The sequence below is a fragment of the Aeromonas sp. R4-2 genome (assembly GCF_040908295.1).
Classification (GTDB): Bacteria; Pseudomonadota; Gammaproteobacteria; order Enterobacterales; family Aeromonadaceae; genus Aeromonas; species Aeromonas veronii.
Genome location: NZ_JBFODL010000020.1, coordinates 57,672 through 114,444 on the forward strand (window position 1 = coordinate 57,672; position 56,773 = coordinate 114,444).

Genomic DNA, 56,773 nt, shown 5'->3' on the forward strand with positions numbered 1-56,773 from the left:
GCCCACCGAAGTGAGCCGTTTTTATTTGCAGTGCCGTTGTGGATCAGCGGCTGGCTGCGCGGGCGCTCAGTTCGGCTTTCTCGCTATCGCTCAGGAAGGCCAGGGTCAGGCCGTTCTGCTGGGCGGTGCGGATTTCGCTGGCGGTCATGCCAGCGGCCGGAGCGGCCACCTCATATTCGTGCGGCAAGTCGATCCCTTCCACCGCCGGATCGTCGGTGTTGAGGCAGGCCAGCACGCCAGCGGCCAGGAACTGGCGGATCGGGTGTTCGGTCAGGCTCGCCACCGTGGTGGTCTGGACGTTGGAGGTGAGGCAGGATTCGATGCCGATGCGGTGCTCGGCCAGATAGGCCATCAGGGCCGGATCCTGAATCGCTTTGACACCGTGGCCGATACGCTCGGCGCCCAGCTCGCGAATGGCTTGCCACATGCTCTCGGGGCCGGCGGCTTCACCGGCGTGTACGGTGACGTGCATGCCTGCATCGCGCACCTTGCGGAAGTGGTCGACAAAGAGTTCGCCCGGGAAGCCCAGCTCGTCACCGGCCAGATCGATGGCGACCAGCTTGTCGCGGTGGGCCAGACAGGCGGCCAGCTCCTGATTGCACTGCTTGGTGCCGAAGGTGCGGCTCATGATGCCGATCAGGTTGGTCTTGATGCCGAAGTCGCGGCTGCCCGCGGCCACGCCGTCGATGATGGCTTCCACCACACCCTGCGGGTGCAGCTTGTGTGCCATCGCCATATAGGCCGGGCTGAAGCGCAGTTCGGCATAGTCGATACCGGCGCGCAGCAGATCTTCCACGTTCTCGTAGGCGACCCGGCGGCAGGCATCATAGTCGGCCAGCACGGCCACACCCCAGTCCAGCTTCTTCAGGAAGGCGACCAGGCTCGGCTCGTTCTCGACAATCTGTACGTGGGGGCGCAGCGCCTCCAGCTCGAAGGCGGGCAGCGGGATATTGTGTTGGCGACCCAGCTCGAGGATGGTTTGCGGGCGGATGTTGCCGTCCAGATGGCGGTGCAGGTCGGTCAGGGGGAGAGATCTGTCAATCATGGGGGCGCCCTCGTCGAGTCAGGTTTGAAAGCCTGCCATTCTAGGCGGGGCTTTCAAAAAAGATACCCCGTTTATGGTTAAACGGGGTTCTGGCGGGCGGTGATTTGTCAGGGCGTGATGGGAATCGTTTTTCCCCGGGACTCAGGAGAGATCGAGTTCCTTCAGCTTGCGGGTGAGGGTGTTGCGACCCCAGCCAAGCAGACGTGCCGCCTCCTGCTTGTGGCCGTGGGTGTGTTCCAGCGCCGTCTCCAGCATGATCCGCTCGAACTGGGGCATGGCATCGGCCAGGATGTCTGTCTCTCCCAGCGCCAGCTTGCTGGCCACCCACTCTTGCAATTGCTGTTGCCAGCAACCGGGCATCGCCGGTTGGCCCGGTTCGGCGTTGTGGGTGATGGGGGTGAGCAGCTCGGCAGGCAGGTCGCCGACCAGCACTTCTTGCCCGGAGGCCATCACGGTAAGCCAGCGGCAGACGTTCTCCAGCTGGCGCACGTTGCCCGGCCAGGGCAGGCGGCTGATATAGGCCTGGGTATCCGGGTGCAGGCTCTTGGCCTCGACGTTCAGCTCTTTGGCTGCGCGCAGCAGGAAGTGACGGGCCAGCTGGGGGATATCCTCACGGCGCTCCTTGAGGGCGGGGATGTGGATGCGGATGACGTTGAGGCGGTGGAACAGATCCTCGCGAAACTCGCCATCGGCGACCCGTTTCTCCAGATTCTGGTGGGTGGCGGCGATGATCCGTACATCCACCTGCACCGGCTGGTGGCCACCGACCCGGTAGAACTGGCCATCGGCCAATACCCGCAGCAGCCGGGTCTGCACATCCAGCGGCATGTCGCCGATCTCGTCGAGAAACAGGGTGCCGCCGTCGGCCTGCTCGAAGCGGCCGTGGCGGATGTTGTTGGCGCCGGTAAAGGCCCCCTTCTCGTGACCGAACAGCTCGGATTCGATGAGATCTTTGGGGATGGCAGCCATGTTGAGGGCGATAAAGTTCTTGTGGGCGCGCGGGCTGTGCTTGTGCAGCGCATGGGCGACCAGCTCCTTGCCGGTACCGCTCTGGCCGTTGATCAGTACCGAGATGCTGGAGCGCGACAGGCGGCCGATGGCACGGAACACCTCCTGCATCGCTGGTGCTTCACCGATGATCTCCGGGGTGGCTGTAGCCTCTTGCTGGCGAGACTTGCGCTTGGTGCGCTGCTCCTTGAGGTGATTCTCGGCGCGGCGCACCAGGGTCACTGCTTCGTCGATATCGAACGGTTTGGGCAAGTACTCGAAGGCGCCGCGCTGGTAGGCGTTGACCGCGCTGTCGAGATCCGAGTGGGCGGTCATGATGATGATGGGCAGATCGGCCTGACGGCGGTGGATCTGCTCCAGCAGGCTCAGGCCGTCGATGCCCGGCATCCGGATATCGGAGAGGATCACATCGGGCGAGCGCAGCTCAAGGGCGTGCAGCAGGGCTTCGCCATCGGCAAAGCTCTCGCAGTTGAAGCCTTCGCTGCCGAGAGTGCGCTCCAGCACCCAGCGGATAGAACTGTCGTCATCGACGATCCACACTTTGGCGGTCATGGGGTTCCCTTACTTGCGAAGCGGTAGAAAAATGGTGAATTCGGTGTGACCCGGCCAGCTGATGCAGTCAATTCGCCCCTTGTGCTGGTCGATCAGGTTCTGGGCGATGGAGAGGCCGAGCCCGGTTCCCCCCTCCTTGCCGGTGATCATGGGATAGAACAGGGTGTCGCGAATGGCATCGGGAATGCCGGGGCCGTTGTCGATGATCTTGATCTCCGCTGCCAGCCGGTAGCGCTGGCCGTGGATGGTGATCTGGAATGCAGTGCGGGTTTTGATACGGATAAGCCCGGTCTGATCGCCCAGTGCTTCGGCGGCGTTGCGCACTATGTTGAGAAACGCCTGCTGCAGCTGATCCGGCTCCATCTCGAATTCGGGGATGCTGGGATCGTAATCCCGCTCGATGCGAACAGTGGGCGGCAGCTCCAGCTCTACCAGTCGGCGTACCTGCTCCAGCACCGAATGGACATTGTGCATCTGGTGGCGGCCGGGGCGCTGGGGGCCGAGCAGCCGATCGACCAGTACCCGCAGCCTGTCAGCCTGTTCGATGATGATGCCGGTATATTCGCGCAGCGCCGGATCCGGCAGCTCTTTTTGCAGCAACTGCGCCGCGCCGCGCAGGCCGCCGAGGGGATTCTTGATTTCGTGGGCCAGCCCGCGCACCAGCTCCTTGGCCGCCAGCTGCTGGGCATGTTGCTGCTGTTCCTGGCTGATCTTCTTCTGCTGGTCGATCTTGCGCAGCTCCACTACCAACAGACGTTGTTCGTGGTCGGCCATCGGGGTCGCGCTCAGTTCCACCAGTCGCGGTTCTCCCTCTACCACCAGAGTCACTTCGCTATCGGTAAAGCCTTGCCCTGACACGAGGCACTGCTTGAGCCGCTGCAAATCGAGGGAGATATGTTCCAGCAGATGGGGCAGTTCGATGCCGATCAGCCTGCGTTCACTGAGGGAGAGCAGCTGTTCAGCCGCCGGGTTGACGAACTGGATGCAGAGCCGCTCATCCATCAGGATCACGGCGGTCAGCAAATTATCCAAGAGTGTTTTGGCGTTATCCGAGCGGGTTGGCACAGGTTTCTCCCTAAAACGGTGCTACACACCTGTTATGCACCGATATGGTGCATAGAGTTTACCCGCATCGGTGCGCTATATCACCCCTAGTCGGCTTTGGGGGTGGGTTTGGGAGCCGGCGTCACGCTCGCTCTATGCAGGTAAAAGGTGACTGCACTGGATTTAGCAAGGATCGTACCGTCTTTGGCGAGCAGCTCGAGTTGAGCCTCGTGGGCGCCGCGATCGACGTTTTCGACGCGGACAGAGAGACTGTTGCTGACGATGGGGGCAGCTTTGCCATCCAGGGTCAGGCGCACATCATACTGGGTCGGAGGTTTGGGGCTGATGGTGCCCTGAAAGACGATGTTGCCTGTGTTGTCGCGCAGGGTGCTGCCCTGTTCCGGGGAGAGCAGTTCGATGGTCAGCTTGGCCGCCTCTTTCTCTTTCTTGGCATCGGCGCCGGTCAGGCTGTTGAAGTTATCCACCTGCACCGATCTGGGCGCGCTGCTGCCCAGCAGCGGGGCGACCCGCAGATCGACCTCTTTGGCGTTTTTTCCGGGGGGGGGCGCATCCGAGTAGTGGGTGATGCCATTGCCATCGACCCAGGAGTAGACCTTGGCCGCGTCCGCAGAGAACGAGGTCAGCAACAGGAGGCTGAGTACCCCTATGCCATGCTTGTTGTTCATCCATCTCTCCTTGACGGTATTTTGCTTAATCCTATCAGAGAAAAAACCCGCCAGATGGCGGGTTTTGTCACGATTAAGCAAGCTGACCAGATTTAAACGGATAGTCTGCTGAGACTTAGACGGATTAGACGGAGTAGTACAGTTCGAACTCCAGCGGGTGCGGAGTCATGCGCACACGGTCAACATCCTGCTGTTTCAGTTCCAGATAGGAGTTGATGAAGTCATCGCTGAACACGCCGCCACGGGTCAGGAACTCGCGATCAGCATCCAGAGCGGCCAGGGCTTCGTCCAGAGAACCGGCAACGGTCGGCACTTCTGCGGCTTCTTCCGGCGGCAGGTCGTACAAGTTCTTGTCCATGGCATCGCCCGGATGGATCTTGTTGATGATACCGTCCAGACCGGCCATCAGCTGGGCTGCGAAGGCCAGGTAGGGGTTGGCAGCCGGATCCGGGAAGCGCACTTCGATACGACGGGCTTTCGGGCTCGGTACCACCGGGATACGGATGGAGGCAGAGCGGTTGCGGGCAGAGTAGGCCAGCATGACCGGTGCTTCATAACCCGGAACCAGACGCTTGTAGGAGTTGGTGGTCGGGTTGGCGAAGGCGTTGATGGCCTTGGCGTGCTTGATGATACCGCCGATGTAGTGCAGAGCCATCTCGGACAGACCGCCATACAGGTCACCAGCGAACAGGTTGACGCCGTTCTTGGCCAGAGACTGGTGGCAGTGCATGCCGGAGCCGTTGTCACCGAACATGGGTTTCGGCATGAAGGTAACGGTCTTGTTGTAGGCGTGGGCCACGTTGTGGATCACGTACTTCAGTACCTGCACTTCGTCAGCTTTCAGCGTAAGAGTGTTGAAGCGGGTTGCGATTTCGTTCTGACCGGCAGTGGCCACTTCGTGGTGGTGAGCTTCAACGACCTGGCCCATCTCTTCCAGCACCAGACACATGGCGGCGCGGATATCCTGGGAGGAGTCGACCGGTGCAACCGGGAAGTAACCGCCTTTCACGAACGGACGGTGACCCTTGTTGCCATGCTCATAGGCAGTGCCGGAGTTCCATGCGGCTTCTTCAGATTCGATTTTCACGAAGCTGTGGCCCATGGTGTTGGAGAAGGTAATGTTGTCGAACATGAAGAATTCCGGCTCCGGCCCGAACAGCACGGTGTCAGCGATGCCGCTGGACTTCAGGAAATCTTCTGCACGTTTGGCGATGGAGCGCGGATCGCGATCGTAGCCCTGCATGGTGGCAGGCTCCAGCACGTCACAAACGATGTTCAGAGTGGTCTCTTCGGTGAACGGGTCCAGCTTGGCGGAGGCTGCGTCCGGCATCAGTACCATGTCGGATTCGTTGATGCCCTTCCAGCCGCCGATGGAGGAACCATCGAACATCTTGCCGTCTTCGAAGAAATCTTCATCAACCTGGTGAGCAGGGATGGATACATGCTGCTCTTTACCCTTGGTGTCGGTAAAGCGCAGATCAACAAACTTGACTTCGTGTTCCTGGATCAGGGCCAAAACGTTCTGGGCTGACATGCTAAGTAACCTCCGGTGTTAAAACTCTCTGGGTGAATGCGTCGTCGTATTCACATAAGCCAGTATCGTGCCAAGTTTGTGACAGCTTGATTTCAGGGCAATCTCGCTGAAGAGGCTCCCCAAAATCAGGCGATCTCGACTCGCGTTGCATCAATTTAGTGCGATGGTGGATCGTTTTGGTGCACTGTAATGGTGCGCGAAATACGGTCACTGCCCATCTAAGCAGGGTTTGTCAGAGAGGTCTATGATCCAGATCTGTTGTTATGCGCGAATGTACTGCAATTCTGCTAGGCAGATCACAAAGGCAAGAGTACAATTAGCGCCCAATTTTACCCGGTGATTGAGGCGAGAATGTTAGAGAATTTACGCAATATTGCGATTATTGCGCACGTTGACCACGGCAAAACGACTCTGGTTGATAAGCTGCTGCAGCAGTCCGGCACCCTGGACCGCTCCACGGAAGGCCAGGAACGGATCATGGACTCCAATGATCTGGAACGGGAACGTGGCATCACCATTCTCGCCAAGAACACTGCGATCCGCTGGAATGACTACCGCATCAACATCGTTGATACCCCGGGTCACGCCGACTTCGGTGGTGAAGTAGAGCGCGTACTGTCCATGGTTGACTCCGTGCTGCTGCTGGTTGACGCCGTAGACGGCCCGATGCCGCAAACCCGTTTCGTGACCCAGAAAGCGTTCGCTCAGGGTCTGAAGCCGATCGTGGTCATCAACAAGGTTGACCGTCCGGGTGCTCGTCCTGACTGGGTAATGGATCAGGTATTCGACCTGTTCGACAACCTGGGCGCGACTGACGAACAGCTGGATTTCAAAGTTGTTTACGCCTCTGCACTGAACGGTTGGGCCACCATGGATCAGGACGTCGAGTCCGAAAACATGGAGCCGCTGTTCCAGGCTATCGTTGACAACGTTGAAGCGCCGAAGGCTGATGCCGAAGGTGGTTTCCAGATGCAGATCTCCCAGCTGGACTACAACTCCTACGTGGGCGTTATCGGTATCGGCCGTATCACCCGTGGTCGCGTCAAGACCAACCAGCAAGTCACCATCGTTGGTGCTGACGGCAAGACCCGTAACGGTAAAGTCGGTCAGGTGCTGGGTTACCTGGGTCTGTCCCGTACTGAAGTTACCGACGCGCAAGCGGGTGACATCATCGCTATCACCGGTCTGGGCGAGCTGAAAATCTCCGACACCATCTGTGACAACGGTGCCGTTGAAGCCCTGCCGCCGCTCTCTGTTGACGAGCCGACCGTGAACATGACCTTCCAGGTCAACACCTCACCGTTCGCCGGTAAAGAGGGCAAGTTCGTGACCTCCCGTAACATTCTGGAGCGTCTGAACCAGGAGCTGGTCCACAACGTGGCCCTGCGCGTTGAAGAGACTGATGATCCGGACAAGTTCCGTGTATCCGGTCGTGGTGAGCTGCACCTCTCCATCCTGATCGAAAACATGCGTCGCGAAGGTTACGAACTGGCTGTGTCCCGTCCGGAAGTAATCCTGCGTACCGTTGATGGCGTTCTGCAAGAACCGTTCGAAACCGTAACTGTGGACGTTGAAGAAGCGCACCAGGGTTCCGTGATGGAGCAACTGGGTCTGCGTAAAGGCGAAATGACCAACATGACCCCGGATGGCAAGGGTCGTGTCCGTCTGGACTTCATGATCCCGAGCCGTGGCCTGATCGGTTTCCAGACCGAATTCATGACCATGACCTCAGGTACCGGTCTGCTGTACCACACCTTCGACCACTACGGTCCGCACAAGGGTGGCAGCATCGGCGAGCGTCAGAATGGTGTGCTGATCTCCAACGCTACCGGTAAAGCACTGACTTACGCCCTGTTCGGTCTGCAAGACCGTGGTCGTCTGTTCATCGGTCACGCGACTGAAGTGTACGAAGGCCAGGTGATCGGTATTCACTCCCGTTCCAACGACCTGACTGTTAACTGTCTGAAAGGCAAACAGCTGACCAACATGCGTGCCTCCGGTACCGACGAAGCTCAAGTGCTGACTCCGCCGATCCGCATGACTCTGGAACAGGCTCTCGAGTTCATCGATAACGACGAACTGGTAGAAGTGACTCCGAAGAACATCCGTATCCGCAAGAAATTGCTGACCGAGCTGGATCGCAAGCGCTCTGGCCGTGGTTAATGCCATGCGCTGAGTCTCGGCAGCCCTTGCGGCCGCTGACGGTTCACTGATAAACGGACCCAAACCTCTGGTTTGGGTCCGTTTTTTTATGCTTGTGATCCGCTATGGCCATCCTGATGAGCTCGTTCAGGCTATCCGGTAATGGGGCTGATGAGCGTTGAGCGAAGGTCGTGGGGATGGGTGAGATAAAAAAGCCGCAGCGGGTGGCCGCTGCGGCTTTTTGCTGGCTTGCAGTGAGGGATTACTGGCGCCAGAAGGAGGGGAAGAAGAGCACGGCGACCGTCAGGATCTCCAGTCGTCCCAGCAGCATGCCGAATGACAACAGCCATTTGGCCGATTCCGGCAGGCTGGCAAAGTTGGTGCTGGGGCCGACCACCGGGCCCATGCCCGGGCCAACGTTGGCAACGGCGGTGATGGAGCTGGATATGGCTGTCAGGGGGTCAAGCCCGATGGCGCCCAACAGTGCAGCTATCACCAGAATGATGGCGAAGTAGGCCAGTACGAAGGAGATCATCGAGCGGATGATGGCGTCATTGACCGTCCGGCCGTTGTACTTCTGGGGGAATACGGCAGAGGGGTGCATCAGCTGGCGCATCTGCTTTCTGAACAGGGCAAACGCCACCTGTACCCGGAAGATCTTGAGGCCGCCCGCAGTGGAGCCGGAGCAGGCCCCAAGAGCCAGCAGCACGATGAAGACGATGCTGGCGAGCGGCCCCCAGGTGCCGAAGTCACCAAGGCCGTAGCCGGTGGTGGTGAGCACCGAGACGATGTTGAAGCAGCTGATGCGCAGGGCATCCCAGAAGCCGAACAGGTCTCTCTCCCACAGATAGAAGGTCATGATGACGGTGACCCACACCACCAGCCAGAAGAAGCCGCGCACCTGGGCATCCTTGAACAGGCTGTAGTCCCTGTGGTTGAGGCTTTGCACATAGAGCAGGAAGGGCAGGCCGCCGAGGAACATGAACAGGGTGCCAATCCAGTGTGCCGAGTTGGAGAAGTGGGACATGGATTGATCGGAGGTGGAGTAGCCGCCGGTACTGAGAGTTGTCATGGCGTGGTTGATCGCCTCGAACATGTTCATGCCGCTGGCCCAGTAGGCCATGAAGCAGAGCATGGAAAGCACCAGATAGACCACGACGATGTTGTTGGCCACCGTCTTGGCCCGCGGGGCGCTTTTGTCTGACCAGTCCGAGCTCTCGGTCTGGAACAGCTTCATGCCGCCAACGTTGAGGTAGGGCAGCACGGCTACCGCCATCACGATAAAGCCGACCCCGCCCAGCCACTGCAGGATGGATCGCCACAACAGGATGCTGTGGGCCATGTTGTCGAGGCCGGAGAGAACGGTGGAGCCCGTGGTCGTTACCCCCGACATGGTCTCGAAGTAGGCGTCGGTAAAGTTGATGTGGGTGATGAAAACAAAAGGCAGGGCGCCGAAGGCGCAGGCCACCACCCAGACCGAGGTGGTGAGCAGGAACATCTCCCGCACCCCCAGATGAAACACCGCCTTGCGACCATAGTGGAGGCAGAGCAGGGCGGCGCCGTGGGTGATCAGCACGGACTTGAGAAACTCGACAAATCCCTCTGACCCGGTGAGCAGTGCCAGCAAGGTGGGCAGCCACATGAAGAGCGCCAGCTTGGAGAGCACCAGCCCGAGGGTGAAGATAATGGGACGCAGCTTGATCATGTTCGATAACCTGGTCGTTGATTAACAAAAGACCCGGACCATCCCCTTGGGGGAGCTGAACCGGGTCTGGTTTGACAGCCTGTGCGCATGAAGACGTTACAGGAAGAAGGGGCTTGGCTGGAACAGCCGCTCCACTTCCGGGATGTACTTCTTGTCCACCAGGAACATGACCACGTGGTCATCCTGCAGGATCTTGGTGCGATCGTGAGCGATCAGCACCTCATCTCCGCGCACTACGGCACCTATGGTGGTGCCCGGCGGCAGCTTGAGCTCGCCCACCGTCTTGCCGACCACCTTGGAGGTGTTCTCGTCACCGTGGGCAATCGCCTCGATCGCCTCGGCCGCGCCGCGGCGCAGGCTGTAGACGTTGGCGATATCGGCCCGGCGCACGTGTGTCAGCAGGGCCGAGATGGTGGCCTGCTGGGGCGAGATGGCGATATCGATAGAGCCACCCTGCACCAGATCGACGTAGGCGCCGCGCTGGATCAGCACCATGGTCTTCTTGGCCCCCATCTTCTTGGCGAGCAGGGCCGACATGATGTTGGCCTCATCCTCGTTGGTCACTGCGATGAAGACATCGATCTGGTCGATGTGCTCCTCGGCCAGCAGCTCCTGATCCGCCGCATCGCCGCAGAAGACGATGGTGTTCTCCAGCAGTTCGGAGAGCTGCTCCGCCCGCTTCTGGTTGCGCTCGATAAGCTTGACGCTGTAGCGCTTCTCCAGCTGGCGGGCTAGGCCTGCGCCGATGTTGCCACCACCGACGATCATGATGCGGCGGTAGGGGCTCTCGAGGCGCTGCAGCTCCGACATCACGGCACGGATATGGCCCGCCGCCGCCACGAAGAAGACCTCGTCATCCGCTTCGATGATGGTGGTGCCTTGCGGGCGGATCGGGCGGCCCTGACGGAAGATGGCCGCTACCCGGGTCTCGATGTTGGGCATATGCTCGCGCAGGGTGGAGAGGGCGTTGCCCACCAGCGGGCCACCGTAGTAGGCCTTGACTGCTACCAGACCGACGCGGCCACCTGCAAAATCAACTACTTGCAGGGCGCCCGGGTATTCGATCAAGCGACGCACATAGTCGGTCACCAACTGCTCCGGCGCGATCAGGTGATCCACCGGCACCGATTCGGGCAGGAACAGGCGATCCCGTTCGGTCAGATAGGCTGGCGAGCGGATCCGCGCCACCTTGTTCGGGGTGTTGAACAGGGAGTAGGCCACCTGACAGGCGATCATGTTGGTCTCGTCACTGTTGGTGACGGCGACCAGCATGTCGGCATCCTGAGCCCCCGCTTCGCGCAGCACCTTGGGGTGGGCGCCGTGACCGTTGACCACCCGCAGGTCAAACTTGTCCTGCAGTTCGCGCAGGCGTTCGCTGTCGGTGTCGACGATGGTGATGTCGTTGTTCTCCCCAGCCAGGTTCTCGGCCAGGGTGCCGCCGACCTGGCCGGCTCCCAAAATGATGATTTTCATAGGGAACGTCTACTCACGTTGAGGCAGTAAAGAGGCATTTCGCCTGCATGGCGATTGCCCCGGAAGAAGCATGTCAGCGTCACAGCTTGACCAGCTTGGCGTAGTAGAAGCCATCCATCTCGGCTTCACCCGGCAGGAACTGGCGACCCGGGCAGTCTGGGGTGTCCTGTTCGTGCAATGGCACCAATTTGGCATCTTTGGCCGCGGCAAGGAAGGCGCGGATCTGTTCGCGGTTCTCTTCCGGCAATACGGAGCAGGTGGCGTAGAGCAGGGTACCGCCGCTTTTCAGCTTGCCCCAGAGGGCGTTCAGAATACGGCGCTGCAGCTCGGCCAGCTCGCGGATGTCCTGATCACGGCGCAACCACTTGATGTCTGGGTGGCGGCGGATGACACCGGTGGCGGAGCAGGGAGCATCCAGCAGGATGCGGTCGAACTGACCCTCCGGCCACCACTGTTCCGGTGCCGCCGCATCGCCGTGGATCACCTTGGCGGTCAGGCCGATGCGATCCAGGTTCTCCTGCACCCGCTTGAGGCGGTTTTCATCGGCATCGACGGCAACCACGCCAGCCAGCTTGGGCTGACGCTCCAGCAGGTGGGCAGTCTTGCCGCCGGGGGCCGCGCAGGCATCCAGCACCCACTCGCCCGGTTGTGGGTCGAGCAGTGCCGCGGCCTGTTGTGCGGCACCATCCTGTACCGAGCAGTCACCCACTTCGAAGCCGGGCAGCTTGGTCACATCGCAAGGACGCTCCAGCAGGATGCAATCCTCGCCCTCTTCACCGGCCACGGCATTGATGCCGGCTTCGGCCATGCGAGCCAGCATGGCATCGCGGCTCTGGCGCTGGCTGTTGTTGCGGATCCACATGGGGGGACGCTGGTTGTTCGCCTCCATGATGAATTCCCACTCATCGTGATAGGCCTGACGCAGGCGCTTGGTGAGCCACTCCGGATGACCGAGGCGAATGCTGGGAACACGGTCGATACGCAGCAGAATGACTTCGGCGCTGCGCTGGAAGTTGCGCAGCACGCCGTTGATGAGGCCACGCAGGGAGGTGCCCTTGAGCAGTTTGACGGCGTTGACGGTCTCGGCCACCGCGGCGTGAGCCGGAATGCGGGTGTAGATGAGCTGATAGAGACCGACCAGGATGAGGTAGTGGAAAATGCGGCTCTTGTTTTTGAGCGGCTTGTCCATCATCTCGTTGACTGCCGCATCGAGGCGGGGCAGCCAGCGCAGGGTGCCGTAGCAGAGTTCTTGCAGGAGAGCGCGGTCGCGAGGTGCAACCTTCTCCTGGGCAGCAGGCAGAACAGCGGAGAGGGATTGACCCTGATCCAGCACCTGTTGAATAACGAGAGCGGCCTGTGCACGTGTTTTCATAGAGTTACCTTAGATGCGCAAGTCGGGGCCTGGGCCCCGCTTGTGTCAATTCAATCCAGTTCAATTCAATTGCGTGCCGGGTTCAAACCAGTCGCGGCGAGAGTTGAGCAGATCCGAAACGGACATCGCCTTCTTGCCGGGCGGTTGCAGGGTCAGCAGGCGCAGCACCCCTTTGCCGGTAGCGATATCGATCCCCTGCTTGTCGGCCTTGAGCAGGGTGCCGGCGGGTTGGCCGTGGTCGCTGTCAATGACGGCTGCTTGCCATACCTTGACGGTCTGGTCAGCCACTTCAAACCAGCTGATGGGCCAGGGGTTGAACGAGCGGATGCAGCGTTCGATGGCAACCGCCTCCATCGACCAGTCGATACGGGCCTCTTCTTTGGAGAGCTTTTCGGCGTAGTTTGCCTGCGCATCATCTTGTGCCTCGGCAGCGGTTTCACCGGCGGCCATGGCATTGATGGTGTCGACCAGTGCTTGCGGGCCCAGCTCGGCCAATTTGTCATAGAGGCTGGCGGAGGTCTCGTCGGCGGCGATGGGGCAGGTCACTTTGCGGATCATGGCGCCGGTATCCAGCCCCACATCCATCTGCATGATGGTGACACCGGTTTCGGCATCGCCCGCCCAGATAGAGCGCTGGATCGGTGCCGCGCCGCGCCAGCGGGGCAGCAGGGAGCCATGGACGTTGATGCAGCCCAGCCGCGGGGTATCGAGCACCACCTTTGGCAGGATCAGGCCATAGGCCACCACCACCATCAGGTCGGCACCCAGTGCAGCAAGCTCGGCCTGCGCCTCTTCCTTGCGCAGAGAGGCAGGTTGGTAAACCGGCAGGTTGTGGGCCTGTGCCAGCTCTTTGACCGGGCTGGCGGTGAGCTTATGGCCACGGCCAGCAGGCTTGTCAGGCTGGGTATAAACGGCAACGACCTCGTGGTCGGAAGACAACAACGCCGCCAGGTGACGGGCGGCGAAGTCGGGAGTACCGGCAAAAATCAGTTTCAGCTTATTCAATGGGGCAGATCCTCAGAGGACTTTGCGATCTTCACGGGCCATCTTTTCCAGCTTCTGGCGAATGCGCTGGCGCTTGAGCGGGGACAAGTAATCCACAAACAGCTTGCCGACCAGATGATCCATCTCATGCTGGATGCAGATGGCGAGCAGATCGTCGGCTTCCAGCTCGAACGGCTTGCCGTTGCGATCTAAAGCGCGGATTTTGATCTGTTCGGCGCGAGGCACCAGAGCACGGCTGCCGGGCACGGAGAGGCAACCCTCTTCAATGCCGGTGCTGCCGCACTGCTCGATGACCTCCGGATTGATCAATACCAGAGGATCTTCACGGTTTTCAGAGACATCGATCACTATGATGCGCTGGTGAATGTCGACTTGAGTCGCGGCCAGGCCAATGCCTTCCTCCGCGTACATGGTTTCGAACATATCATCTACAATCTGTTGTAACTCGGGTGTAAAGGTCTCGACAGGGGCTGCAACGGTGCGCAGGCGCTCATCGGGAAAACGCAATACATCTAGAATGGCCATAGTTTTTTCTTTAGTTTCGTATAAATGCAGTCAATATTGGCGTAATTCTAGTCATTTACGCCGACAAAAAACAGCAACACTTTGCGTACAGAAGTAACAGGGAGTGTTATGTATCTGAAGCAAACCATCCTCGCCTGCCTGCTGGTGACAGTGAGTCAGGCAGCACTGGCCGATCAGCTGAGGCTGAAAGCGGGTTACCCCGAAAGCTATGTAGTGCAAAAAGGCGACACCCTGTGGGATATCTCCGGCAAGTATCTTTCCGAACCCTGGCTCTGGCCCCGTCTCTGGAACATCAATCCGCAGATAGCCAATCCTCACTGGATCTACCCCGGTGATGTACTGCATCTGAGCTGGGTCAATGGTGAACCCCGGCTCGGCAAGGCGATGCAGGGTAGCAAGCAAGTTATCCGTCTCGGCCCGAAAACCCGTTACGAAAACAAAGCCAACCCCATTCCGACGCTGCCTATCAGCGAGATCGGCCCCTTCCTGCAAACCGACCATATTCTGGCTGACAGCCAGCAGCAGAAAACCTTGCCCTATCTGCTGGGGTCGGATCAGAAACATATCGGCATGCTGGAGGGGGACACCCTCTATGTGCAGGGCTCCCTGACTCCGGGGCAGGTTTATGGCATTTATCACCCCGGAGTGGTCTACAAGGATCGCGAAACTGGTGAACTGCTGGGCCAGGAGGCGATCTTTGCCGGTGTGGTGCGGGCCGTTGCGCGTCTTGATGGCGATCGGACCGAGGTGATGCTGACTCATAACCAGCGCGAAGTGCTGCAGGGCGACAAGGTGATGCCGCTGCCCGCTCAGGAGAACATGCCCGCCGTCTTCACACCGAAAGCGGCACCTGCCATCACGCCGGGCTATATCATCGATTTGCCGAACAAGACCCGGGGCGGTGGCAAGTTTGATGTGGTGCTGATCAACCGGGGTGGCCGCGATCAACTGGTCGCCGGGGATGTACTGGATGTCAGACGGCCCGGTGCTGCTCTGGTCACCAAGAATGGCGATGTACAGTACAAGGAACTCTCGTCGGTTTTTAACCGGGTGTTTTACAGCAGTAACAAGAAGGCACCACTGCCCTCTGAAGCGATTGCCCGTGTCATGTTGTTCAAGGTGTATGACAAGCTGAGTTACGGTCTCATCATGCAGAGTAACGACATGGTGAGTGCGGGCTATCAGGTCACTCACTTCTGACGTGAACTACCCCGACGCGCGTCTGGCGCTTTGGCTAACTCTCGATGCGGTCACCGGTATCGGTCCGGTGACCGCTGCACGTCTGTTGGAACGGGCTGGGGGAAGTATTGAGGCCCTGTTTCAGAGCGATGAAGCGCAACTGCATGGTATGGGGTTGTCGTCAGAGCAGATCAAACAACTGCGCTGGCCCTCGCCGGTGGTTGAGCAGAGCCTGGCTTGGGCTGCTTTGCCTGACAATCTCCTTATTCCGCAAGATCACCCGGTTTATCCACCCTTGTTACGGGAAATTCCCGCGGCCCCCCTGTTGCTCTACTGTCGTGGAGATCTTGCTGCGCTGTCGCTACCCCAGCTGGCAATGGTGGGGACACGCCATCCTACCTATGCAGGTAAAGATAATGCGTCCCGCCTCTGTAGCGAGCTGGTTGGATGCGGGTTAGCCATCACCTCGGGTCTTGCGCTCGGTATCGATGGTGTTTGCCATCACCAAGCGCTGGCTTGTGGCGGTATCACCCTTGCCGTGTTGGGTTCCGGGCTGGATTGCCTCTACCCCAAACGCCATCAGGGGCTGGCAGGACAGATTCTGGAGAGTGGTGGTTTGCTTATCTCCGAGCTGGCGCCGGATAAAGGGCCGCTGGCTGAACATTTTCCTCGTCGCAACCGTATTATCAGTGGTCTGTCGCTGGGAACTCTGGTGGTGGAGGCGACCGAGCAGAGCGGTTCGCTGATCACCGCTCGCTATGCGCTTGAACAGGGGCGCGAAGTGTTTGCGGTACCCGGCGCCCCGCAAAATGCCCAGGCTATAGGGTGCAACAGATTAATTCAGCAGGGGGCCAAACTTGTGCTGAGTGCTGCCGATATAGTGGAAGAGCTGCCAGAGTGGGTCGCACGGCCACATTCGTCGGTCATACCATCTGAGCAACCGAATAATAGCGAATTGCCTTATGCCGATTTGTTGGATAACGTAGATTATGAGACCACGAGCGTGGATACCGTTGCCGAGCGGGCCCAGCTTCCTGTCGAAGTGGTATTGGGCAGGTTGGTAGAGCTGGAGCTGGCCGGTGCAGTGATGGCGGTAGCCGGTGGATATGTCAGAGCGAGGAGGGCGAATCATGTTTGATGTATTGATGTACCTTTTCGAGACCTACATCCACAGCGATGCAGATGTGATGGTCGAGCAGGATGAGCTCACCGACGAGTTGAGCCGGGCCGGTTTCGATAAAGAAGAGATCGACAAGGCGCTCGACTGGCTGGAGCGACTGGCCAATCTGCACGATAGCGAGCGGGAGGTCTATGTCACCGCCAGTGCGCAAGGCTCGATGCGTATCTATGCTCCGCAAGAGCTGGCACGCCTCAGCACCGAGTGCCGCGGCTTCCTGCTCTTTCTGGAACAGGCCCAGGTGCTGAATGCCGAAACCCGCGAGATCTGTATCGAGCGCCTGCTCGAGCTGGACAAGCCGGATATCGAGCTGGATGACCTGAAGTGGGTCGTCATGATGGTGCTGTTCAACGTACCGGGCAGTGAAAATGCCTACCAGCAGATGGAAGAGCTGGTGTTTGATGAGTCAGACGGCGTCATTCACTGACAGTCCGGTGCCGCGCTGGTAGAATTCAGGCCATCTGGATTTCAAGGCGCGGCCCATGTCAAAAATCGATCATCACCTCTTTTCAGCCCACGAACATGCCTTCGAGCGCGAGCCGTGCCCGCAGTGCGGGGCCGAGCTGGTGATCCGCCAGGGCAAACATGGCCCCTTTCTCGGCTGTTCTGCCTATCCTGCCTGTGATTACATTCGCTCCCTGACGCTATCCGGCCGCGACATCGAAAAGGTGCTCGAAGGCTCTGCCTGTCCCGAGTGCGGACAGCCGCTGGCGATCAAAAAGGGGCGTTACGGCTTGTTTGTCGGCTGCACCCAGTATCCGGCCTGTCAGCACATCGAATCCCTGCAGGAGAGCGATGATACCCAGATCCTCTGCCCCGAGTGCGGCAAGGGTCATCTGGTGAGCCGCACCTCCCGCTACGGCAAGCAGTTTTACTCCTGTGATGGCTATCCACACTGCAAATATGTGGTGAACGACAAGCCGATCCCCATGCTTTGTCCCGCGTGTGGTTGGGGCATCATGGTAGAGAAAAAAGTGAGGGGAACTCTGCGTTGGGTCTGTCCGCAAAAGAAATGCGGCCACCAAAGTGAGCAGGTATAATCCGGCCGCCGCAACCGGATTGAAACGTTTTCGGTGAACTTCAACCCCCCACTTGGAGTAAGGAAATTCCCACCATGAATAAACCCTTTGTTGCCGTATTGATGGGCTCTGATTCTGATTTCCCCGTGATGCAAACCACCCTCGAGGTGCTCAAGTCATTTGATATCGCAGTGGAAGTCAAAGTCACCTCCGCGCACCGCACGCCGGCTGCGACCCATCAGTATGTGACCGATGCCGAGGCCCGTGGCTGCAAGGTCTTTATCTGTGCTGCCGGTCTGGCGGCGCATTTGGCGGGTGCCGTAGCCGGCATCACGACTCGTCCCGTGATCGGGGTGCCCATCGATGGTGGCCCGCTTAAGGGGCTGGATGCGCTGCTCTCTACCGTGCAGATGCCGGGTGGTGTACCGGTGGCGACCGTGGCGATCGGCAAAGCCGGTGCCAAGAACGCAGGTTATCTGGCAGCCCAGATGCTGGCAGTAGCCGATGATGAACTGGCGGCCAAGGTTCGGGCCGAACGCCAGAAGAATGCCGAAGAGGTGATGGCCAAGGATGCCGCCCTGCAGGCTCAACTCAAGTAAGTGAATAGGTGGCGATCCGGATGTGTCGTATTTTTCCTGTGCTACAGCAAAACGTCACTTTGTTGTGGTCGCCGCCGTATGGATTCAACTTGCTACTAAGTGACGAGGCGGCAGCCAGGCTGCCGCATTTTTCCTATGCCAAATGAATTTGAACAGGCAGTTGCCGCCCTCCAGCAGGAAGGGGTGATTGCTTATGCGACCGAGGCAGTGTTTGGTCTGGGATGTGATCCCGACTCCGAAGTGGCGGTGCAGCGGCTGCTGGCCATCAAGCAGCGTCCGGTTGAGAAGGGGTTGATCCTGATTGCTGCCGACGTAGAGCAATTGCAGGATTACATCGATCTGAGCCAACTTAGTGGTGAACAACTGGCTCGGGTTGAAGCCAGCTGGCCCGGCCCCTTTACCTGGATCATGCCTGCCCGTGCAACGACGCCGGCCTGGCTGACCGGGCAGTTCGAGACCCTCGCGGTACGCGTGACGGCTCATCCTCAGGTGCGGGCGTTGTGCCGCGCCTTTGGCAAGCCGCTGGTTTCTACCAGCGCCAACCTGACCGGTGAGGAGCCTGCCCGTCGGGTGGCCGATATTGGTGAGCGGCTGGCAAGCAAGTTGGCCTATATCCTGCCCGGTGAAGTGGGTGGTCAAGCTAACCCCTCCGAGATCAAGGACGCCCGAACCGGCGCCATTATCCGCCCCTCCTGAGCTGGCGGATACGTCATGATTTGCTATCAATCTGCTGAGTGGTGAGCTCACCGGATTGATTTAACTATAAAAATGGACAGGGCGTTCACGATCCTGCCTGACTGGAGACAAGATGAGCAAACCGGATGTGGCCCAGGTCAAGGCCTTCCTGTTGCAGTTGCAGGACGAGATCTGCCGTGGTCTGGAGCAGGCCGATGGCAGTGGGCACTTTGTGGAAGATGCCTGGAGCCGTGAAGGCGGTGGCGGTGGGCGCACCCGTGTGCTGCGCCACGGCGCGGTGATCGAGCAGGGGGGCGTCAACTTCTCCCATGTCTATGGCGATGCCATGCCTGCCTCTGCTACAGCCCATCGGCCAGAGTTGGCTGGTCGCAAGTTCGAGGCGATGGGCGTGTCGCTGGTGATCCATCCGCACAACCCCTATGTGCCGACCAGCCATGCCAACGTCCGTTTCTTCATTGCCGAGAAAGAGGGTGAAGAGCCCATTTGGTGGTTTGGCGGTGGCTTCGATTTGACGCCCTTCTACCCGTTTGCCGAAGATGTGCAGCACTGGCATCAGGTCTCCCGTGATCTCTGCCGGCCCTTTGGTGATGAGATCTACCTCGAGTTCAAATCCTGGTGCGATCGTTACTTCTTCCTCAAGCACCGCAACGAGACGCGAGGGGTGGGCGGTCTCTTCTTCGACGATCTTAATCGCTGGCCTTTTGCCGACTGCTTTGCCTTTATGCAGGCGGTAGGTCGGGGATATCTCGATGCTTACCTACCGATCATTGAACGACGCAAGGTTCTACCCTATGGCGAGCGGGAGCGGGAGTTCCAGCTCTATCGTCGCGGCCGTTATGTGGAGTTCAATCTGGTGTATGACCGGGGCACCCTGTTCGGGCTGCAGACCGGCGGACGTACCGAATCGATCCTGATGTCGATGCCACCGCTGGCACGTTGGGAGTATGACTGGCAGCCGGAGGCGGGCACTCCTGAAGCCTTGCTCTACACCGACTATCTCACGCCGCGAGAGTGGCTGTGACCCGAGGGGCCTTGATGGCCCCTTTTTGCTGGCCGATATTCGGCTTGTTCCCGAGTGCGAAAACCCGTTAAATCGGAATATTGCCCTCTGATGGAACTCTTTGATGGATCGTTATCTGGTTTTTGGCCACCCGGTGCGCCACAGCAAGTCCCCCTTCATTCACACCCTGTTTGCCAGACAAACCCAACAAGAGCTGGAGTATGGGCTGGCTGAACCCGCCGTCGACGAGTTTGCCCAAACTCTGCGTGCTTTCTTTGCCCAAGGGGGCAAGGGGTGCAATGTCACCGTTCCCTTCAAGGAGCAAGCATTCACTTTGGTCGATCGCTTGAGCCCGAGGGCCAAGCGGGCGGGCGCGGTCAATACCATCAAGCTGACCGATGATGGCGTGTTGCTGGGGGATAATACCGATGGCGCTGGATTGGTCGCCGATCTCAAGTCCCATGGTGTGACGCTGGCGGATAGTCGGATCCTGCTGCTGGGTGCCGGTGGCGCGGCTCGTGGTGCATTGGCGCCGCTGCTGGCTGAGTTGCCGAGCGAGCTGGTGATCGCCAACCGCACCCACACAAAAGCGCAACAGTTGGCTGCCGAATTCTGCGATCTGGGGCCTGTGACTGCCCAGACCTATGAGCAGTTGGCAGGGCCATTCAATCTCGTTATCAACTCTACCTCCGCCAGCCTGCAAGGAGAGCTGCCGCCGTTGGCCCCTGCCTTGATCCACACTGATATTGCTATCTACGACATGATGTATGGAGCCTCGGATACGGCCTTTATCAGTTGGGCCAAACAGCATGGGGCCCGTCAAACCATGGATGGACTCGGCATGCTGGTGGAGCAGGCCGCCGAAGCGTTTACCGTGTGGCGCGGAATTCGTCCCGGGACTAAACAGGTATTGAGAGAGTTGAAGCGTAACTTGGGGGTGATATGAACCAGGGGATTCTGTTTCCCGACCTGATGGAGTGGCAGGCTGACGAACAGCGGGTGCGTTTTCCTGCCCAGCAGATGGGGGCGCTGATAGATTGTTACATCAGCCAGCGGCGGCTGGAGAGAATGACCGGTCTGGCGCTGACGAGAGAGGATGACATCGTCAGAGCCTTCGAAAGTGTACGTTTTGATATTGAAGATATAGCTGAAAAACTCATTGAAGAACAAGAGTTTGCTGAAGATGGCGCTATCTATCTCTGATTTTTCAAAGTTTTTTTGTTTTGTAGCGGAACTACTTTGAAATGGCGCTGACTAACTAGATAGTTGAGGAAGTGCTAGTTAGTCACCTTTATAACTCCCCGGTATTCGTACTGGGGATTTTTTTATCTGTATGAAAATAAAAGATTTTTTCTTAATCTGTAAGTTGTGAAACTAAATTACATAAATTACTTTCACTTTCTGCTGCTTTGCTGTACAGTTGTCTGCGTAGGGTACAGAGGTAAGATGTTCTATCTTTCAGACCTTTTATTTCACGTAATTGAATGTGGCTGAATAGCTGCCCCGATGAGGTTCTCGTCGGGGTGTTTTTTTATACGTGTCATTTAGAGTAAATGCTTTAAATTGGCGATGCATTTGATAGAATGAGGCTGCTTCTTGAGGAATACCTGTCGTCTGGTACTCAAGATTCAGCTTCTTCCCAATTTTTTGAACTTATTATTTCAGGCTGGATGGCATCACTGTCGTCCGGCCTCATTTTTATCCCTCTCGGTTAGAACTTGTAATTAAATTTCATTTTTTTCTCTTTTTGTAATTCTTGTTCGTTTTGAAAGAACGAATTTGAAAACGCTATCAACGCCTATTTAAGTTAATTATTTTTGTGAATTAACTGCCTATCTATATGAACTTTAAGCAGTATTGGATATAGCAGGGGAGGCGAATGCGGGGTATTGGTCGTGAGGCAGGTGAAAGCGGCAATCTGAAACCCTTTCAATCAGCGGAGGAGTGCTCCGCCAATTGCAAGGAGAGCGAGGAGTAGATTACTCCTCGGCAGGTTGCTGTTCGTCAGCGTTCAGCAGGTCGGTATCGTCACCACTGACGTACCATTCGGTCAGGGTTTGCGCCAGCTTCTCCACACCGATATTGGTGAGAGAGGAGAATGCTTCGACCTGGATCTGGGAACCGAGGTTGGCAACGGCCTGGCGCACCTTGATTACCTGGTTGTTGCGCGGGCCGGGGCTCAGTTTGTCAGCCTTGGTAAGCAGCAGCATGACGGGCAACTGACGGTGTGAGCTCCACTCCAGCATGTTCATGTCGGTATCTTTGAGCGGGTGGCGGATGTCCATCAGGATCACCAGACCTTTCAATGACTCACGGCGCTGCAGATACTCTGCCAGTGACTTTTGCCACTTGAGCTTCATTTCCAGCGGAACTTGCGCATAACCATAACCCGGCAAGTCGACCAGACGCTTGCCCGGTTCCAGCTCAAACAGGTTGATCAGCTGGGTACGACCGGGAGTCTTACTGGTGCGCGCCAGGTTCTTGTGTTTGGTTAAGGTGTTCAATGCAGATGACTTACCGGCGTTGGAACGGCCGGCAAACGCGATCTCGACACCCCCATCATTTGGCAGGTGACGGATGTCGGGTGCGCTGGTCACAAAATGCACCTTATTGAAATTTAGAGTTTGTGTATCCAACGTAAATTCCCCATGGAGATAGAGGGTTATAGAGTTACTTTTTTGTAAAATGGTGTAAAATAGCGTCGCTTAAACGCGTTTATTTTAACATGCCTTCAGCGGCATGGGATCTGGAAGCCTAATAACGAAAAGTTGGAACGCCATGAAGAACCTAGTCATTACTCTTGCTCTGATGGTTGGCGTAACGGGGATGGCACAAGCCAAGGGCGATGCCGCTGCGGGACAGACCAAGGCTGCCGTTTGTGCGGCTTGTCATGGACCGGACGGAAACAGCCTGGTTGATATGTACCCCAAAATTGCTGGTCAGCACGCATCATATATCAAAAAGCAGTTAGTTGAACTGAAGGCTGCCGCTTCTGGTCAAATTGGCCGGGTTGCGCCAGTGATGGGGCCGATGGCGTTACCTTTGTCGGAACAGGACATGGATGACCTGGCGGCTTATTTCTCCAGCCTGAAGGTTACCCCTATCGCTGTCCCTGACGACGTGGTCGAAGCGGGCAAGGCACTCTATATGGGTGGTGACATGAGTCGCGGTCTGGCAGCTTGTACGGCTTGCCATGGTCCCCGTGGCTCGGGTGTCGAACAGGCGAAGTATCCAAACCTGTCCGGCCAGCATCCTGCCTATATCAAGGCTCAGCTCACCGCATTCCGTGCCGGGACGCGTGACAACGATCCGAATGGCATGATGCGGGACGTTGCCAAGAAACTGACTGATCAGGATATCGAAGCCCTCTCCAAATATGTGGCGGGTCTGCACTGATATAGTCGATACGGTCGATTTGAGTTGAAACGGGGAGCCTGGGCTCCCCGTTGTTTTTATGGCTTTCAGATAATTCTCGGTTTAATCCCCCCGTTCTGTAAGAGATCTCCCATTCTCAAGGCAGGCCAAGGCTCATAAAATTGCATAAAATATTAAATAATCATTATTTATCAACAGATTATATAAGTATTGATATTTTTCGACATGTTGAGAATGTTTTGAGTGGATTGAGCCGCTTTATAGAGTTGGTACAGTAGGCTTAATGGATTCACCCACGGATTGGGTGGCGGTTTCACGACAGGGTGTTGTGAGCAGAGGATGGCTGGCGTGGCGGGATGCCATGGGCTCGGATGAGCTGGCAAAGGATTGAAGGATCAGGATGGTGACCATCTCCGGAGCGGGATGGGGTTGCGGGATGCAGACTCCCCGGCACGATGGCAGGATGCGGTCGAGACGGGTCAAACAGGCACACGCACATTCAGGAACGACCAATATAAGGTCAGGATGACCACACAACGATATGATGCGGCGACAAGTTGTCACGGAGAGGACGAAACAGATTGTTTTGCCATTCAGGATGGCGCACGCATGAACATATCAAGGCAGCTTCGGCTGCCTTTTTTCTTTTGGGTCATTAACCCGATTAGCCATTCTGTGTCAAAATACCAGCAACATGCCCAGAGGATACCGATCCTGCGGTGTTCAGTGGCCTGATTGGGCCGGATTGGTGCGGAATCCTGCTTTTGTTCCAGCCTTACTGTTCCTCGCATCGTATCCCACCGGGTGAAATCATCCCGGGTACGGGTCAAACCAGTTATTTTCGGAGTTAGCCATTCATGTCTGCCAAACAACCCACTCGCAAGCCTACTGGCAAGCGCAAAGAATCTGATGTCAGTGCTCAGGAAGGCCGTGAGCGTAAACGGGCTGCCAAGCGAAAGGGCCTGAAGGCGGGTTCTCGTCAGCAAGTTGAACAGCCGAAGAACAAGTCTGGCAACAGCCAGTCCAAAGATCCGCGTATCGGTTCCCGCAAGCCGGTAGTTCTGGTGGTGGATGACAAACAGAAGAAGCCGACAGCCCCCAAGGCGGTGAAAGAGAAGAAGCTGGTGATGACGCCCGAGCAGGAGCTGGCTTCCATCGAAAACGATGACCGCTTGAATGATCTGCTGGATCGTCTTGATGCCGGTGAAACCCTGGAAGCGGCCGAGCAGGCCTGGGTTGATCAGCGTGTCGACCGTTATCAGGAGCTGATGGATGAGCTGGGCATCATCGACAACGACGATGATGAAGATGATGAGCTGCCGTTTGATGATGGCGATGACGCCGAGTTCGACGAGCAGAAACCGGCCTCCGAAGAGGAGTTGTGGGACCGTTTCAACCAGGTCGATTTCAAGCCGGAACCCAAGCCTGAGCCGAAGAAAAAGTGATGAGTGGATGGATGCTGGCCGCCCTGTTGGGCGGCCTGATTTTGTCAGGATTGGCCATCTATGCAGGCATGCTGCTGGCCAGACTGAGACGACAGCAAGCGATGCAGTGGCAGGCTATAACTGCTCGCAATGAGCGAATTCTGGAGAGCGTGCGGGTCATTGCTCATGCGGTGCAGGAGGGGCAGTGCGATTACTCCGAAGGCGCCATTCGGCTGACCAATCTGCTGGATGCGTTGCAGATCAAGGGGGGGCGAGCGTTCGTTGCCGAGTTCCCGGGTCTGTACGGGCTGTATGAGAAGGTGAAAGATATGCCGACTCATGAGGCCAGACGCGCCCTCAAGCGCAATGAAGTGATGAAGATGGATCTCGAACGCAGCGGCTACGAGGCCGAGCTGGAGGCTCAGATCCTCAAGGATGTGGCCCAGCTGAAGGATTTTCAGTTAGGTCGGTGAGCCAACAATAACAACAAGAGAGGAAGCGAGCGTGCAAGCAGAACAGATTGTGTGGGATCAGGCCCTGATCGAAAAATATAACTACAGTGGCCCGCGATACACCTCTTATCCCACTGCGCTGGAGTTCAACGAGAGCTTCGGCTATCCGGATTTTGTCCGTGCTGCCGGTCAGTATCCCGAGCGCAATCTGTCGCTCTACGTGCACATCCCTTTCTGTCACAAGCTCTGCTACTACTGCGGCTGCAACAAGGTCATTACCCGTCATCAGCACAAGGCTGACGAGTATCTCGACTACCTGGAGCAGGAGATCAAGGCGCAAGCCCCGCTCTTCAAGCATCGTCTGGTTACCCAGCTGCACTGGGGGGGCGGTACACCCACCTATCTGGATGAAGCGCAAACGCGCCGTCTGATGGCCATGCTGCGTGAGCACTTCCATTTCGCCGAAGAGGGGGAGTTCAGCATCGAGGTCGATCCGCGCGAGATTGCCATTACCATGCTGGATGTGCTGCGAGATGTCGGCTTCAACCGCATCAGCCTCGGGGTGCAGGACTTCAATAAGGATGTGCAGGTTGCGGTCAACCGCGAGCAGGACAACGACTTTATTAAAGGCATGTTGGAACGGGCCCGTGAACTGGGTTTCCGCTCGACCAACCTCGACCTTATCTATGGCCTGCCGCATCAGGATCGCGCCAGTTTCCACCATACGCTGGAAGAGGTGCTCAAGACGGATCCGGCGCGCCTCTCCATCTTCAACTATGCCCATCTGCCGAGCCGCTTTGCCGCCCAGCGCAAGTTGAAAGAGGTGGATATGCCTGCGCCGCAGGAGAAGCTGGCCATGCTGCAGGACACCATCGCCTTCCTCACCGGTCAGGGTTACCAGTTCATCGGCATGGACCATTTTGCCAAACCCGATGACGAGCTGGCGGTCGCGCAGCGCGAGGGTAAGCTGCACCGCAACTTCCAGGGCTATACCACCCAGGGAGATTGTGATCTGCTGGGGCTGGGGGTTTCCTCCATCAGCATGATCGGTGATGCCTACTCCCAGAACCAGAAAGAGCTCAAGATCTATTACGCACAGGTTGCAGAGCTGGGTCATGCCCAGTGGAAAGGCTGCTCGCTCAATCAGGATGATCTGATCCGCCGTGAGGTGATCAAGCGGCTTATCTGTGATTTCCGTCTGAACTTTGCGTCTGTCGAGCAGGCGCACGGCCTCAATTTCAGAGAGTATTTTGCCGACGATCTCAAGCTGCTGCAGACCTTCATCAACGATGGATTGGTGCGTATGACGGAGGATGGCCTGGAGGTCTCCTCCACGGGGCAGCTGCTGATCCGCAATATCTGCATGTGCTTCGACGTGTACCTGCGCAACAAGGCGCGTCAGCAGCAGTTCTCTCGCGTGATATAAGCTTGTTTGCCGATTAGAAAACAGAAAAGGGTGCCATAGTGGCGCCCTTTCATATGTATTTTGCTTAGGCAGCGGGTCGGGAAGGTTCTGGCAAGAAGGCCGTGGGCTGAGGCAAGCGATAGGGCTGTGAAACGCAGATAAAAAGATGGGGGCGACTTGCGTCGCCCCCGGTAGTCGTATCGCTCAGATCCTTGAACGAAGTTGCTCCCTGCAATCCCTGACTGTTTACCTCTTCCTTTAGGTTTCCCCTTCCCAATCCTTTGGGGTGTCCTTTAGCCATCTTGGCCTGACGAGTCATCCTGTCCCGTCGCACTTTCTCCGTCCTGGGAGGTGTCCTTTACCACATCCTGTGGTGAGTCCATTTGCCCAACCCTGGCAGCCAGCCTTCCTGACCGACTTCATTGCGTCCGTGCATGAGTAACTATAAGGATTTTCTAACCGGCTACAACGCCAGATTGGAAAACGTTTTTGTCATTAGCTATTTCGAAAGTTATGGGTTTCGATTTTTTCATTTATAAACAGCTGGTTAAGTTAATCATCTTCATGTTTTAAGATCTTATCTTCCGATTATCTCGGGGATCTTTTCGGCTGTTGGCTTACATCTAGAATGGCAGATCTCTTACACGGCGTTTTGGTTGCTTCAGAAACAGATTTTGCCGTCTGATGATGGTCATTCGGGGTGAGTGGGCGAGGCACACAAAGAGCGGCTGAATGGAGAAATTATTAGCGCTGGTTGAGCCGCTCATAGATAGTCTGGCGTTCTTCAGGAGTCAGCGAAGAGAAGTAATGGGTAAAGAGGCGCAGCAACAGGGACTTGTTCATGCCATCTTGCTGGGTCAGATTACCCAGCTCGTCGATGGCCACCGTGCTCATGGAAAAAGTGGCTTTTTTGTAGCTGGGCTTCAGGTGCTCGCCACTCTCGATAAAGGCCAGCGCCGACAAGGCTTCATCACGATGCAGACCCAGTTCAAGGCTGACCACCTTGGGTTTGCCCTTGGCGTAGAACTCCGCATCTTCGATAAATTCGTCGACGGTGAACTTCTTCTGGTGATGCAACTGGTGCTTTTTCTTCAGATCGGCCAGACCCATCTCACACCCCCACTTGCAGGAACTCTTTGGCGATGGCCCGGATCTCTTCGGCGGATTTGCCATCCGGCTCGATCTCCATCACCGACAGTCCCTTCTCTTCGCTGTCGTCATAGACGTTGCGGCCATAGGTGATGGCGTTCAGGACGTCGACACCGAACGAGGAGCAAACCTCTTTCGCTTCCAGAATGCGTTTTACCTGATTGGGCAGGGCGGGACACTGGGTCAGCACTACGGCTGCATTGAGGGTCGGATTGACCATTTTGCATGTAGTGATGAGATCTTCCATGTGGGGCAGGGTCTTGAGGTCACGTCGTTTCGGGCGCAAGGGGATCAAGGCGTGGGTGGCGACAGCCATGGTGGAGCGCAGAGCTCGGTTGTCTTGCCCGCCGCAATCGACGATGACGTAGTCGTAGCGGTTTTTCAGGCTGAGCAGGTCGTTGCGAATATTGCCATAGAGCTGTACGCAGTTGATTTGTGGTAGCTCCGGGTTGTCATTGCGCTCCTGAATCCAGTCAGAGGTGGTGCGCTGCGGGTCGCAGTCGACCAGTAACACCTCCCCCTGAAATTGGGATCTGAGGTAGACAGCCAGATTTTGTGCCAAGCAGCTCTTGCCACTCCCCCCCTTCTCTCCACCGACCAACAAGATCATGACGTTCCCCTATCCATGAGAAAACCGCTGATTTCAGTATAGGAGGGGCCTGTCTCATCACAAGGCGAGAGGAGTGATGCTCCTCTCGTTGTTTCGACTAGTAATGAACGCTGCCTCCCTGCCAGCGGCAGACATAGTCAGGCACCAGCATTTGAGGGGCCTTGTCGACATGGCATACCACCATGGGCATGGCAGGGGCTCCTTCAGCCTGGCTGAGGGTGGGGAGCGCAGAGAGCAGCAAAGTCGCGAGCAACAGCATGGGTTTCATCTTCATAACAACTCCTTGGTAGTGCCATTCCTGTGTGATCTGGATCACTTTCTGAGTTAAGTCGAGGTTGGCGCCAGCGCAAGGTGAGACGAATAAATTCAATTAATGAAAAAAGTATCAAAAGGCGTTGTGGTGACCGACGAGGATGGCTGCCCACCTTGATGCGGACTTTGTGCATATTAAGTTGAACTGCACAAAGAGGTGATGACTTATGAGGCCGAGCCTGATGGGGTTGGCATCAATGCCATGATCTGGAACAAGAAAAGATTTATGCAGTGAATGTGGTCGATGTGAGTATTTATTTCTCCCGCGTTCCTCCCGTCACGGCGATGTATTCAATACCTAGGGAGTAATATTCAAATTTCATTTGTGAAGTTATTTATAGTAATGATTTTTAACGGTTTTTGTTATTTTCATTTAATCACTCCAGTGAACTGGCATGAATAAAAAATGAATCAATCTGAAATATAGCAGGGTGGTTTTGCATGGTTATTCGGTTTGCCTTGTGTGGAAAATGCGCAATTTGCTACCGGGGTCATAGATTGGATGGTGAATATATTCAGTTCTGAGTGAATGTGATCAATGTCTAAGTTTGTCGTGATTCGCAGGGCTAACCTCGGTCTCGAAAGGCAAGGGCAGGATAGAACATAAGCCGATTACCCTACATAAAGAATATCCCGCCTTAGCCACGAGCATGAATAGAAGGAATCTATTCAATCACTCGCAGGGACCACTGCTAGACGGAATATAATCATGAGCAAATTTTATGTAGGTTCTGAAGTTGGCCAATTGCGCCGTGTCATGTTGCACCGCCCCAACCTCAGTCTGAAGCGTCTGACTCCTTCCAACTGCCAGGATCTGCTGTTCGATGACGTCCTGTCTGTTGAACGTGCCGGTCAGGAGCACGACAAATTCGCTCAGGTACTGCGCGATCAGAATGTCGAAGTTTTCCTGCTGACCAATCTGCTGGCCGAAACCCTGGATGTGCCGGAAGCCAAAACCTGGCTGCTGCAACATCAGGTCTCCGACTACCGCCTCGGCTCTTCTTTTGCCAACGACGTGCGCTGCTTCCTGGCTGACATGCCGCACCGCGAACTGGCCCGCATTCTCTCCGGCGGCCTGACTTACTCCGAGATGCCCTACAGCGGCATCAACATGGTAGTGGGCATGCACGCTCCGACCGATTTCATCATCGAGCCGCTGCCCAACCACCTCTTTACCCGTGACACCTCCTGCTGGGTTTACGGTGGCGTCTCCATCAACCCGATGGCCAAGCCGGCTCGTCGCCGCGAGACCAACCATGTGAAGGCTATCTACCGCTGGCACCCGATGTTTGCCGGTCAGGACTTCATCAAGTACTTCGGTGATGAGGAGCGTGACTACGACAACTCCACCATCGAGGGTGGCGACGTGCTGGTTATCGGCCGCGGCGCCGTGCTGATCGGCATGTCCGAGCGCACCACCCCGCAAGGTGTCGAGCACCTGGCTCGCAGCCTGTTCAAACATGGTCAGGCCAAGCAGGTCATCGCCATGGAGCTACCGAAACACCGCAGCTGCATGCACCTGGATACCGTCATGACCCACATGGATATCGACACCTTCTCCGTCTATCCGGAAGTGATCCGCAAGGACGTGCAGTGCTGGAGCCTGACTCCGGGCGGCGCCACCGGCATGAACATCAAGGAAGAGGGTTACTTCGTCACTGCTATCGAGAAAGCACTGGGCGTGGATCAACTGAAGATCATCACCACTGGCGGTGACAGCTTCGAAGCCGAACGCGAGCAGTGGAACGACGCCAACAACGTGTTGACCGTGCGTCCCGGCGTGGTGGTGGGTTACGAGCGCAATACCTACACCAACGAGAAATATGACAAGGCCGGTATCACAGTTCTCTCCATCCCGGGTGATGAGCTGGGCCGTGGCCGCGGCGGCGCCCGCTGCATGAGCTGCCCGATGGAACGCGACAGCATCTGATGAGACGGCGTGGCGCCGGCAGAAGCTGGCGCCACACAGAACCAAACTCGAGATTAACCACTATGAAAAAACCAACTGTCGTCGTCGCTCTGGGTGGCAATGCACTGCTCCGTCGTGGTGAGCCACTGGAAGCGGATATCCAGCGCAAGAACATCGCAACTGCCGCCAAGACCATCGCCCTGATCGCTCAGGAGTACAACGTGGTGCTGGTGCATGGCAACGGCCCGCAAGTCGGCCTGCTGGCCCTGCAGAACAGCGCCTACACCAAGGTATCCCCCTATCCGCTGGATGTGCTGGGTGCCGAGTCCCAGGGCATGATCGGCTACATGCTGATCCAGGAGCTGAAAAACCTGATGCCGAGCCGCAACGTCACCGCGCTGCTGACTCAGGTGCAGGTCGATCCCAAGGATCCGGCATTCGCCAACCCGACCAAATTTATCGGCCCCGTCTACGAAGAGGCTGAAGCCCGCACCCTGGCAGAAGAGAAGCACTGGGTGGTCAAGGCTGACGGCAAGTTCTTCCGCCGCGTAGTGCCGTCCCCGCTGCCCCAGCGCATCGTCGAAGGCGACGCCATCGAAACCCTGATTGCCCAAGGCCACCTCATCATCTGTACCGGTGGTGGCGGCATCCCTGTGACCTGGGATGGCCAGAGCCTGACCGGTATCGAAGCCGTCATCGACAAGGACATGTCTGCCGCTTATCTGGCCAAGCAGATCAAGGCCGACGCCCTGCTGATCCTGACCGATGCCGATGCCGTCTATCTGGATTGGGGCAAACCGACCCAGCGCCCGCTGCGGGTCACCAGCCCGGACGAGCTGGCCGGGGTCAAGTTCGATGCAGGTTCCATGGGACCAAAAGTCGAAGCCTCCTGTGAATTTGTCAAAGCGACCGGCGGCATGGTCGGCATCGGCTCGCTGGAAGATGGCCTCGCCATCCTCAAGGGTGAAGCCGGCACCAATATCGTCGCCACCCGCACCGTACATGCGTAATACCGATATCTGTACTGAGAATGCGTAGTCAACACTACTGCCCGAACTGGTCTGAAACATATATAGAGAGAACTCATCATGGCTTTTAATCTGCGTAACCGTAACTTCCTGAAACTGCTGGACTTCACCCCGCGCGAAATCCAATACATGATCGACCTGGCCATCGACCTGAAAAAAGCCAAATACGGTGGCTACGAGCGCAAGCATCTGGTCGGCAAGAATATCGCCCTGATTTTCGAGAAGACCTCCACCCGTACCCGCTGTGCGTTTGAAGTAGCGGCCTTCGACCAGGGCGCGCAAGTCTCCTACCTTGGCCCAAGCGGTTCCCAAATCGGTCACAAGGAGTCCATGAAGGACACCGCTCGTGTACTGGGTCGCATGTATGACGGTATCGAATACCGCGGCTACGGTCAGGAGATCGTGGAAGAGCTGGGCGCCTACGCCGGTGTCCCGGTCTGGAACGGCCTGACCAACGAATTCCACCCGACCCAGATCCTGGCCGACTTCATGACCATGCTGGAGCACGGCAAGGGCAAGCGTCTGGATCAAATCAAGTTCGCCTACCTGGGTGATGCCCGCAACAACATGGGTAACTCCCTGATGGTCGGCGCCGCCAAAATGGGCATGGACATCCGTCTGGTCGCACCGAAAGCCTTCTGGCCGGAAGAGGAGCTGGTTGCCAAGTGCCGCCTGATCGCCGAAGAGACCGGCGCACGCATCACCCTGACCGAAGATGTGAAAGAGGGTGTACTGGGTGCTGACTTCCTCTACACCGATGTCTGGGTATCCATGGGTGAAGCGAAAGAAGCCTGGGATCAGCGCGTCAAACTGATGACCCCGTATCAGGTCAACATGGATGTCATCAACGCCACCAAGAACCCGGATGTGAAGTTCATGCACTGCCTGCCGGCGTTCCACAACGACGAGACCACCATGGGCAAGGAAGTGGCTGACAAATATGGCATGAAAGGCCTGGAAGTGACCGAGGACGTGTTCGAATCCGAGCACAGCATCGTGTTCGACGAGGCCGAAAACCGGATGCACACCATCAAGGCAGTGATGGTTGCTACGCTGGGCGACTAAGGTCGCAGTAGTGGTGCCGGGGGGCGACCCCCGGCTTTTCGACCATGTGACAGCGGCATAATACCTCTAACCCTACAACCCGCAGCCTGCATGGATACCACACCCACAGAAGGAAGCTGGACCATGACCAAATTCAAGTTCCCGTCAGCCTACACGATACTGTTTGTGCTGATTGCCCTGGTGGCCGCCCTGAGCTGGATAGTGCCGGCCGGCAAATATGAGATGACCATGAACGAAGCCCTCGGCAAAGAAGTGCCGGTGGCGGGTACCTACAAACTGGTGGAGGGGAATCCCCAGGGGATCGTCGACGTGCTGCTGGCACCTATCGATGGCCTCTACAACCACGACACCTATGAGGCAGGCGCCATCGACGTCTCCCTCTTTATCCTGATCATCGGTGGTTTTCTTGGCATTGTGACCAAGACCGGTGCCATCGATGCCGGTATTGAACGTGTGACCGACCGCCTGCGCGGCCGGGAAGAGTGGATGATCCCGATCCTGATGGCGCTGTTCGCCGCAGGCGGCACCATCTACGGCATGGCCGAAGAGTCGCTGCCGTTCTACACCCTGCTGGTGCCGGTGATGATGGCCGCCCGCTTCGACCCTGTGGTGGCGGCTGCAACCGTATTGCTGGGCGCCGGTATCGGTACTCTCGGTTCCACCATCAACCCGTTTGCGACCGTGATTGCCGCCAACGCCGCCGGTATCTCCTTCACCGACGGTATCTGGCTGCGCGTTGCCATGCTGGTCGCCGGTTGGCTGCTCTGTGTTGCCTACGTCATGCGTTACGCCAAGATGGTGCGCAGCGATCCGAGCAAATCTCTGGTGGCTGACAAGTGGGAAGAGAACCGTGCCCACTTCCTCGGCAACAAGAGCGACCAGATGCTGGAGTTCACCCTGACCCGTAAAATCGTGCTGGGTATCTTCGTCGCCGCCTTTGCCGTGATGATCTATGGTGTGGCCGTGCTGGGCTGGTGGATGGCGCAGATCTCCGGCGTGTTCCTGGCTGCTGCCATCATCGTTGGTCTCATCTCCCGCATGAGCGAAGAGGAGCTGACCTCCAACTTTATCGACGGTGCCCGTGACCTGCTAGGGGTGGCGCTGATCATCGGTATCGCCCGCGGTATCGTGGTAGTGATGGATAACGGCATGATCACTCACACCATTTTGCACAGTGCAGAAGGGATCGTGACCGGCCTCTCCACCATCGTCTTTATCAACGTGATGTTCGTGCTGGAAGTGGTGCTCTCCTTCCTGGTGCCGTCCTCCTCCGGTCTGGCCGTACTGACCATGCCGATCATGGCGCCGCTGGCCGACTTCGCCAACGTGGGCCGCGATCTGGTGGTGACTGCTTACCAGTCTGCCTCCGGTCTGGTGAACCTGGTGACCCCGACCTCCGCCGTGGTCATGGGCGGCCTGGCCATCGCCAAGGTGCCTTATGTGCGCTGGCTGAAGTGGGTGGCTCCGTTGCTCGGTATCCTGACCGTGCTGATCGTGGTCTGCCTGAGTCTGGGCGCCGTGCTCTCCTGAGGGATAACAAGCAAGATGAAACGGGAGCCTGCGGGCTCCCGTTTTTTATGGGCGCAAGAAGTGATGGACACAAAGTAGCAGGCAACAAAAAGGCGACCCACGGGTCGCCTCGATGTATTTAGGTGAAATGGCTTAGCGGGCCTGCGCCAGCGTGCGTACCACGGCGGCATGGGCCTGACGGGTACGGCTGATATGGCGCGGCGCGACCAGTACCACGTCATTGCCCGCGACGGCGCCCATGATCTCGGGATTGGCGTTGCGATCCAGTAGGCGGGCCACCACGGTGGCGGCCCCCGGGGTGGTGTGGATCAGCACCATCTGCTGGTTGTGTACCACTTCGCGCACCATGTCGTGGATCGAGCGGGTACTGCCGGCGGGTTCCAGCTGCTCATCGACCAGGGTGTAGACCTTCTTGCCGTTGGCATTTTGCGCCTTGGCGACGCCGAGACGGCGCAGCAGGCGGGAGATGGTGGACTGGCTGATGTCGGCAAAGCCGCGCTCCGACAGCTCGCGACGGATCTCTTCCTGGGTGCTGTAGCAGTGCTGACCGATGATCTGGCGACAGGCATCCAGCTGGGCCAGATCGGGCTCTTGGGCAACGGGACGACTGAGGGTTTTGACCACGGCGAATTCCTTTGATGATGACCGGAGGTAAACGCGCGATATCTGCCATAGCAGTCAGTTATCAGGCAAAAACACTGATAATCCATCTATATGCAGGGAATGAGCGGGCATTACCATCTTGCGATGGCAAATTATAGCTGACTGGAAATTCGGTGATGTGACAGGGTTCAAAAATGGGCCCCGTGGGGCCCAATCAGATATCAGTAACGCTCGCTGACGATGTCCTGAGTGAAGGATTTCTCGCAATATTTGCACTTCATCCGCACCACGCCTTTCACTTCGCGCACCCGGAAGTAGCTGTCCACCGGCTCGTTGTGGGAGATGCAGTTGGAGTTGGGGCAGTGGAACACCCCGGCAATGAACTCCGGCAGCTCCAGCTGGTGCTTCTTCACCACATTGAAGTCTTCGATGATGTTGACGGTCGCTTTCGGGGCGAACAGCGCCAGCTGGTTGGCCTGCTGTTCGGTCAGACGGGTGTTCTCAATCTTGATGAGATCCTTCTTGCCCAGCGCACCGGATTTCAGGTTGAAGCCGACGGTGATCCGCTCCTGGGTTTCGACCAGCTGGAACAGCTTGAGGATCTTGATGCCCTGGCCAGCGGGGATGTGATCGATGACGGAGCCGTGACGGATGGCTTCGACTTGCAGTTGGTTCTTGTCAGACATGATATTCCCCTAAGCTCAGACAGTTTCGTTCAGTACCAGTGCCAGCAGCGCCTGGCGTGCATAGACCCCGTTCTCCGCCTGCTGGAAGTAGCAAGCGTGGGGAGTCTTGTCGACCGCCACATCGATCTCGTCGACGCGGGGCAGGGGATGCAGGATCTTCATGGTGGGCTTGGCCCCTTCCAGGGTCGCCGGCTCCAGAATGAACTTGGCGGCCATGTGCTTGTATTCGGTCTCGTCGAAGCGCTCTTTCTGGACGCGGGTCATGTAGAGGATGTCCAGCTCCGGCATCACCTCTTCCATGGTCTGGTGGACGCTGAACTGGATACCCTTCTCTTCCAGCTCTTCGCAGATGTAGTCCGGCATCGCCAGCGCTTCCGGGGAGATGAAGAAGAAGCGGCAGTTGAACAGGCTGAGGGCCTGGGCCAGCGAGTGCACGGTGCGGCCATATTTCAGGTCACCGACGAAGGCGACGTTGAGGTTGTCCAGACGGCCCTGGGTCTCATGGATGGTGAACAGGTCGAGCAGGGTCTGGCTCGGATGCTGGTTGGAGCCGTCGCCGCCGTTGATGACCGGCACGCGGGAGAACTCGGAGGCCAGACGGGCCGCGCCCTCTTTCGGGTGGCGCATCACCACCGCATCCGAGTAGGAGCCGATGATCTTGATGGAGTCAGCCAGCGTCTCGCCCTTCTTGGCGCTGGTGTTGCCACCGTCGGCGAAGCCGATGATGTTGCCGCCAAGGCGCTGTACCGCGGTCTCGAACGAGAGGCGGGTGCGGGTGGAGGCTTCGAAGAAGCAGCTGGCAACCAGCTTGTCTTTCAACAGGCTGGTGTCAGGTTCAGCCTTCAACCGTTGTGCGGTTGAGACTACCAGTTCCATTTCTGACCGGGTCAGGTCCGAAATGGAGATGACATGTTTCTTATAGAGTGGATTGGTCATCGTCTGCATTCCCTTTGACATCATTGGAGGTTTTTCGGGCACAAAAAAAAGCCCCTGAAACAGGGGCTTTTTTTAAAAATAACTGGGGATCTTTGGGGTGGGAACCGGAAACAACGGGGCCGCTCTGGTGCGCACCACCCGTCTGCAAGGCTGTTTTCTGCATCAAAAACTGCATCGTTTCGTCCCGACCTTTTTCAAAACCGGACAGATTATAGGGCCGCTTTTTTAATTGTCAAAATTTTATTTCCGATGCCAATTTCAGCGTGAAAAACGTTTAAGTAGCGGAAACATGACGACAAATCCACACCTTGTGCGTCTCTTGCAGCGATTCCCCATCGCGGGCCATGGCGCGCAAATAACCGAGTCTGTGGTGTCCTTCCAGCAGGCAGTAGGGGCGGGGCAGGGGATAGCCGTTCGGGTAGCTGGCACCCTCCTCCGGCGCCAGTACGATGACAGGTTCGGGCCAGGTGCCTTCGTTCAGCATCTTCTCGCCGAGCCAGGAGCGGCGGACATAGCGGTTGCTGCGCAGCATCTCCCCCCAGCGCTCGATCACCTCCATATGGCGGGAGTCCACCTGCTCTACCAGTTGCGCGGTGGGCCAGCTTTCACAGGTGAACTGATGGCTGGCGAGATCGATAAAGCTCCAGTTGGACTCAAAACCGCGCCAATGGCGGTAAATCCACTGGGAGAGCACATTTTCAGGAATAAAGGGCACCAGCGGCGCGACCCGTTCAAGATAGGCGGGCAGGGACTCTGTCTTGCGTTCATCCCTGAAGTTGAGGGGCGCCAGTTGTTGGAGCAATCGGTAATTGAGCATAAATGGCCTCCCGGTACCTGATTTCACCCTACCCCCATTTATGTCCCATTCCTACCCCGGCAGGGCTGCAAATACAGCAAGTTATCCCGCTTTGCTGCACAAACAACCGCGACTTGTTCGGGATTTGTGCAATCACATTAAAAGTGTGAAAAAAGCCTTTACCTTTGATCTCCACTTTGTATACTACGCCTCGTTTGTTGCAGGGGCGTAGTTCCAATTGGTAGAACAGCGGTCTCCAAAACCGATGGTTGCGGGTTCGAGTCCTGCCGCCCCTGCCATTTTCAGAAAGGCCAGCTCATTGAGCTGGCCTTTCGCATTTCCGGCGTTCGCCAATTTATCCATCTTTCCTTCCTCTTCTCCTTCTTGCAGTTAGCCGTCCGGTGACTGTGGCCACATTGATCTCGATGTCTGCCGCAAGAGCGTTCAGTGTGCAGCAACCCGCTGTTTCAGCACGGTGACCAGCCGCTGGTGGCGGGCGGGGAGCGGCCACTCGGCGCGGTAGATCAGCCAGAGCGTGTCGATCACCTCGGTCCGGCTCTGGATCACCCGGATCTTCTCCTGCTGGGCAAAGGCGGTGACGGCGAAGCGGGGCAGCACGGTAAAGCCGAGGCCGCGGGCGACCGGCTCCAGGATCAGGCCGATCTGGTTGGTAAAGCCGCGCTGCGGGATCTCGTCAACGCGCTGGCCGGGGTAGCGTCGTCCCAACAGGCGTTGTGCCATGCTGCGGCCATCCGGGTGGTCGATAAAGCCGAGCTGACAGAGGTGCTGCCAGCTCTGCTCCTCGCCGTCGTTGGGCACCACCAGACAAAGGGGTTCGCGGGCGAAGGGCTCGGCGGCGATGCTGGGGTGCTCCGGCGGTTGATCCACCAGTCCCAGATCGCTGCGCCCCGCCAGCACCGCCTGCACTATGTCGGGGGTGGGGGCAAAGCGGTGCTGGATGGTGAGTCCGGGGTGCTCCTGTTGCTGGTCGAGCAGCAGGGGATAGAGCAGCAGACCGATGCTACCCGGGGTGGACAGGGTGATGGCACCGTGGTGAGGATCGTCCTCCGAGAGGCGCGCTCGCAGCTGTTCGGCTGCCTGCGCCTGCTGGCGGGCGAAGTCGAGCAGCACCAGCCCGCGCGGAGTGAGCTCCAGCTGACGGGGCTTGCGCAGCAGCAGGGTGCCAAATTCGGCCTCGAGGCGCGAGATATGCTGACTGACGGCGGCCTGGGTGAGGTCCAGCTGCTCGGCTGCGCGGGTAAAACTGCCGGTTTCATGCACCACCACCAGGGTGTGGAGCCAGAGTGGATTAACCATAAATTTAATTTATGCCTTCCATTAGTTTGACCTTATTTTTCATTATGTCGACCCTTCCTATCATGTCACCTGTTTCCCACACACAATTTCAAGGTGACTTATGACTTACCCGCGCAACTTCTCCCACATCGGCATCACGGTAACTGACCTCGACAAAGCGGTCGAGTTCTATACCAAGGTGATGGGCTGGTATCTCATCATGCCGGCCACCACCATCACCGAGGATGACTCTGCCATCGGCGTGATGTGCAACGACGTGTTTGGCCCGGGCTGGGGCTCCTTCCGCATCGCTCATCTCTCCACCGGCGACAAGATCGGCATCGAGCTGTTCGAGTTCCCCAACAGCGAGCAGCGCGAAAATAACTTCGAATTCTGGAAGACCGGGGTGTTCCACTTCAGCGTGCAGGATCCGGATGTCGAGGGGCTGGCGGCGCGCATCGTCGCAGCGGGCGGCAAGCAGCGGATGCCGGTGCGCGAGTACTACCCGGGCGAGAAGCCCTACCGCATGGTCTACATGGAAGATCCCTTCGGCAATATCGTCGAGATCTACAGCCACAGCTATGAGCTGACCTACTCCGCCGGTGCATATCAGGGGTAAGTGACAGGCCGCCTTCGGGCGGCCTGCTGCTTTGTTGTTACAAGAGTCAGTAGCATGGAATAGCGATCTGGTTCACACGAATAGCGCGTTCTGTTGTTGATAGATGGGAAAATATACAGATTCACTAAAGTCTGTTCATATTGCGGCCGATAGCCTTTGATACATCAGGGTTTTCCCTGCCTGACACAACAACAAGGATTCGTCGTCATGACCCTCTCTCTGCGCGGCAAGCTGCTGGCCACCAGTCTTGGCGTAGTGCTGCTGATGGCATCACTGCTCGGCATCGTTGCCTTTCACACCCTAAAATCCCGCACCATGAGCGCCATCCAGAGCGAGGCGGTCAACTATGGCCACGCCTACTCGGTCGCCATCGGCGAATGGATGACGGATCGCAAGAACACCGTCCATGCGCTGGTCAACCTGATCAGCGATAACCCCCAAGCCGAGCTGGTGCCGCACCTGAAGCAGGCCTATACCTCCGGCGGCTTCGGGCTCACCTATTTTGGCTCCGCGCAGGGGGTGATGACCCGGCAGGACCCCTCCCTCAACACCGGCAACTATGACCCGCGCGAGCGCCCCTGGTATCAGGATGCGGTGAAAGCGGGTCAGCTGATCGTCACCGCCCCCTATGTCAGCGTCACCATGCAGAAGCTGGTGGTCACCCTCTCCGAGCCGGTACGCCATCAGGGTGAGCTGGTCGGTGCCGTGGGGGCCAACCTGGCGCTCGACAAGCTGATCGACGAAGTACTGGCGATGAAGGTGCAGGGTGAGGGCTACGCCATGCTGCTCGACAGCAGTGGCCTCATCGTCGGCCATCCGCAGAAGGATTTGGCGCTCAAGCCCATCGCCGAGCTGGCGCCGGGACTCTCTGCCGCCACCTTCCAGCAGTGGGGCCGCGAAAACAGCGAGCTGCACGCCGCCACCCTCGACGGGCGGGATGTGCTGCTGGCGGTACAACCGGTACCGGGCACCGACTGGCTGCTGGCCATGGTGATGTATCGCGATGTGCTGGAGGCGCCGCTCAGCAGCCTGCTGTGGGAGCTGGTGGGGCTGACCCTGGTGCTGATGCTGGTGTTCAGTGCCCTGCTCACCGCCACCTTCAAATACCTGTTCGCCGATCTCGGTCGGGTCGCGCACGCCCTGCACGACATTGCCCACGGCGAGGGGGATCTCACCGTTCACATCAACACCCACAGCAAGGATGAGGTGGGTCAGCTGGCCCAGAACTTCAACCAGTTCGTGGCGCGGCTGCACGGCATCGTCAGCCGGTTGCGGGATGTGACCGTCGAGCTGGCGGCACAGTCCCGCGCCCAGGCGGCCGGGGCGCAGGCCCGCAGTCAGCGGGTACGCCAGCAGCAGGATGAGATCGTGATGGTGGCGACCGCGGTGACCGAGATGGCCTCCGCTACCCAGGAGATCGCCGGCAACGCCGAGTTTGCCGCCACTACCGCCACCGATGCGGTTGCACTGGCGGTTGCTGGCCAATCCCAGGTTGGCCAGAGTCAGCGCAGCATTACCGGTCTGGCGGACGAAGTGGCCGATGCCAGCCAGATCATCAATGAGCTCGACAGCCATGCCCAGAAGATCAGCGGCATTCTGGCGACCATCAGCGGCATCGCCGAGCAGACCAATCTGCTGGCGCTCAACGCCGCCATCGAGGCGGCCCGGGCCGGTGAGCAGGGCCGCGGCTTCGCGGTAGTGGCGGACGAGGTGCGGGTGCTGTCGCGCCGCACTCACGACTCTACCGACGAGATCCAGCAGATGATCGAGACCCTGCAGCAGACCACCCGTCGCGCCGTGGGTGGCATGGAGACCAGCCGTCAGCTGGCGGGTACCAGCGTCGAGGATGCGGAAGCGGCCAACCAGAGCCTTGCCCGGATCAACGAGGCGATCGGCTCCATCAGCGACATGGCGACCCAGATCGCCGCAGCTGCCGAAGAGCAGACCTCGGTGACCGGCGAAATCAGCCGCAATACCGAGAATATCCGCCACGTCTCGCAAGAGCTGGCCGAGCAGGCGGGCAACGAGGCGGCGCAGGCGGCCGAGCTCAAGTCGCTGACCGAGCGGCTGGAGCAGGAGATCGGTCGCTTCCGGCTCTGATCATCCCGCCACGCCAGCAACAGAAAGGGCAGCCCGCGGGCTGCCCTTTGTTATTTTACGGCTGGCTTAAGGGGTCTGCTTGACCCAAATCAGCTGGTCGGTGGCAAAGCCCAGCGACTTCGCTTTGGCGACCAGCGCATCCACCTTCGTCTTGGGCGGGTTGGGTGAGCGGGAGAGGATCCAGAGGTAGTCGTGGTTGTAGCTGGTCACCAGCGAGAGCTGGTAATCGGGGTCGAGGTCGATGACGTTGTAGCCGCCGTAGAAGGGGCCGAAGAAACTCACCTTGAGCCGCGCCTCGTCCGGGTTGCCGACGAAGTAGGCCTTGCCCTCGGCTTCGCGCCAGCTGCCATCGCTCTGCTTGCCGCGGTTGAGCACCTTGACGCCGCCATCATCCCGCAGGCTGTAGGTGGCGCTCACCTGCTCCAGCCCCCGCTCGAAGCTGTGGTCGAGGCGGGCAATCTCATACCAGGTGCCAAGATAACGATCGAGCTGGAAGCCGGTGACGGGGCGAATGCCGTCGGCAATCCCGGTACAGGCCGTCAGCAGCAAAGCGGTGAACAGGCAAAGCAGTGAACGCATAAGTAATCCCTCTCTTGTTATCCCTCGATGATGCGCAGCTGGCCATCCCGGAAGCGGGAGGCCTGATCCGTCGGCGTGCTGCCGAAGAAGCGCTTGTACTCCCGACTGAACTGGGAGTTGCTCTCGTAACCGACTCTGGCCGCCGCGGTGCCCGCCTTGATGCCGTCGTGCAGCATCATCATCCGCGCCTTGTGCAGGCGAAACGACTTGATGTACTGCAGCGGCGAGGTAGCGGTGACCGCCTTGAAGTGGTGGTGAAAGGCGGAGACGCTCATGTTCACCTCCCGCGCCAGCTCCTCCATGGTGAGGTTGTCGGCATAACGGGACTCTATCATACGCAGCACCCTGGCGATCTGGCCCACATGGTTGTGGCGATTGGCGAGCGCCTGCAGCGCCGGGCCGCCCCCCTCGGTGAGAGCGTGGAACAGCATCTCGCGCACCGTCTGCGGCCCTAGCACCCTGGCGTGCAGCGGGTTGTCCATCAGCTCGATCAGTCGCTCGGCAGCGCAAAACATGGTTTCGGACAGGGGGACCGAGTGGACGCCGCTCTTTTGCGGCGCGGGGGCGGGCAGGGCATCGCCAAGCTCCAGCAGCAGCTCTTGCAGGGTGACCAGATCGATCTCGATGGTAAAACCGATAAGCGGCTGCTCGGGGGAGGCGAAGCACTCGCACTCGCAGGGCAGCGGTAGGGTCATCAGCAGGTAGTGGTTGGGGTCGTAGCGAAACACCTGATCCGCCAGATAACCCACCTTGTGCCCCTGCAGGATCACGATCATCCGCGGTTGGTAGAGCACCGGGGTGCGGCCATGGTGCTCGGTGGTATAGATGAGGTTGACCTGTTTCACCGGTGATGGGGTGATGCCGGGTGCGGTGACGTGGCGGGTCAATCTGGTTGCGAGGTCGCTGTAACGGTTTTGCATGGGGGCTCTTTGATTCGACAGTTCCGGTTTTCGCTGCTTTGTAGAAATAGGCAAGAATCAAGCAGGATGTTGTCTTGATGGTAGGATGGTTCTGGAGAAAAATGCAATCACGATTTCGCGGCCAGGCCGCCCTGACTATCAGAAGAAGGCAATGTCGATGAACAACTTTACTCTCCATACCCCGACCAAAATCCTGTTCGGCCAAGGGCAGATCGCCCAGTTGCGCGAGCAGCTCCCGAGCGATGCCCGCGTCATGATCACCTATGGCGGCGGCAGCGTGGTACGCAGCGGCTTGCTGGAGCAGATCCGCAACGAGCTGGCCGGTATGACCCTGTTTGAATTTGGCGGCATCGAGCCGAACCCGGCCTACGAGACCCTGATGGGGGCCGTGGAGCTGGCCCGTGCCGAGCGTGTCGACTTCCTGCTCGCCGTTGGCGGTGGCTCCGTGCTCGATGGCACCAAGTTTATCGCCGCTGCCGCGCACTACGATCCGGCCAAGGATCCCTGGCACATTCTCGAGACCGTCGGCAGCGAAGTGCGCTCCGCCATCTCGCTTGGTTCAGTGCTGACCCTGCCGGCGACCGGTTCCGAAATGAACATGGGTGCCGTCATCACCCGTCGCAGCAGTGGCGACAAGGTGCACTTCTTCTCGCCGTTCGTGATGCCGCGCTTCGCGGTGCTCGATCCGGTGCTCACCTACACCCTGCCCGAGCGTCAGGTAGCGAACGGGGTAGTGGATGCCTTTGTTCACATCGTGGAGCAGTACCTCACCTATCCGGTCAATGCCAAGGTGCAGGATCGCTTCGCTGAAGGCTTGCTGCTGACCCTGATCGAAGAGGGCCCCAAGGCGCTGGCCGAGCCGCACAACTACGAGGTACGCGCCAACATCATGTGGAGCGCCACCATGGCGTTGAACGGCCTGATCGGTGCCGGTGTACCACAGGACTGGGCCACCCACATGCTGGGTCACGAGCTGACTGCCCTGCACGGCCTCGACCACGCCCAGACTCTGGCGGTGGTGCTGCCCGCCCTGCTGCAGGCCAAGCGCAAACAGAAACATGCCAAGCTGCTGCAATACGCAGAGCGGGTGTGGGGTCTGCACAGCGGTAGCGAAGCGGAGCGCATCGACGATGCCATCGCCGCGACCCGCGACTTCTTCGAGCGGATGGGGGTCAAGACCCGACTGCGCGACTACGGTCTGAAAGATCTGGGTATCGACACCCTGATCGGCAAGCTGGGTGAGCACGGTATGACTGCCATCGGCGAGCACGGCGACATCGATCTGGTGCAGAGCCAGCATATTTATGAAGCGGCCTGGTAAGGGCCGCCAATCGGTGCCAAACGGGCGAAACGATTGAATTGCCGGGGCCCTCTCCCGCCATCTGGCGGCTGAGCAGCCCCGCTTTTGTTGGGAAAATGTTACTTTTCGGCGTTTCGCTGCGAGAAGTGAGACGAAAGCGGATTTCGTAAGAACAAAAAACGCTAAGATAGAGGGCCGGTAAAACATTTTTTTTGACTGGTTGGATCACTTTTTTCAGCCGTTTTTACTGGTATAAGCCTCTAATTTGGTTTGTTTTTTTTAATCGTAGCCAGGGATGGGCTGAATTCTGTACGAGTGCCGTCGGGACTGCGGTTGTAATAAAACTCCAAAATTTGATACTAATCACCTTCGCGCCTGAAAAGCGGGGGCCTGACCATGACAGGAGGTTGAGGTAAAGCCTACTGATTTTCATAACAAAGAGCCCTGGACCTGCACTTTGGTCATGTCTTGTTTCGTCAGAAGTGAGACACTGGGCAGCGATTGTTTATTAACCATCAGGGAATAGTCATGCAGATTGGAATACCGAGAGAGAGTCTCGCCGGTGAGACCCGGGTCGCAGCGACCCCGGCTACCGTCGAGCAGCTGAAAAAGCTCGGCTTCGAGGTCGCCATCGAGACCGGCGCAGGCCTGTCGGCCAGCTTCGATGATGCCGCCTTCGAGGCTGCCGGTGCCAGCGTGGTGCCGAATGTCTGGCAAGCCGACCTTATCTTCAAGGTCAATGCGCCGACCGATGCCGAGATCGCACAAATTAAAGATGGCGCCACTCTGATTAGCTTCATCTGGCCTGCCCAGAACCCCGAGCTGGTCAAGAAGCTGTCCGAGCGCAACATCAATGTAATGGCGATGGATATGGTGCCGCGGATCTCCCGTGCCCAGTCCCTCGATGCCCTCTCCTCCATGGCCAACATCGGTGGCTATCGCGCCGTGGTTGAAGCTGCGCACCAGTTCGGTCGCTTCTTCACCGGTCAAATCACCGCAGCCGGTAAAGTGCCGCCTGCCAAGGTACTGGTGATCGGTGCCGGTGTTGCCGGTCTGGCTGCCATTGGTACGGCCGGTTCCCTCGGTGCCATCGTGCGTGCGTTCGATACCCGTCTGGAAGTGGCCGAGCAGATCGAATCCATGGGTGGGGAATTCCTCAAGCTCGACTTCGGTGGCGAAGATGGCGCATCCAGCGATGGTTACGCCAAAGTCATGTCCGATGAGTTCATCAAGGCCGAGATGGAGCTGTTCGCCCAGCAGGCCAAAGAGGTGGACATCATCATCACCACCGCCCTGATCCCGGGCAAGCCGGCTCCCAAGCTGATCACCAAAGAGATGGTCGACAGCATGAAGCCGGGCTCCGTCATCGTGGACATGGCCGCTCAGGCCGGCGGCAACTGTGAATACACAGTGCCGGGCGAACTGCATGTCACCGCCAACGGCGTCAAGGTGATTGGTTACACCGATCTGCCGGGTCGCCTGCCAGCCCAATCCTCCCAGCTCTACGGTACCAACCTGGTCAACCTGATGAAGCTGATGTGCAAGGAGAAGGACGGCAACGTTGCCATCGACTTCGAAGATGTGGTTCAGCGCAACATGACGGTGATCCAGGCCGGTGAAGTGACCTTCCCGCCGCCCGCCATCTCCGTCTCTGCTGCCCCGCAGAAACCGGCCGCCGCCAAACCGGCAGCCAAGAAGGAAGAGGCCAAGCCTTCCAACAAGAAGTTCGTGTTCGGTGCCCTCGGCATCGCCGCCTTCGGCTGGATCGCCTCCGTTGCCCCGGCAGCCTTCCTCTCCCACTTCACCGTATTCATCCTGGCCTGTGTGGTCGGTTACTACGTGGTGTGGAACGTCTCTCACGCCCTGCACACGCCGCTGATGTCGGTCACCAATGCCATCTCCGGCATTATCGTGGTCGGTGCCCTGCTGCAGATCGGGCAAGGGTCGACCCTGGTCACCGCGCTGGCGTTCATCGCCGTGCTGATTGCCAGTATCAACATCTTCGGCGGCTTCACCGTCACTCAGCGCATGCTGAAGATGTTCCGTAAGGATTAAGGGGGTTTAACGTGTCTCAAGGACTGGTAACAGCATCCTATATCGTTGCCGCCGTGCTCTTCATCCTCAGTCTCGCGGGACTGTCGAAGCAAGAGACGGCCAAGCATGGCAACCTGTTCGGTATCGCGGGTATGGCTATCGCCCTGCTCGCCACCGTATTCAACCCGGAGACCAGTGGCGTTCACTGGATCATTCTGGCCATGGTGATCGGCGGTGCCATCGGCGTGCGTCTGGCACTCAAGGTCGAGATGACCGAGATGCCCGAGCTGGTGGCCGTGCTGCACAGCTTCGTGGGTATGGCGGCAGTGCTGGTGGGCTTCAACAGCTTCATCGATCTGCACCCCTCCGCACCTGCTGAGGTCGTCGTCTCCGTCGGTTCCAACCTGGATGCCACCCTGGCAGCCGCCCGTGCGGCGTTCGAGCAGGCCAACAGCGTTGCCCAGGTCGAGCACCTGACCGGCGCCATGCTGAACATCCACCTGGTCGAGATCTTCCTGGGCGTCTTCATCGGTGCCGTAACCTTTACCGGTTCCGTGGTTGCCTTCGGCAAACTGCGCGGTCTGATCTCCTCCAAGCCGCTGATGCTGCCACACCGCCACAAGCTGAACCTGCTGGCCGTGGTCGCTTCTCTGGCGCTGATGGTCTACTTCGTCAACGCGGGCGGCTCTACCTTCGCCCTGCTGGTGATGACCCTGATCGCCTTCGCCTTCGGCTGGCATCTGGTTGCCTCCATCGGTGGCGCAGACATGCCGGTGGTGGTCTCCATGCTGAACTCCTACTCCGGTTGGGCGGCGGCAGCGGCGGGCTTCATGCTCTCCAATGACCTGCTGATCGTCACCGGTGCTCTGGTGGGCTCCTCCGGTGCGATCCTCTCTTACATCATGTGCAAGGCGATGAACCGCTCCTTCATCTCCGTGATCGCCGGTGGCTTTGGCTCCGACGGCGTGGCCTCCACGGCTGATCAGGAGATGGGCGAATACCGCGAAACCAGCGCCGAGGAAGTGGCTGACCTGCTGAAGAACTCCAGCTCCGTCATCATCACCCCGGGCTACGGTATGGCGGTGGCGCAAGCCCAGTATCCGGTTGCCGAGATCACCCAGAAGCTGCGTGACCGCGGCGTCAAGGTGCGCTTCGGTATCCACCCGGTTGCCGGTCGTCTGCCTGGCCACATGAACGTGCTGCTGGCGGAAGCGAAAGTCCCGTATGACATCGTTCTGGAAATGGACGAGATCAACGACGATTTCGCCGATACCGATACCGTGCTGGTGATCGGTGCCAACGACACCGTCAACCCGGCCGCGATGGAAGATCCGGGCAGCCCGATCGCCGGTATGCCGGTGCTGGAAGTATGGAAAGCGCAGAACGTCATCGGCTTCAAGCGTTCCATGAATACTGGCTACGCCGGTGTCCAGAACCCGCTGTTCTTCAAGGAAAATACCCAGATGCTGTTTGGCGATGCCAAGGCCAGCGTCGAGGCAATCCTGAAAGCACTGTAAGTGCCATTCAGAGAGTGGATATCAAGGAGGCTTCGGCCTCCTTTTTTATTGCCCATCCCTTGTATATCCTCAATCCATACGGACCATGAGGGATCTCCATGATGTGGTGTCAGGGTTGGCGAAGGATCGGGTTGTACGGCTGGCTGCTCGTCTCCCTGTTTGGTGCTGGTTCGGCCGTAGCGGCGGACGAGCCGCCGACTCTGACGCTGCTGACCGAGCTGTGGCCCCCTTATGTGATGCGTAGTGACAATGGCGAGCTGGCCGGCGCCGATCTCGATCTGGCCTGTACCGTGTTGCGCCAGATGGGTTATCGCACCGAAATCAGGGTGCTGCCCTGGAAGCGGGTTCTGCAGCAAGCCCGTCTCAAGCAGGGGGATGCGGTAGTCGACGTCTTCTTTGAACCTTCCCGCCAGCACTGGCTCCACTACCCCGAAGAGCCGCTCTCTTACAGCGGCGAAGTGCTCTTCTATCCATCTGCTCGTCCGGTGGATTTCAAGCAGCTCTCCGACCTCAAGGGTCTGCGGATAGGTATTCAGGAAGATTATGCCTACAGTCCCGATTTTCTGACCGATCCCGGGGTGATCCGGATGCCGATGACGGGGGAGGGGAATGCCATCAAACAACTGCATCTGATGATGGCCGGTCGGCTGGATGGGGTGGTGCTCAATGAGCGGGTCGGTCGCTACTTGCTGCATACCCAGGGGCTGCAGGATCAGGTGAACCACGGCTCGCGCCTGCTGACCGACGACAACCGCAACTTCCTCGCGTTTACCCACAAGCCCGGCCACGACCAGCTGGCTATCCGCTTCTCCTCTGCCCTCAAGGCGTTCAAACAGACTCCCGCCTACAAGCAGCTGCTGGCTCGCTATCACCTCTGAGTTGCCGCCCGGCTGTGCGCCGCTTCACAATTTGTCGCACTTTGTTAAAAGGTGGGCATAATGGCGAGCAAAAAGGGGATGCCGCTCAACATTAGTTGATCTTGTTGATAGTAGAATCAACTGCGGTTTACTCAAAGTTACTCATATATGTCCACAGCAGCCACCACTGACCAGATCAATTCGTTAACGGATGAAGAACGTCATCTGATCGCCAGTTTCGAGCCCGCGGTCGAGGCGCTGGCCGCGCTGTTTGGCGCAGGGTGCGAGGTGGTGTTGCATGCGTTCGATACGCTGGATGCATCGGTTATCAAGATTGCCAACGGCCATGTCACCGGTCGTCGGGAGGGGGCGCCGGTCACCGACTTTGCCCTCAACCGCTTGCAGGGGGAGGCGGGCAGCCAGTGGAGCAGCTACTTCAGCCGTACTCGCGATGGGACGCTGATGAAGTCCTCCTCCATCACCATCAGTAACCGGCAGGGCAAGCCCATCGGCATGCTCTGCGTGAACTTCAGTCTGGATACCTCCCTTGGCAGCCTGCTCGATACTTTTGCGCTGCCAGCGGCACCGGCGCCGCTCAACAACGAGACCTTTGCCAGCTCGGTGGACGATCTGGTGACTCAGGTGATTGAGAAGGTGGATCGGGACGATTCGCTCTCCTGCACGGTGCGCAACAAGGAGATAGTGACCCGGCTCTTCGACATGGGAATCTTCGAGATCAAGGAGGCGGCCCAGCTGGTTGCCCGGATGCTCGGCATCTCCCGTCATACTGTTTATCTGCATATCCGCAACCACAAAGCGGATCTGAGCAAGCAATAACTGCCTGCGGGCACCCTGAACATGAGAAACACTGCGATGAAAGCACAATGGACCGACTTTATTACCCTGCTCAAGCGTGAAGTGGTGCCGGCCCTGGGCTGTACCGAGCCGATGTCGGTGGCGCTTGCGGCGGCCAACTGCCGCAAGTTGCTGGGGGAGACCCCGACCCGTATCAGCGTCTGGGTCAGTGGCAATCTGTTCAAGAACGGCATGGGGGTCGGGGTGCCGGGTACCGGCATGATCGGTCTGCCGGTGGCCGCTGCGGTCGGCATAACAGGAGGTAATCCCGATGCCGGGCTGGAGGTGCTCAAGACCCTCACACCAGAACAGGTGGAAGCGGCCAAGGCGCTGCTGCCGGTCATCAAGGTGGATGTTAAGGATGTGCCGGACGTGCTCTACGCCGAGGTGCTGGCCGAAGTGGAGGGCCATAGTGCCCGGGTGGTGATCTGCACCGACCACACCCGCATCATCCTGATGGAGAAGGATGGCGAGGTGCTGATGGAGCAGAACAGTGCCCCCGGCGTGCAGATCCAGCCAGCCAAATCCGCCAAGCCGGCCATGACCCTGCGGGAGATCGTCGATTTTGCATTGGAAGTGCCGCTGGCGGAGATCGACTTTATCCGCGAGGCCGCCACCATGAATCAGGCGCTGGCAGATGAAGGGTTGCAGGGTTACGGCCTGAAGATTGGCAAGATCCTCACCGAACAGGTGGAGCGCAAGCTGCTCTCCGATGACCTGATGACGCTGGCGATGCGCCTCTCCTCCGCTGCCTCCGATGCGCGGATGGATGGCGCCATGCTGCCCGCCATGTCCAACTCCGGTTCCGGCAATCAGGGCATTGCCGCCACCATGCCTGTGGTCGCGGCTGCCAGCTTCCTCAAGGCGAGCGACGAGCAGCTGACCCGGGCACTGGTGATGAGCCATCTGGTGGCCATCTACATCAAGACCTATCAGAACAAGCTGTCGGCCCTCTGCGCCGCCAGTACCGCCGCCATGGGGGCCGGTGCCGCCATCACCTGGCTGCTGGGCGGCCAGTATCAGCAGATCAGCCACTGCATCAACAACATGATTGGCGATGTCTCCGGCATCATCTGCGACGGCGCGGGCAGCGCCTGCTCCATGAAGGTCTCCACTTCCACCTCGGCGGCGGTTAAGTCTTCGCTGATGGCCATCAACAACCTGCATGTGCCCCAGAGCGAGGGGATCGTCTCCGACGATGTGGACCAGACCATCGCCAATCTGGGCCGCCTCTCCAAAGAGGGGATGCTGGATACCGACATCGAAATCATCAACATCATGCGAGCGAAACAGCAGAAGCAGTGAATCTGTGACAAGGGGGCGATAGACCCCCTTGTTCTTGTCACGACGGCGCAGACCGTCTGACACGGTTGCCAGGGCAAGCATGGCGCTTGCTCTTGTTTCTCGGGCCCAAGCCCGCTTTTTGGGGAGTCATACCATGACATTTAGCGTTATCGGCAATCTGGCCATCGCCGCCATCTTGCTGTTCTTTCTCTACCGGTTACAGGAAAAACATGTGAGCTTCACCCGCCGGGTATTTGCCGGTCTGGGGCTCGGTATTCTGTTCGGCGCCGCGTTGCAACTGCTTTACGGTGCAGGTTCGCCCGTCATTGTTCAGACCATCGACTATCTGGATATCGTGGGTAGCGGCTATGTGAAGCTGCTGCAGATGATCATCATCCCGCTCATCATGGTCTCCATCATCAGCGCTATCTTGAAGCTCAATGGCGGCACCGCGCTGGGCAAGATCAGCGCCATGACCATAGGCGTGTTGATCTTCACCACCGCCATCGCCGCCGGGGCGGGCATCCTGATGTCCAACCTGTTTGGCCTGACCGCTGAAGGGCTCACCTCCGGGGCCGCCGAAAGCGCCCGTGGCGCCGCGCTGCAGACCACCCTCGGCAGCGTCGAGAGCATGTCTTTCGCCAAGATGATGCTGGAGTTCATTCCCGCCAACCCCTTCCTCGACATGACCGGGGCGCGCAAGACCTCCACCATCGCCGTGGTGATCTTCTCCATCTTCATCGGCCTCTCCGCTACCGGCATCGCCCGCAAGAAGCCGGAGATCTTCGCCAGCTTCAGCCACTTCGTGGCTGTGGCTCATGCCATCGTAATGCGAATGGTGACTCTGGTGCTGCGCCTGACCCCGTTTGGCGTACTGGCGCTGATGACCAAGGTGGTCTCCGGCTCCAACTATGCAGATATTCTCAACCTGCTCAGTTTTGTGATGGCCTCTTACGGCGCCATCGCCATCATGTTTGTCGTGCACCTGCTGCTGGTGAGCATGGTCGGCATCAACCCGCTGCGCTTCCTCAAGAAGATCACGCCGGTGCTGGCGTTTGCCTTCACCTCGCGCACCAGTGCGGGCTCCATCCCGATGAACGTGCAGACCCAGACCAAGTCGCTGGGTATTCCTGAGGGGATCGCCAACTTCGCCGCCTCCTTCGGTTCCACCATCGGTCAGAACGGCTGTGCCGGTATCTATCCGGCCATGCTGGCCGTGATGATTGCCCCGACCGTAGGGGTCAACCCGATGGATCCCGGTTTCATCATGACCCTGATCGCCATCATCACCGTCAGCTCCTTCGGGGTGGCCGGCATTGGCGGCGGCGCCACCTTTGCCGCGCTGATCGTGCTCTCCGCGCTGGACTTCCCGGTGGCGCTGGCCGGTCTGCTCATTTCCATCGAGCCGCTGATCGACATGGGCCGTACCGCGCTCAACGTTTCCGGCTCCATCACCGCAGGGACGGTCACCAGCCGCCTGATGGGCGAGACCGACATGCATGTGTTCAACAGCGATCACGAAGTGAGTCTGGACGGCGAAGAATCCACCGTCTGATTTGCTGTCGGTTGATCTGCCCGTGGAAAGGGGTGACTCTTTCCCGTCATAGACCGCAGGGAGGGCATGCCCTCCCTGCGCCATTGAGAGGAAAAACAATGAGAATTCTGATCATCGGTGGCGAAGCCGCCGGTATGAGCGCGGCGGCCAAGGCGCGCCGTCTGGCCAAAGATGCCGAAATCGTGGTGTATGAGGCCTCCGAGGTGATCTCTTTCGGTGCCTGCGGCCTGCCCTACTTCGTCGGTGACGAGTTTCAGGAGCCCGGCTACATGGCCGAATTCACCCCCGAGCAGTTCGCCGCCAAGGGGATCGAGGTCAAGATTGGCCATCGGGTATTGAGCGTTGACGCAACTGCCCAGGCCCTGCAGGTGGAGCACAACGGCGACACCTTCACCGACCGCTACGATCGCCTGATGATCGCCACCGGTGCCCGCGAAGTGATGCCCCCCATCCCCGGTTTGCAGCAGCAAGGGGTATTCGGTCTGCGCCGGATGGCCGACGGGCTTGCGCTCAAAGCAGCGGTTCAAGACAAGAACAATCGCCGCGCTGTGGTGATTGGCTCCGGCTTTATCGGGCTGGAGGTGGTCGAGGCGCTGGTCCATCAAGGCAAAGAGGTGCGTCTTATCGAGCTGGCGGATCGGGTCATCCCCGATGCGTTTGATGGCGAGATCACCCAGCACATCGAAACCGAACTGCGCGAGCAGGGGGTCTCTCTCCATCTGGGTGAGCGAGTTGAAGCGCTGCTGGGGGATGGCCGGGTGACCGGCGTGCGCACCAGCCAGGGCGAGTACGAGGCCGATATCGTGGTGGTCTGCACCGGGGTCAAGCCCAACACCGAGTTTCTGGCCGATACCGGCATCGAGCGGCTCGGCAATGGTGCTATCAAGGTGGACCGTCAGGGGCGCAGCTCGCTGGCCAACGTCTGGTCAGCCGGTGACTGTGCCAGCGTCTGGCACAGCGTGAAGCAGCAGCAGGTCTATGTGCCGCTCGCCACCATCGCCAACAAGCTGGGGCGCATGGTGGGTGAGAACCTGGCGGGGGCCGAGCAGACGTTCCCGGGCACTTTGGGCTCTGCGGCGCTCAAGGTGCTGGGGCTGGAGGCGGGCCGTACCGGCCTTTCCGAGCAGGAAGCCAGGGCCATGGGCATCGATTACCGCACCGTGGTGATCAAGGACAAGTGCCATACCAACTACTGCCCGGGTCAGTCCGACATTCACGTCAAGCTGGTCTACGAGGCGGGCAGCAAGCGGCTGCTGGGGGGTCAGATCCTCGGTCGCAAGGGGGCGGTCCACCGCATCGATGCGCTGGCGGTGGCGATCACCATGGGAGTGACCACCGAGCAGCTCGGCATGCTGGACTTTGCCTACGCGCCGCCCTTCTCCCGCACCTGGGATGCCCTGAACGTGGCGGGTAACGTCGCGAAGTAAGCGTTGCGATGACGGCGTTGGGAAGGCGCCGTTACGCTGCCCTGCTCTGCAGAGCCTCTGCGGGTAATATCAGTGGCTAAATTGCAGCGATAAAAAAACCGATGCCAAGGCATCGGTTTTTTATTACCGGTTTATCCGTATCACTCAGCCACGGCCGAGGCGGTTCTCCGGGTAGTTCTTGGCCAGCACTTCGCGGGCATGCTTGGCCAACTGCGGCATCTTCAGGGCGTCGTAAGACTCGACCATGATCTCCAGCGCCTTCTCGGTTTCGGCTGTGTCGGGGTAGGTTTCGACAATCAGCTTGGCCCGGTTGGCGGCCGCAACCAGCGCATCACGCTTCACGTAATACTCGGCCACGCTCAGGTCATATCGGGCCAGACGATTTTTCAGGCCAATCATGCGGGCGCGGGCATCGGCGGCATAGACGCTGTTGGGGTAGTTTTGCAACAGGGTCTTGAAGTCCTGGAATGCCTGACGGGCATAAGCCGGGTCTTTGTCGTCACGACCGATACCGAACAGGCTCTGGAAGAAATTGTAATCCGCCGCCATGTTGGTCAGGCCGCGCATATAGAAGACGTAATCGATATTTTTATGCGCCGGATTGAGGCGGATAAAACGGTCGATATTGGCGATCGCCTGAGCGGTATCATCCTGCTTGTAGTAGGCATAGATGAGGTCAAGCTGCACCTGGTTGGAGTAGGCGCCGAACGGGTAGCGAGAGTCCAAAGCCTCCAGCAATTCAGTGGCTTGCACGTAATTGCCAACGTCCAGTTTGAGGCGTGCTTTCTGGTACAGGGTCTCCGGCGGTTCGTCGGGTACCTTGGGTTTGGTGCTGGAACAGCCTGTGATCAAGGTAGCGACCAAGGCGAGCGACATCAGCAGGTGAGACTTCTTTCCCATCAACAACATCCGGTCCATTTCCACGAAATTGGCAAAGTATCCGTTATGCTTGGCTAAAAGAAAAGCTAGAATACCCGGATTATTTCGAATTGATACCCCCCGCTCAAGAGACCATACATGAGCCAGCATATTGAACTGACAGGCGAATTCCAGGATCACCAATTCGGGCAGCGACTCGACCAGGCCCTGGCCGAATTGTTTCCAGACTACTCCCGCACCCGCATCAAGGAGTGGATTTTACAGGACAGAGTGACCCTGGACGGTCAGGTTGCCAACACCCCGCGCGAGAAGATTCTGGCCGGGCAGCAGGTGCATGTGAATGTCGAGCTGGAAGATGATACTCGCTGGGATGCCCAGGATATCGAGCTCAACATCGTTTATGAAGATGAACACATTCTGGTGATCGACAAACCGGCCGGTCTGGTGGTTCACCCGGGCGCAGGTACGCCGGATGGCACCATCCTCAACGCCCTGCTGCACCGCTACCCCGGCATTGCCGAGGTGCCTCGCGCCGGTATCGTGCACCGTCTGGATAAAGACACCACAGGTTTGATGGTGGTTGCCAAAACCGTACCCGCACAGACCCATCTGGTGGAAGCGTTGCAGGCGCGCCAGATCACCCGTGAGTACGAAGCGATCGCCATCGGTCACATGACCGCAGGTGGCACCGTCGATGCGCCCATCGGCCGTCACCCGACCCAGCGTACCCACATGGCCGTGGTGCCCAATGGCCGTCCTTCCGTGACCCACTACCGGGTGCACGAGAAGTTCCGTGGCCATACCCGTCTGCGCCTGCGTCTGGAAACCGGTCGTACCCACCAGATCCGTGTCCACATGGCTCACATCAAACACCCGCTGGTGGGTGATCCCGCTTACGGTGGCCGTCTGCGCCCGCTGCGCAACGCGACCCCCGAGCTGACCCAGGCACTGCGCAACTTCAACCGTCAGGCGCTGCATGCCACCATGCTGCAACTGGCTCACCCCATCACGGGGGAAGTGATGCAGTGGCACTCAGCTACACCACAAGACATGGTGGAGCTGATGGAAGTGCTGCGCGCGGATACCCTCGCCAATCCGGATGATCTGGTCTGGAACTGATGTGATAGGGCCTGCTGCGTCGGTTTCTGGCGTCATCCGGCCCGAATAGATGCCAATCGGGGTTCCCTTGCAGGAGCCCCGTTTTTATATCGGTGAATTGAAGGAGTCACAGATGAAATGGATCGAACCCGACTGGCCAGCCCCGGCGTGTGTCAGGGCGTTGTCGACCACCCGGGATGGCGGCGTCAGTGAAGGGGTCTTTGCCGGTCTCAATCTGGGCGCCCACGTGGGTGACGAACCGGCGCGAGTCGAGTCTAACCGCGCCCGCTTGCAGCAGGCGGCCGCCATCCCGGGGCCCCTCAACTGGCTTAATCAGGTGCATGGCACCGTGGTTCATCCGGTCAGCAGCCATTATGAGCGGGCGCCGGATGCCGATGCTGCCTGCGCCCATGAGGCGGATCAGGCCTGCATCGTGATGACTGCTGACTGTCTGCCGGTGCTGTTCTGCGATCGGGCAGGTACCGTGGTCGCAGCGGCCCACGCAGGCTGGCGTGGACTGAAAGAGGGCGTGCTGGAGGCGAGCATCGCCGCCATGGGCTGCGAGCCGGGCGAGGTCCTGGCCTGGATGGGCCCGGCCATCGGCCCCACTGCGTTTGAAGTGGGTGGCGAGGTGCGCGAGGCCTTTATGGCCGAGCAGGCCGAAGCAGAAGCGGCGTTCATCCCTTCGTCCAATGAGGGGAAATGGCTGGCGGATATCTACCAGCTGGCCCGGCTGCGCCTTGCCCGTGCTGGCGTCACCGCCATCTATGGTGGCGAATACTGCACCTTCAGCGACAGCGAGCAGTTTTACTCCTATCGCCGCGACGGCCAGACCGGCCGCATGGCCTCCCTCATCTGGTTGGCCCGCTAAGCAATCACCCGCCAAGTAATAGCCCGTCTCTCTCAAGAACAGATCCGTATGAGAGAGGCGGGGATCCTGCCCTCTCCCCGCTTTGCAGAAAAAATAACCAGCCCATGCCCTTGAAATAGCCCGTACGGGCCTCATCTTTCATCTCAGAAAGTTATGTTGTTTGCCGCGCAAGCGGCGTCTGCCTGTTTGAAGGGGGAGTGCAATGCGCCTCGATCGCCTTACCAGCAAATTCCAGATTGCTATTTCCGATGCCCAGTCTCTTGCGCTGGGTCGTGACCACCAATTCATCGAACCCGTTCACCTGATGACCGCGCTGGTCAATCAGGATGGCGGCTCCATCCGTCCGTTGCTCACCCTGACCGGGATGGATATCAATGCCCTGCGCTCCCGTCTCGGTGAGGAGCTGGATCGCCTGCCGCGCGTCAGCGGCGTGGAAGGGGACGTGCAGCTCTCCAACGGCCTCGGCCGCCTGCTCAACGTTTGCGACAAACTGGCCCAGCAGCGCAAGGATCAGTTCATCTCCTCCGAACTGTTCGTGCTG

General features: G+C 58.6%; 54 protein-coding genes and 1 tRNA gene (1 of these 55 running past the window's edge). 32 read left to right on the forward strand and 23 right to left on the reverse strand.

The features are described 5' to 3' along the window. Positions 1-43: 43 nt before the first annotated feature. The 5 genes from add to glnA form a co-directional block, all read right to left on the reverse strand. Positions 44-1,045, reverse strand: a complete 1,002-nt coding sequence (add, locus tag AB5Y99_RS17165; RefSeq protein WP_181269829.1) for an adenosine deaminase — start codon at positions 1,043-1,045, stop codon at positions 44-46. Between the two features lie 141 nt (positions 1,046-1,186). Next, entirely contained in the window at positions 1,187-2,605 is a 1,419-nt protein-coding gene (glnG, locus tag AB5Y99_RS17170) for a nitrogen regulation protein NR(I) (RefSeq protein ID WP_005356200.1), read from the reverse strand. 9 nt (positions 2,606-2,614) lie between these two features. Continuing rightward, positions 2,615-3,670, reverse strand: coding sequence for a nitrogen regulation protein NR(II) (glnL, locus tag AB5Y99_RS17175; protein WP_005341973.1), 1,056 nt, complete (start codon positions 3,668-3,670; stop codon positions 2,615-2,617). A gap of 86 nt (positions 3,671-3,756) precedes the next feature. Beyond that, positions 3,757-4,335 (reverse strand): DUF4124 domain-containing protein, encoded by a 579-nt coding sequence (locus AB5Y99_RS17180; RefSeq protein WP_204481847.1) that lies wholly within the window; start codon positions 4,333-4,335, stop codon positions 3,757-3,759. 124 nt (positions 4,336-4,459) lie between these two features. Next, the gene (glnA, locus tag AB5Y99_RS17185) at positions 4,460-5,869 is read right to left on the reverse strand and encodes a glutamate--ammonia ligase (RefSeq protein WP_005339672.1); all 1,410 of its coding nucleotides are present in this window, start codon (positions 5,867-5,869) and stop codon (positions 4,460-4,462) included. A 351-nt stretch (positions 5,870-6,220) separates the two neighbouring features. On the opposite strand from glnA, the gene typA reads away from it, so the two are divergent. Then, positions 6,221-8,032: a translational GTPase TypA gene (typA, locus tag AB5Y99_RS17190; RefSeq protein WP_005339679.1), complete on the forward strand. Its 1,812-nt coding sequence runs from the start codon at positions 6,221-6,223 to the stop codon at positions 8,030-8,032. A gap of 241 nt (positions 8,033-8,273) precedes the next feature. Here the strand turns inward: typA and AB5Y99_RS17195 are convergent, their stop codons facing one another. The 5 genes from AB5Y99_RS17195 to def all read right to left on the reverse strand — a co-directional run bounded on the left by AB5Y99_RS17195 (position 8,274) and on the right by def (position 14,091). Beyond that, positions 8,274-9,716 (reverse strand): TrkH family potassium uptake protein, encoded by a 1,443-nt coding sequence (locus tag AB5Y99_RS17195; protein WP_323893448.1) that lies wholly within the window; start codon positions 9,714-9,716, stop codon positions 8,274-8,276. Positions 9,717-9,812: 96 nt separating this feature from the next. Further along, positions 9,813-11,189 (reverse strand): Trk system potassium transporter TrkA, encoded by a 1,377-nt coding sequence (gene trkA / locus AB5Y99_RS17200; RefSeq protein WP_323893445.1) that lies wholly within the window; start codon positions 11,187-11,189, stop codon positions 9,813-9,815. Between the two features lie 79 nt (positions 11,190-11,268). Continuing rightward, positions 11,269-12,561, reverse strand: coding sequence for a 16S rRNA (cytosine(967)-C(5))-methyltransferase RsmB (gene rsmB, locus AB5Y99_RS17205; RefSeq protein ID WP_323893442.1), 1,293 nt, complete (start codon positions 12,559-12,561; stop codon positions 11,269-11,271). Positions 12,562-12,621: 60 nt separating this feature from the next. Beyond that, on the reverse strand, positions 12,622-13,566 hold the full coding sequence (gene fmt, locus AB5Y99_RS17210; RefSeq protein WP_158113507.1) for a methionyl-tRNA formyltransferase: 945 nt from the start codon (positions 13,564-13,566) through the stop codon (positions 12,622-12,624). Positions 13,567-13,578: 12 nt separating this feature from the next. Next, a complete protein-coding gene (def, locus tag AB5Y99_RS17215; protein WP_005357510.1) occupies positions 13,579-14,091 on the reverse strand; it encodes a peptide deformylase in 513 nt (170 codons plus the stop codon). 108 nt (positions 14,092-14,199) lie between these two features. Between def and AB5Y99_RS17220 the strand changes: the two genes are divergently transcribed. The 9 genes from AB5Y99_RS17220 to AB5Y99_RS17260 all read left to right on the forward strand — a co-directional run bounded on the left by AB5Y99_RS17220 (position 14,200) and on the right by AB5Y99_RS17260 (position 20,964). Then, entirely contained in the window at positions 14,200-15,291 is a 1,092-nt protein-coding gene (locus AB5Y99_RS17220) for a LysM peptidoglycan-binding domain-containing protein (protein WP_236301819.1), read from the forward strand. Position 15,292: 1 nt separating this feature from the next. Continuing rightward, positions 15,293-16,408 (forward strand): DNA-processing protein DprA, encoded by a 1,116-nt coding sequence (gene dprA / locus AB5Y99_RS17225; protein ID WP_236301818.1) that lies wholly within the window; start codon positions 15,293-15,295, stop codon positions 16,406-16,408. Continuing rightward, positions 16,401-16,874, forward strand: a complete 474-nt coding sequence (locus tag AB5Y99_RS17230) for a DUF494 family protein (RefSeq protein ID WP_005339699.1) — start codon at positions 16,401-16,403, stop codon at positions 16,872-16,874. Before dprA ends, AB5Y99_RS17230 begins: the two co-directional genes overlap by 8 nt. A 55-nt stretch (positions 16,875-16,929) precedes the next feature. Further along, positions 16,930-17,487: a topoisomerase DNA-binding C4 zinc finger domain-containing protein gene (locus tag AB5Y99_RS17235; RefSeq protein WP_368210270.1), complete on the forward strand. Its 558-nt coding sequence runs from the start codon at positions 16,930-16,932 to the stop codon at positions 17,485-17,487. Positions 17,488-17,561: 74 nt separating this feature from the next. Beyond that, positions 17,562-18,065: a 5-(carboxyamino)imidazole ribonucleotide mutase gene (gene purE, locus AB5Y99_RS17240; RefSeq protein WP_005339704.1), complete on the forward strand. Its 504-nt coding sequence runs from the start codon at positions 17,562-17,564 to the stop codon at positions 18,063-18,065. A gap of 135 nt (positions 18,066-18,200) precedes the next feature. Beyond that, positions 18,201-18,761: a Sua5/YciO/YrdC/YwlC family protein gene (locus AB5Y99_RS17245; RefSeq protein WP_368210273.1), complete on the forward strand. Its 561-nt coding sequence runs from the start codon at positions 18,201-18,203 to the stop codon at positions 18,759-18,761. Positions 18,762-18,873: 112 nt separating this feature from the next. After that, positions 18,874-19,782, forward strand: coding sequence for an oxygen-dependent coproporphyrinogen oxidase (gene hemF / locus AB5Y99_RS17250; RefSeq protein ID WP_323893429.1), 909 nt, complete (start codon positions 18,874-18,876; stop codon positions 19,780-19,782). A gap of 103 nt (positions 19,783-19,885) precedes the next feature. After that, the gene (gene aroE, locus AB5Y99_RS17255) at positions 19,886-20,707 is read left to right on the forward strand and encodes a shikimate dehydrogenase (RefSeq protein WP_368210275.1); all 822 of its coding nucleotides are present in this window, start codon (positions 19,886-19,888) and stop codon (positions 20,705-20,707) included. Beyond that, a complete protein-coding gene (locus AB5Y99_RS17260) occupies positions 20,704-20,964 on the forward strand; it encodes a DUF1488 domain-containing protein (RefSeq protein ID WP_204481833.1) in 261 nt (86 codons plus the stop codon). Before aroE ends, AB5Y99_RS17260 begins: the two co-directional genes overlap by 4 nt. A 776-nt stretch (positions 20,965-21,740) precedes the next feature. On the opposite strand, the gene yihA is transcribed toward AB5Y99_RS17260, so the two are convergent. After that, positions 21,741-22,397: a ribosome biogenesis GTP-binding protein YihA/YsxC gene (gene yihA / locus AB5Y99_RS17265; RefSeq protein WP_005339709.1), complete on the reverse strand. Its 657-nt coding sequence runs from the start codon at positions 22,395-22,397 to the stop codon at positions 21,741-21,743. A gap of 142 nt (positions 22,398-22,539) precedes the next feature. Between yihA and AB5Y99_RS17270 the strand changes: the two genes are divergently transcribed. The 4 genes from AB5Y99_RS17270 (at position 22,540) to hemN (ending at position 26,438) form a co-directional block, all read left to right on the forward strand. Next, complete coding sequence (locus AB5Y99_RS17270; RefSeq protein ID WP_005339710.1) at positions 22,540-23,157, forward strand: cytochrome c; 618 nt, start codon at positions 22,540-22,542, stop codon at positions 23,155-23,157. A gap of 836 nt (positions 23,158-23,993) precedes the next feature. After that, entirely contained in the window at positions 23,994-24,581 is a 588-nt protein-coding gene (gene yihI / locus AB5Y99_RS17275) for a Der GTPase-activating protein YihI (RefSeq protein ID WP_118854380.1), read from the forward strand. A gap of 11 nt (positions 24,582-24,592) precedes the next feature. After that, positions 24,593-25,033 carry a DUF2489 domain-containing protein gene (locus AB5Y99_RS17280; protein WP_005339712.1) on the forward strand — a complete coding sequence of 147 codons (441 nt, stop codon included), beginning with the start codon at positions 24,593-24,595 and terminating at the stop codon, positions 25,031-25,033. 31 nt (positions 25,034-25,064) lie between these two features. Next, the gene (hemN, locus tag AB5Y99_RS17285) at positions 25,065-26,438 is read left to right on the forward strand and encodes an oxygen-independent coproporphyrinogen III oxidase (protein ID WP_323893422.1); all 1,374 of its coding nucleotides are present in this window, start codon (positions 25,065-25,067) and stop codon (positions 26,436-26,438) included. A gap of 723 nt (positions 26,439-27,161) precedes the next feature. Here the strand turns inward: hemN and AB5Y99_RS17290 are convergent. The 3 genes from AB5Y99_RS17290 to AB5Y99_RS17300 all read right to left on the reverse strand — a co-directional run bounded on the left by AB5Y99_RS17290 (position 27,162) and on the right by AB5Y99_RS17300 (position 28,450). Then, positions 27,162-27,527: a CopG family transcriptional regulator gene (locus tag AB5Y99_RS17290; protein WP_139405392.1), complete on the reverse strand. Its 366-nt coding sequence runs from the start codon at positions 27,525-27,527 to the stop codon at positions 27,162-27,164. 1 nt (position 27,528) lies between these two features. Then, positions 27,529-28,176, reverse strand: a complete 648-nt coding sequence (locus AB5Y99_RS17295; protein WP_005339716.1) for an AAA family ATPase — start codon at positions 28,174-28,176, stop codon at positions 27,529-27,531. A gap of 97 nt (positions 28,177-28,273) precedes the next feature. Beyond that, positions 28,274-28,450 (reverse strand): hypothetical protein, encoded by a 177-nt coding sequence (locus AB5Y99_RS17300; RefSeq protein ID WP_005339717.1) that lies wholly within the window; start codon positions 28,448-28,450, stop codon positions 28,274-28,276. 747 nt (positions 28,451-29,197) lie between these two features. On the opposite strand from AB5Y99_RS17300, the gene arcA reads away from it, so the two are divergent. The 4 genes from arcA to AB5Y99_RS17320 all read left to right on the forward strand — a co-directional run bounded on the left by arcA (position 29,198) and on the right by AB5Y99_RS17320 (position 34,020). Then, on the forward strand, positions 29,198-30,418 hold the full coding sequence (gene arcA, locus AB5Y99_RS17305) for an arginine deiminase (protein ID WP_058056224.1): 1,221 nt from the start codon (positions 29,198-29,200) through the stop codon (positions 30,416-30,418). A gap of 62 nt (positions 30,419-30,480) precedes the next feature. Further along, entirely contained in the window at positions 30,481-31,407 is a 927-nt protein-coding gene (arcC, locus tag AB5Y99_RS17310; RefSeq protein ID WP_005339719.1) for a carbamate kinase, read from the forward strand. 78 nt (positions 31,408-31,485) lie between these two features. After that, complete coding sequence (gene argF / locus AB5Y99_RS17315; RefSeq protein WP_005339721.1) at positions 31,486-32,490, forward strand: ornithine carbamoyltransferase; 1,005 nt, start codon at positions 31,486-31,488, stop codon at positions 32,488-32,490. Between the two features lie 123 nt (positions 32,491-32,613). Next, positions 32,614-34,020, forward strand: coding sequence for a YfcC family protein (locus tag AB5Y99_RS17320; protein ID WP_005339725.1), 1,407 nt, complete (start codon positions 32,614-32,616; stop codon positions 34,018-34,020). Positions 34,021-34,152: 132 nt separating this feature from the next. Here the strand turns inward: AB5Y99_RS17320 and AB5Y99_RS17325 are convergent, their stop codons facing one another. The 5 genes from AB5Y99_RS17325 to AB5Y99_RS17345 form a co-directional block, all read right to left on the reverse strand. Then, complete coding sequence (locus AB5Y99_RS17325) at positions 34,153-34,644, reverse strand: arginine repressor (protein WP_005339728.1); 492 nt, start codon at positions 34,642-34,644, stop codon at positions 34,153-34,155. A 200-nt stretch (positions 34,645-34,844) separates the two neighbouring features. Then, positions 34,845-35,309, reverse strand: a complete 465-nt coding sequence (pyrI, locus tag AB5Y99_RS17330; protein ID WP_005339730.1) for an aspartate carbamoyltransferase regulatory subunit — start codon at positions 35,307-35,309, stop codon at positions 34,845-34,847. 15 nt (positions 35,310-35,324) lie between these two features. Next, positions 35,325-36,245: an aspartate carbamoyltransferase gene (pyrB, locus tag AB5Y99_RS17335; RefSeq protein WP_368210280.1), complete on the reverse strand. Its 921-nt coding sequence runs from the start codon at positions 36,243-36,245 to the stop codon at positions 35,325-35,327. Beyond that, a complete protein-coding gene (locus AB5Y99_RS17340; protein WP_368210283.1) occupies positions 36,226-36,420 on the reverse strand; it encodes a hypothetical protein in 195 nt (64 codons plus the stop codon). Before AB5Y99_RS17340 ends, pyrB begins: the two co-directional genes overlap by 20 nt. Before the next feature lie 99 nt (positions 36,421-36,519). Continuing rightward, complete coding sequence (locus tag AB5Y99_RS17345) at positions 36,520-37,062, reverse strand: hypothetical protein (protein WP_368210285.1); 543 nt, start codon at positions 37,060-37,062, stop codon at positions 36,520-36,522. 201 nt (positions 37,063-37,263) lie between these two features. Between AB5Y99_RS17345 and AB5Y99_RS17350 the strand changes: the two genes are divergently transcribed. After that, positions 37,264-37,340: transfer RNA gene (locus AB5Y99_RS17350), tRNA-Trp, on the forward strand. Between the two features lie 145 nt (positions 37,341-37,485). Here the strand turns inward: AB5Y99_RS17350 and AB5Y99_RS17355 are convergent. Further along, positions 37,486-38,358: a LysR family transcriptional regulator gene (locus tag AB5Y99_RS17355; RefSeq protein WP_368210287.1), complete on the reverse strand. Its 873-nt coding sequence runs from the start codon at positions 38,356-38,358 to the stop codon at positions 37,486-37,488. Between the two features lie 100 nt (positions 38,359-38,458). On the opposite strand from AB5Y99_RS17355, the gene AB5Y99_RS17360 reads away from it, so the two are divergent. Together AB5Y99_RS17360 and AB5Y99_RS17365 are read left to right on the forward strand one after the other, a co-directional pair. Further along, entirely contained in the window at positions 38,459-38,956 is a 498-nt protein-coding gene (locus AB5Y99_RS17360) for a lactoylglutathione lyase family protein (RefSeq protein WP_042054839.1), read from the forward strand. Between the two features lie 207 nt (positions 38,957-39,163). Then, on the forward strand, positions 39,164-41,056 hold the full coding sequence (locus tag AB5Y99_RS17365; protein ID WP_005357549.1) for a methyl-accepting chemotaxis protein: 1,893 nt from the start codon (positions 39,164-39,166) through the stop codon (positions 41,054-41,056). Between the two features lie 66 nt (positions 41,057-41,122). Here the strand turns inward: AB5Y99_RS17365 and AB5Y99_RS17370 are convergent, their stop codons facing one another. Together AB5Y99_RS17370 and AB5Y99_RS17375 are read right to left on the reverse strand one after the other, a co-directional pair. Further along, on the reverse strand, positions 41,123-41,635 hold the full coding sequence (locus tag AB5Y99_RS17370) for a lipocalin family protein (RefSeq protein ID WP_043823160.1): 513 nt from the start codon (positions 41,633-41,635) through the stop codon (positions 41,123-41,125). 17 nt (positions 41,636-41,652) lie between these two features. Further along, positions 41,653-42,555 carry an AraC family transcriptional regulator gene (locus AB5Y99_RS17375; protein WP_005339751.1) on the reverse strand — a complete coding sequence of 301 codons (903 nt, stop codon included), beginning with the start codon at positions 42,553-42,555 and terminating at the stop codon, positions 41,653-41,655. A gap of 157 nt (positions 42,556-42,712) precedes the next feature. On the opposite strand from AB5Y99_RS17375, the gene yqhD reads away from it, so the two are divergent. The 8 genes from yqhD (at position 42,713) to AB5Y99_RS17415 (ending at position 53,384) form a co-directional block, all read left to right on the forward strand. Then, positions 42,713-43,876: an alcohol dehydrogenase gene (yqhD, locus tag AB5Y99_RS17380; RefSeq protein ID WP_368210289.1), complete on the forward strand. Its 1,164-nt coding sequence runs from the start codon at positions 42,713-42,715 to the stop codon at positions 43,874-43,876. 507 nt (positions 43,877-44,383) lie between these two features. Beyond that, on the forward strand, positions 44,384-45,910 hold the full coding sequence (pntA, locus tag AB5Y99_RS17385) for a Re/Si-specific NAD(P)(+) transhydrogenase subunit alpha (RefSeq protein WP_184236617.1): 1,527 nt from the start codon (positions 44,384-44,386) through the stop codon (positions 45,908-45,910). An 11-nt stretch (positions 45,911-45,921) separates the two neighbouring features. Continuing rightward, positions 45,922-47,406 carry a Re/Si-specific NAD(P)(+) transhydrogenase subunit beta gene (gene pntB, locus AB5Y99_RS17390; RefSeq protein ID WP_005339759.1) on the forward strand — a complete coding sequence of 495 codons (1,485 nt, stop codon included), beginning with the start codon at positions 45,922-45,924 and terminating at the stop codon, positions 47,404-47,406. 98 nt (positions 47,407-47,504) lie between these two features. Further along, positions 47,505-48,284 carry a substrate-binding periplasmic protein gene (locus AB5Y99_RS17395; RefSeq protein WP_368210291.1) on the forward strand — a complete coding sequence of 260 codons (780 nt, stop codon included), beginning with the start codon at positions 47,505-47,507 and terminating at the stop codon, positions 48,282-48,284. A 147-nt stretch (positions 48,285-48,431) separates the two neighbouring features. Then, positions 48,432-49,100: a transcriptional regulator gene (locus AB5Y99_RS17400; protein ID WP_368210294.1), complete on the forward strand. Its 669-nt coding sequence runs from the start codon at positions 48,432-48,434 to the stop codon at positions 49,098-49,100. Positions 49,101-49,121: 21 nt separating this feature from the next. Then, entirely contained in the window at positions 49,122-50,423 is a 1,302-nt protein-coding gene (locus AB5Y99_RS17405; protein WP_368210296.1) for a serine dehydratase subunit alpha family protein, read from the forward strand. Between the two features lie 133 nt (positions 50,424-50,556). Then, positions 50,557-51,957 carry an L-cystine transporter gene (locus AB5Y99_RS17410; RefSeq protein WP_005341918.1) on the forward strand — a complete coding sequence of 467 codons (1,401 nt, stop codon included), beginning with the start codon at positions 50,557-50,559 and terminating at the stop codon, positions 51,955-51,957. A 98-nt stretch (positions 51,958-52,055) separates the two neighbouring features. Next, a complete protein-coding gene (locus tag AB5Y99_RS17415; RefSeq protein ID WP_368210299.1) occupies positions 52,056-53,384 on the forward strand; it encodes a CoA-disulfide reductase in 1,329 nt (442 codons plus the stop codon). Positions 53,385-53,528: 144 nt separating this feature from the next. Here AB5Y99_RS17415 and AB5Y99_RS17420 read toward each other — a convergent pair whose 3' ends face one another. Beyond that, complete coding sequence (locus AB5Y99_RS17420; RefSeq protein WP_005339769.1) at positions 53,529-54,284, reverse strand: outer membrane protein assembly factor BamD; 756 nt, start codon at positions 54,282-54,284, stop codon at positions 53,529-53,531. 117 nt (positions 54,285-54,401) lie between these two features. Here AB5Y99_RS17420 and rluD point away from each other — a divergent pair, with 117 nt between their 5' ends. The 3 genes from rluD to clpB form a co-directional block, all read left to right on the forward strand. Then, positions 54,402-55,382: a 23S rRNA pseudouridine(1911/1915/1917) synthase RluD gene (rluD, locus tag AB5Y99_RS17425; protein ID WP_005339771.1), complete on the forward strand. Its 981-nt coding sequence runs from the start codon at positions 54,402-54,404 to the stop codon at positions 55,380-55,382. A 112-nt stretch (positions 55,383-55,494) separates the two neighbouring features. Next, a complete protein-coding gene (gene pgeF / locus AB5Y99_RS17430) occupies positions 55,495-56,232 on the forward strand; it encodes a peptidoglycan editing factor PgeF (RefSeq protein WP_368210301.1) in 738 nt (245 codons plus the stop codon). A 202-nt stretch (positions 56,233-56,434) separates the two neighbouring features. Then, a protein-coding gene (gene clpB, locus AB5Y99_RS17435; protein WP_005339779.1) for an ATP-dependent chaperone ClpB crosses the window boundary here: on the forward strand, positions 56,435-56,773 show its 5' portion. The gene runs 2,235 nt beyond the window's last position; the window shows 339 of its 2,574 coding nt (coding positions 1-339); its start codon is at positions 56,435-56,437; its stop codon lies off the right edge, out of view.

Excerpts from the sequence above, each read along its gene's own strand:
- rsmB (WP_323893442.1), bottom strand. The coding sequence starts at position 12,561 with ATGAAAACACGTGCACAGGCCGCTCTCGTTATTCAACAGGTGCTGGAT.
- AB5Y99_RS17375 (WP_005339751.1), bottom strand. The coding sequence starts at position 42,555 with ATGCAAAACCGTTACAGCGACCTCGCAACCAGATTGACCCGCCACGTC.
- pgeF (WP_368210301.1), top strand. The coding sequence starts at position 55,495 with ATGAAATGGATCGAACCCGACTGGCCAGCCCCGGCGTGTGTCAGGGCG.
- arcC (WP_005339719.1), top strand. The coding sequence starts at position 30,481 with ATGAAAAAACCAACTGTCGTCGTCGCTCTGGGTGGCAATGCACTGCTC.
- yihI (WP_118854380.1), top strand. The coding sequence starts at position 23,994 with ATGTCTGCCAAACAACCCACTCGCAAGCCTACTGGCAAGCGCAAAGAA.
- AB5Y99_RS17180 (WP_204481847.1), bottom strand. The coding sequence starts at position 4,335 with ATGAACAACAAGCATGGCATAGGGGTACTCAGCCTCCTGTTGCTGACC.
- AB5Y99_RS17420 (WP_005339769.1), bottom strand. The coding sequence starts at position 54,284 with ATGGGAAAGAAGTCTCACCTGCTGATGTCGCTCGCCTTGGTCGCTACC.
- rluD (WP_005339771.1), top strand. The coding sequence starts at position 54,402 with ATGAGCCAGCATATTGAACTGACAGGCGAATTCCAGGATCACCAATTC.
- aroE (WP_368210275.1), top strand. The coding sequence starts at position 19,886 with ATGGATCGTTATCTGGTTTTTGGCCACCCGGTGCGCCACAGCAAGTCC.
- AB5Y99_RS17340 (WP_368210283.1), bottom strand. The coding sequence starts at position 36,420 with ATGCAGTTTTTGATGCAGAAAACAGCCTTGCAGACGGGTGGTGCGCAC.
- AB5Y99_RS17360 (WP_042054839.1), top strand. The coding sequence starts at position 38,459 with ATGACTTACCCGCGCAACTTCTCCCACATCGGCATCACGGTAACTGAC.
- AB5Y99_RS17290 (WP_139405392.1), bottom strand. The coding sequence starts at position 27,527 with ATGGGTCTGGCCGATCTGAAGAAAAAGCACCAGTTGCATCACCAGAAG.
- AB5Y99_RS17235 (WP_368210270.1), top strand. The coding sequence starts at position 16,930 with ATGTCAAAAATCGATCATCACCTCTTTTCAGCCCACGAACATGCCTTC.
- AB5Y99_RS17270 (WP_005339710.1), top strand. The coding sequence starts at position 22,540 with ATGAAGAACCTAGTCATTACTCTTGCTCTGATGGTTGGCGTAACGGGG.
- AB5Y99_RS17260 (WP_204481833.1), top strand. The coding sequence starts at position 20,704 with ATGAACCAGGGGATTCTGTTTCCCGACCTGATGGAGTGGCAGGCTGAC.
- AB5Y99_RS17355 (WP_368210287.1), bottom strand. The coding sequence starts at position 38,358 with ATGGTTAATCCACTCTGGCTCCACACCCTGGTGGTGGTGCATGAAACC.
- glnG (WP_005356200.1), bottom strand. The coding sequence starts at position 2,605 with ATGACCGCCAAAGTGTGGATCGTCGATGACGACAGTTCTATCCGCTGG.
- def (WP_005357510.1), bottom strand. The coding sequence starts at position 14,091 with ATGGCCATTCTAGATGTATTGCGTTTTCCCGATGAGCGCCTGCGCACC.
- pyrI (WP_005339730.1), bottom strand. The coding sequence starts at position 35,309 with ATGTCTGACAAGAACCAACTGCAAGTCGAAGCCATCCGTCACGGCTCC.
- AB5Y99_RS17230 (WP_005339699.1), top strand. The coding sequence starts at position 16,401 with ATGTTTGATGTATTGATGTACCTTTTCGAGACCTACATCCACAGCGAT.
- add (WP_181269829.1), bottom strand. The coding sequence starts at position 1,045 with ATGATTGACAGATCTCTCCCCCTGACCGACCTGCACCGCCATCTGGAC.
- glnA (WP_005339672.1), bottom strand. The coding sequence starts at position 5,869 with ATGTCAGCCCAGAACGTTTTGGCCCTGATCCAGGAACACGAAGTCAAG.
- AB5Y99_RS17370 (WP_043823160.1), bottom strand. The coding sequence starts at position 41,635 with ATGCGTTCACTGCTTTGCCTGTTCACCGCTTTGCTGCTGACGGCCTGT.
- AB5Y99_RS17365 (WP_005357549.1), top strand. The coding sequence starts at position 39,164 with ATGACCCTCTCTCTGCGCGGCAAGCTGCTGGCCACCAGTCTTGGCGTA.
- AB5Y99_RS17195 (WP_323893448.1), bottom strand. The coding sequence starts at position 9,716 with ATGATCAAGCTGCGTCCCATTATCTTCACCCTCGGGCTGGTGCTCTCC.
- AB5Y99_RS17220 (WP_236301819.1), top strand. The coding sequence starts at position 14,200 with ATGTATCTGAAGCAAACCATCCTCGCCTGCCTGCTGGTGACAGTGAGT.
- AB5Y99_RS17400 (WP_368210294.1), top strand. The coding sequence starts at position 48,432 with ATGTCCACAGCAGCCACCACTGACCAGATCAATTCGTTAACGGATGAA.
- arcA (WP_058056224.1), top strand. The coding sequence starts at position 29,198 with ATGAGCAAATTTTATGTAGGTTCTGAAGTTGGCCAATTGCGCCGTGTC.
- argF (WP_005339721.1), top strand. The coding sequence starts at position 31,486 with ATGGCTTTTAATCTGCGTAACCGTAACTTCCTGAAACTGCTGGACTTC.
- AB5Y99_RS17415 (WP_368210299.1), top strand. The coding sequence starts at position 52,056 with ATGAGAATTCTGATCATCGGTGGCGAAGCCGCCGGTATGAGCGCGGCG.
- AB5Y99_RS17345 (WP_368210285.1), bottom strand. The coding sequence starts at position 37,062 with ATGCTCAATTACCGATTGCTCCAACAACTGGCGCCCCTCAACTTCAGG.
- AB5Y99_RS17245 (WP_368210273.1), top strand. The coding sequence starts at position 18,201 with ATGCCAAATGAATTTGAACAGGCAGTTGCCGCCCTCCAGCAGGAAGGG.
- AB5Y99_RS17280 (WP_005339712.1), top strand. The coding sequence starts at position 24,593 with ATGCTGGCCGCCCTGTTGGGCGGCCTGATTTTGTCAGGATTGGCCATC.
- purE (WP_005339704.1), top strand. The coding sequence starts at position 17,562 with ATGAATAAACCCTTTGTTGCCGTATTGATGGGCTCTGATTCTGATTTC.
- trkA (WP_323893445.1), bottom strand. The coding sequence starts at position 11,189 with ATGAAAATCATCATTTTGGGAGCCGGCCAGGTCGGCGGCACCCTGGCC.
- AB5Y99_RS17320 (WP_005339725.1), top strand. The coding sequence starts at position 32,614 with ATGACCAAATTCAAGTTCCCGTCAGCCTACACGATACTGTTTGTGCTG.
- AB5Y99_RS17395 (WP_368210291.1), top strand. The coding sequence starts at position 47,505 with ATGATGTGGTGTCAGGGTTGGCGAAGGATCGGGTTGTACGGCTGGCTG.
- AB5Y99_RS17295 (WP_005339716.1), bottom strand. The coding sequence starts at position 28,176 with ATGATCTTGTTGGTCGGTGGAGAGAAGGGGGGGAGTGGCAAGAGCTGC.
- AB5Y99_RS17300 (WP_005339717.1), bottom strand. The coding sequence starts at position 28,450 with ATGAAGATGAAACCCATGCTGTTGCTCGCGACTTTGCTGCTCTCTGCG.
- yqhD (WP_368210289.1), top strand. The coding sequence starts at position 42,713 with ATGAACAACTTTACTCTCCATACCCCGACCAAAATCCTGTTCGGCCAA.
- typA (WP_005339679.1), top strand. The coding sequence starts at position 6,221 with ATGTTAGAGAATTTACGCAATATTGCGATTATTGCGCACGTTGACCAC.
- hemF (WP_323893429.1), top strand. The coding sequence starts at position 18,874 with ATGAGCAAACCGGATGTGGCCCAGGTCAAGGCCTTCCTGTTGCAGTTG.
- AB5Y99_RS17410 (WP_005341918.1), top strand. The coding sequence starts at position 50,557 with ATGACATTTAGCGTTATCGGCAATCTGGCCATCGCCGCCATCTTGCTG.
- pyrB (WP_368210280.1), bottom strand. The coding sequence starts at position 36,245 with ATGACCAATCCACTCTATAAGAAACATGTCATCTCCATTTCGGACCTG.
- pntA (WP_184236617.1), top strand. The coding sequence starts at position 44,384 with ATGCAGATTGGAATACCGAGAGAGAGTCTCGCCGGTGAGACCCGGGTC.
- AB5Y99_RS17405 (WP_368210296.1), top strand. The coding sequence starts at position 49,122 with ATGAGAAACACTGCGATGAAAGCACAATGGACCGACTTTATTACCCTG.